Source organism: Sporofaciens sp. JLR.KK001 (genome assembly GCF_036941055.1).
Lineage (GTDB): Bacteria > Bacillota > Clostridia > Lachnospirales > Lachnospiraceae > Sporofaciens.
Genome location: NZ_JAYMNO010000001.1, coordinates 3,050,362 through 3,108,032, shown reverse-complemented (window position 1 = coordinate 3,108,032; position 57,671 = coordinate 3,050,362). Strand labels below are relative to the sequence as shown.

The following is a 57,671-nucleotide window of genomic DNA, read 5'->3' as shown; positions in this document are numbered from 1 at the left end:
AATTCAAGGATACGTGAATGAAGAATATATTTTCCCGGATAGTGATAAAAAATATTTATCCGAGGATGAGGTTAGAAGCATTGCTGCGGAAGATATGGCGATTGGGAGAAATGAAATCTTTGCAAGGCACGGATATATTTTTCAAGACGAGGGGTTAAAAGCATACTTTGAAAGTATGTCATGGTATGAGGGGACGGTACCGTCAGATCAATTTAATTCTGAAGCAGTCTTCAATGACTTTGAGAAAAAGAATGTGGAATTAATCAAGCGTGTGGAAGATGAGATAAATGGTGTTGGACAAGCAAATGTTGGACAAGCAGCAGAGCCCTTTATTGGCATGGAAGGTGTTTATATTTGTACAAGTGTAGTAGACGGAGGTTTTACTGGAAAAATCAGTGTTTCAGGTGTTTCAAATGATTCGGTTAATCTTACACTTGGATGTTTGGATTTATCGTATGATGTTGCGACTGTACAAGGACAAATTGTAGATAGTAAAACAGTACAGGCAGATTTAAGTGGTTTCATTATTACCCTTATTTGGTCAGATTCTGAAAATATGATTGCCTTAGGGCAGGGAGAACTTATGGGTATGGATGCAGGAGTTATCATGGGAATTACAGATAATCAAAGCTATACAAGGCCGTTCGAGTTTAATCAGTGGTAAATAGATTATCATAAATTGAACTGACAAGAAGAATAATCTCCCTGTCTTTCCGTAGTAATATGAGGTTGTCTGAAACAAACTGCTTCATATTTTAAAGTATAGAAAGTTTGTTAGCTGTGTAACTATGTTCCATATATTAGAAGTGAAATATTACAGATGAAAAAGGTGTCCGAATCGGACACCTTTTCTCTGTTAGTGGTAGTTTTCAGAAGTATAGTAAAAGTAGCAAGGTTCAGTTATATATTATTATCATGAAACCATTCATAGAAGTGGCAGGAGGAAATCATCTTCCTGCCATTTGTTATGCCCAGAGAGGAGGAATGGCATATCTGGGAGATTATCATTATACCTGAATCCGTGAACCCAAAAGGTGAAAATATGTTAAAAATCGAATAACTACAGGGGGGTCGGAATTATAGGATTCCAAATATTTTTCACTATTGGGTGAAAGTATTTTAGGAGAATAAATCACCAAAAGCATAGTATTTTCAAACTCTCCGGAAATTTTTCACCCAAATGGTTCACGGATTCAGGATTATAGTAAAGAACATTGGCAGGGCAATCGTTAGGATTATCCTGCGGTGTTGGGGAAAGGAGGCAGAAGGATGAAAGGCATTGAGATTGCATTATTTATTATTGGGTGCGGCGTCAAGCTGGCAGAGATTATAGCGGAAGAAGATTAATTAAGAAGTATCGTCTGATAGTTGCCGGAAACTGGCGGCAGTCAAATTTAATGGGACTGACTACCGCCAGAACCGGCAAGAGGTAGAAAAGAATACAAAAACAAAGGTTGATTGAGAGAGGAGATTTCGATTATGGTGGCAAATGTTGAGAGTATGTTTTATGTAAGGGAAACCCCATGGCATGGGTTAGGGACGAAGGTATTAGAAGCCCCTGCTTCTAAGGACGCATTGCAGTTGGCAGGGTTGGACTGGCGTGTCCTGCAGGAACCGATTTACACAGCCATGGAAGAACTGGTAGACGGCTACAAGGCAAATGTGAGGGATTCTGACCGCAAGGTGCTTGGCGTTGTTACAGACCGTTACAGGGTGATTCAGAACGACGAAGCCTTTGCATTTACGGACGAATTATTAGGGGCGGGCGTGAAATACGAGACAGCCGGGAGCCTGCAGGGCGGCAGGAAGGTATGGCTGCTTGCCCATATGCCCCATGAGTACATCATATCCGGCGAGAGGATCAGCCCGTACCTGCTGTTTTCTAATACCCACGACGGTTCCGGTGCGATTAAGGTTGCGCTGACACCGATCCGGGTGGTGTGTCAGAACACCTTAAACCTGGCGTTGGCAAGTGCGAAACGTTCATGGTCTATGATCCATACCGGGGATATCAGGGAGAAAATGCAGGAGGCAAAGGATACCCTGTTCCTGGCAGAAAACTACATGGACGAGCTTGGCAAAGAGTTTGAAGCACTTCGCATGAAGAAGCTGACAGACAAACAGGTCATGGAATATATTGAGATTTTACTTCCGATTGAGGACGGTTCCACGCCTCAGCAGGAGAAGAATATGAAGCGGTTGCGGGAGGATATGAAAATCCGCTACTTTGACGCACCGGATTTGCAGGGCGTGGGGAAGAATGCCTACCGCTTTGTCAATGCGGTATCTGATTTTGCGACCCATGCAGAGCCTCTCCGCAAGACGGCGAATTACAAGGAGAACCTGTTTTCCCGCACCGTAGACGGGAACCCGGTAATAGACAAGGCATACCAGATAGTCTGTGCTGCGTGATGGGATGAGATGAGGGAATACATGTACAGAAAACGGTTGCAGCAGACATTTTGCTGGAAGATCAATGGGGAACTGAAGCTTTTTCAATATCAGGTCTTACAGAAAGAAAAGGAAGCAATCTACCATGCCGCCTACCAGATCGACTGTATCATCAGCATCTATGAGCTGCTTTTGGAAATGAGCAGGAGGATGTCGAGGGAGACTCTGGAGGCGACGATCGCATTTCCGGATATTTTAGAATTCCTCTATGAAGAATGGATGGGATACCAAGACTCGTATATGGGAGAACTACAGTTCTGCTTGAATCGAGAATTAGGGAAGATCCGGATGGATTACAGGATTATGAAGGAGGAGAATGGGATATGAAGAAACTGGTGTCTACGTTGGGGCTGGATAAGGCTGAGTGGCTGAAATACCGGAAGAGGGGGATCGGAGGTTCGGATGCCGGGGCAGTGTGCGGGCTGAATCCCTATCGTACCGCCATGCAGGTATATCAGGACAAGATTACGGAGGATACAGAGGATCTTGATAATGAGGCAATGCGCCAGGGGCGGGAGTTTGAGGATTATGTGGCGAGGCGGTTTATGGAGGCGACAGGAAAGAAGGTACGCAGGGCCAACGCCATGTTTTATGATGAGAAGCATCCGTTTATGCTGGCAGATGTAGACCGGATGGTGGTCAATGAGAATGCAGGATTGGAGTGTAAGACCGCAAGCCCCTATCTGGCAGATAAATGGGAGGACGGCAGGATTCCATTGCATTACCAACTGCAATGCCATCATTATATGTCCGTGTGCAATACAGATGCCTGGTATATCGCAGTTCTGATCTATGGGAGGGAGTTCAAATATTACCGGTTAGAACGGGATGAAGATATGCTTGCCGATCTGATCCGGATTGAAGAGGATTTCTGGAAGAACCGTGTACAGGCGGGAATCCTGCCGGACCCGGACGGCTCCAAGTTAGCGGACCGTGTGATCGCAGAGTATTTCAGGAGATCTGTGCCGGGGAAGATCTTGCTTGCCGGGTTCAATGAGAAATTAGACCGCCGTCAGGAATTATCTGAGAAGATGGCGGAGCTGGAGACGGAGAAGAGGCTGATCGAACAGGAATTGAAGCTGTATCTTGGGGAGGCAGAGATCGCGGAGAATGAACAGTACCGGGTATCCTGGAAGTCGGTGAGCAGTAACCGGATTGACGAGAAGCGTCTGAAGGAAGAAAAGCCGGAAGTATATAAGCAGTACCAGAAGACGGTGGAGAGCCGGAGGTTTACGGTAAAGGTAGCTTAATGCTTAGTAGCAGAAAGAATGCGAAAAATGTCATGATTTTATAAGGAAATCTTGGCAAAGTCGATATATAATAGCTGAAAAATCGGTTATAATCAAGGAGATGGAAACGATGGACAGAAGCTTATGGTAGAAAACAGAGGTGAAAAGAATGTTGGCAGTAAAAGGTTTATATAATGACGGACAGATTGTCTTCAAAAAGAAACTTCTTTTTGAAGAATTTTCAGGCAGTGTGGATCGGATGATAGATGTAAAAGCAGAAAAAATGGAGGCGCTGGACAGAAGATATGAGAGTATGGAACGATATGTCAGAGATTGAAGCCGTCAGTGAAGAAGCATTTTGTAAAATGCTTGGGTGAAAAACTAGCAAGTATAAGAATAAAAAATGTTAAGGGAGAGGCAGAAAATGTCTCTCTCTTATTTTATGCACGGAGGTAGATTATGTCAGGGGTAAAGGAAGAATTAGCACGGAGGGCGTCTAATATCAAAGAATCGGATAAGAAAGAAACACAGAATTCTAATAGCGGAACTTGTAGGTCTGACAACGAGGAATTATCTGTCCGTCTGCTGAGAGCCGACGAGATCGAGTGCAGGGTGTCAACCATCAATGAGAGGGGGTTAAGCCTGCTGCTTTATAAGGATGCCCGTGTGGACCAGAAGATCTTGGATGAGACATTTACTCCTTTTGGGTGGAAGCGGACTCATCAGATCATAGACGGGAACCTGTACTGTACGGTTGAGATATGGGATGCGGGGAAGTGCCAGTGGATCGCCAAACAGGATGTCGGTACGACCAGCTATTCGGAGAAAGAAAAAGGGCAGGCATCGGATTCTTTCAAACGTGCCTGTTTTAACTGGGGAGTGGGAAGGGAGTTGTATACCGCTCCGTTTATCTGGATCCCGGCGGAGAAAGTGTCGATTCAGAAAAAGGATAACAAATATGTTACATACGACCGGTTCTATGTCCGGTCGATTGCATATAACGAACAGCGGGAGATCGTGGAGCTTACGGTGGTAAATGGGAAGGGATATCTGGTATTTGAATTATCCCAGGGAAGCAGAAGCGGGAGGGATGCAAGGTCCGATCGGCAGACAAAATCAGGACGGGAATCAGGCATGGGACAGCAGACAAAGCCAGAGTCAAAGCCAAAGCAGGAATCAAAGGCGAGACAGCAATCAGAACCGGGGCAGCAAGCAATGACAGCGCAGGAAGAAACCGGGGTTACGGATCAGCAGATGGAAGTGCTGGAAAAAGAACTGGAGCGGACAGGAATCCCGGCGGCAACAGTGCTGGCAAGATATCAGATTGATACGTTTGAGCAGATGACGCCGGAAATATATACGAAAGCGCTGAACGGTCTGAAAAAAACGAAAACAAAAGTAGCAGCTTAGACAGTAAAGAAAAGATCAGTAAAGAAATAGATCAGGAGGTAGGAAAGATGAATTATCCAGAATTTATTTATAAGTTACAGAAAGCCTTGCAGGAGCGTGTGGGGGAAAAAGCAAAAGTTTGCCTGAGTATGGTAGAAAGATTAAATGGAACAAATGAGGATGCGTTGGTCATTGAAAAGGATGGAAAGGAGCTTCATCTGAGAATTTATTTAAGAGACCTGTATGAAGAGAGCGGTATGGAAAGTAATCTGGAAGCCTGTGTGGAAGGCCTGTATCATCTGTGTGAAGAGGAATCCTTCGTTGGCCGGGGAGATATACCGGAGAGCTGGCAGTCGGCAAAACGCAGGATCGAACTGCGCCTTGTGAAGAAGAAATGGAATATGGAAATGTTAAGAGAGGTTCCATATAAGGAGTATCTGGACTTTGCGGTGATATTCGTAGTATTTCTGGCAGAAAATGAGGCGGTTCATGCCACACTAACGGTTAGTCAGGAATTGATGAAAAAGTGGGAGATCGAGTTGGAAGAATTGTGGGAAGCGGCACAGGAGAATCTGAAGAAAGAGAGTTTCCTGGTTAAGAGTATAGAGTCTGTGCTGGGGGATGTGATTGGAGAAGAGGCAATGGAAGAGGATGTAAAAGAGCAATGCGGAGCGCTTTATGTTCTGTCAAATGCGAGACAGTGCTATGGTGCAAGAGTAATTCTGAGAAAAGATATCCTTCGCAGGTTTGCCAAAGAGCGTAACAATAATCTGTACTTATTGCCGTGTTCGATTCATGAGTTTTTAGCATTGGAGGATGACGGGGTATATGAAGGCTCTGGATTAAAGAATCTGGTCTGTGAAGTGAATGAGGAATCGGGGATGATAAAGCAGGAGCAATGGCTGTCGGATTCGGTGTATTATTATGATAGGGAGAAGGATGAGGTGAGAATTGTTGTGTAGGAGGAGCCTCACTTAAATAAAGTGAGGCTTAGTACGAGCCAGGCTTTCTTTTCATTTGTGGATTGTGCAGGATATTTCTCTGTGGTAAAATACAAATGAAATGGGATTTTAGGCAGACATTGTAAGAGAGGGAGATTATGAAGGATTTAAAAAGAGATATTTACGAAAGCCTGCTAGAGTGGAAAAAGAATTATTCTGGAAAAGTATTGGAAGTAGAAGGAGCGCGGCAGGTTGGAAAAACATATATCATCTCAAAGTTTGCAAGGGAAAATTATAAGAACTGTATCTACATTAATATGGCACAGACAACAGGAAGGGATTTTTTGACGTGTCTTGATACGGCAGAACAATGGAAACCGGGAGAGATAAGAGTAGAAAAACCCATTCATAAGGCGTTAGAGCTGTTTGATAAAAGTTTTGCAGATACTGAAGAAACAATTATATTCATAGATGAAATACAAGAATCAGCCAGGGTATTTTCGTTGATTAGACAGTTTGCAAGAGAATTTCAGGCACATTTTATAGTTACAGGCAGTTACTTGGGAAAAGTAATCGAAAAAGGGTATTTTCTGCCAGCGGGTGATTTGGATACAATAACATTGAATACGTTGTCCTTTGAAGAATTTTTAGATGCGGCGGGGAAGGGGGAGGTTTATAACAAGTTAGACTTGTATGGTGAAAGTAAGCCGGAAGAATATGAAGAAGTAAAAAGCTTCTATAAGATATATTGTCAAATTGGAGGATATCCGACGGTTGTAAAAAAGTATCTTGAAACAGGCAGTATACAGGAGGCGCAAAAAGAAATCGGAGGGATTATTCATATTTTTGTGCAGGAATCAGAACGATATTTTGATGATATTCTGCAAATGAATCTTTTGGAACAGCTTTTGCCTGCAATTGCACAGCTCATGTTAAAAGAAAAGAAGGGTTCCTCTGATCTTGTTAAGGAGCTGTCAAAGATTGTGTTTCATGAGGATACAAACCGGGTTACGAAAACGAGTATTAATCATGCGATTGCATGGTTTTACCGCTCACATATTATTGGCTATTGCGGAAAGGTAAACGAAGGCAATATTTTGAATGTCACCCCTAATTGCCGTTTCTATTTCTGTGATGTGGGTGCAGCTTTCTATTTTTTAAATATAGCGGGCGCTGCTCCAAGTGATATAGAGGGAATTGTGAATGAAAATTTTGTGTATCTGTATTTGAAAAAACAAGCGGAGTCTATGATGATAGCGGGAAATACACCAATGTTTGCTTCTTATCAGAAGGGAGAACTTGATTTTTTTGTAAACAGCAGAATGAATTATGTAAATTATGCGGTTGAGGTAAAAGCAGGAAAGAATCAGGGAAAGACAGCTATGCAAATGCTCCGGGATGGGAAGGTGTCTTATATTTACTATTTAAAGGGAGATACTTACGGCGGATGTGCGGGTAAGATTATTACAATTCCCATTTATCTGATGGGAAGGGTTGCATTTGACAGAGAAAGCGAATAGTACAAGACCATTTATATATAGTCGTACAGGCAGGAGAATACTCTTGCCTGTTTTCTTCAATCTGTAAGGGAGAATGTGGGGCATGAGAATTTTTATTTATAGCAGAAAATCGAAATGGACAGGCAGGGGTGAAAGCGTAGAAAATCAGATCTCTATGTGTAAGGATTATATCAGATACAATATCCCTGAATCGGAAAATGCAGAGATTATAGAATACGAGGATGAAGGATATTCCGGGAAAAATACCAACCGTCCGCAGTTTCAGAAGATGATGGGAGAAATCAAAAAAGGAAATTGTGATTATCTGGTATGTTATAAACTGGATAGATTAGGAAGAAATATTGCAGATCTGGCAAATCTGGTAGAGACTTTAAATAAGCTGAATGTTTCGTTTATTAGTATCAAGGAACGGTTTGATACATCTACACCGATCGGCAAAGCAATGCTTTACTTTGCCGGAGTATTGGCACAAATGGAACGGGAACAGATTGCAGAACGTGTACGGGATAATATGATTATGCTTGCCAGAAAAGGCAGATGGCTGGGAGGGAATACACCTCTTGGTTTTACGGCAGAAGCGGAGGAGAAGGTATCTATAAACGGCAGGAATAAAAAGAGTTTCCGGCTTGTAGTTGACGAAGAGGAGATGAAAATTGTCCGTTTTATATTTCGTGAATATTTAGAAAAACAATCGTTAGTCGGAATTGTGAAATATTTTTTGAACCACGATATTCGGACAAAGCGCGGTAAAGAATATTCAACAACTGCTATACGGGATATTTTAACGAATCCGGTGTATTGTACGGCAGATCAGGAGTCTTATACATACTTTTGGAATCTGGGGTGTCAGGTTTGTATGGATGAAGAGGAAGCGGATGGAACAAGAGGGATGATCTCCTATGCGAAGACATCTTCTACAGAATACAAAGGAAAGGATAATTCACCGGAAAAATGGATTATTGCGTTAGGCAGACATAAAGGGATTGTGACTGGGAAAGAATTTGTAAAAATACAAAATATCCTTGAGAGAAATCGTTCCAGAGGAGATATGTGGCATAAACCGCAAAATAAGGTATCTCTTTTGTCAGGGCTTTTATATTGTTCCTGCGGGCATGTGATGCGTCCGAAATATTATTCTTCTGAACAAGTGACGGAAAAGGGTGACAGGAAATTTTCTTATCTTTGCCCGTATAAGGATCTGACACATGGGGAGAAATGTTCTGTATCAAACGTGCAGGGCAATACATTGGATGAGCTGGTCTGCAGGGAGGTCTTGCGATATTCAGAGGAAAATTCCAATATCCATAAGATGTTAGAAAAAGCGGTAGAGCGAATCAGCGAAACGAAAGAAGATAAAATTTCAACTGTTGACATTCTGGATCAGGAAATCAGGAGCCGTAAAAAGGAAGTGCAAAATCTGATCCATGTGCTTGGAAAATCAGGAGGGAATGAAGAATTTATAAGCCAGATAGAAAAGCAGATCGTGAAGCTCAACGAGGAATGTACAGCGTTGGAAAAAGAGAGGTCAGATATAGGAGAGGACGGAAGAAGTGTACAGGGAGATAAAGAGCAGCTGGAATTTCTGAAGGAACAGCTTTCTTCTTTTGCGAATTTGTTTGATACCCTTTCTGTGCCGGAAAAAAGAGAGTATCTGCGTATGATTCTTGATAAGGTTGTCTGGGATGGAGAGCAGGCCCATATTTTTATCTATGGCAGCCATTGATATAGAAAAAGCGGAAGCAAATCGGTGGCTGCCGGGCAAATTGTTTCCGCTGCGGACACATCGCATTGCCGCATCCCGAAGGTCCGACTATGGATACGAATTCCCCTTTGTTCAGTGCAAAAGATATGTCCGTAAGAGCGGGGGTCTCTCCCTCCAGGGTGTGATAGGCGTAGTGGATATTCTTAAGTTCTAATACTTGTTCCATAGGAACCTCCTGTGATGACTATATATCTATTTTATGTAAATATCATAATTTAGTGACGGATTCATCTTGTCAGAAGCGCCTAAAGCGGTTATAATTCAAAAGTATAGTCTTTGGAGGAGAATCATTCAGATGAATTATCAGAGGGAACTGGAGAAATTGATCGAGCGTCTGGGAAAGGAAGAGAAGATACCAAGGCTTCTGCTTCATAGCTGCTGTGCGCCTTGCAGCAGCTATGTGATGGAGTATTTGAGTAATTATTTTGAGATTACCGTATTCTATTATAATCCTAATATTTACCCGGAGAGTGAATATACCAAGCGGATCTTGGAGCAGCAGACATTGATCGGGGAAATGAAAACACAGCATCCGATCTCATTTATCGCAGGCAATTATGATAAGGATCGTTTCTACGAGATGGCGGAAGGGCTGGAGCAACTGAAAGAAGGCGGGGAACGGTGTTTCAGGTGCTATGAATTAAGACTTCGGGAGTCGGCAAGGCTTGCGAGGGAAGTTGGTTTTGATTATTTTGCGACAACATTAAGCATCAGTCCTCTTAAGAATGCGGCGAAGCTGAACGAGATCGGGACGCGGCTGGCAGAAGAATATGGAGTCAGCTATCTGCCGTCTGATTTTAAGAAGAAGAATGGATATAAGCGTTCGATTGAGCTGTCGAAGAAGTATGGATTGTACCGGCAGGATTACTGCGGGTGTGAATATTCCATTGAGGTGCCGCGCAGGGCGTAGCAGGCGGTGCACGCTGAATGTGACAGGACGGCTTGTCTGAGATGTTACAATGTATGAGATATTTTATAAATATAAGGGAGATGAAAACTATGGCACAGTTATGGGGCGGCCGTTTTACGAAGGAGACGGACCAGCTGGTATATAATTTTAACGCATCGATCTCATTTGACAGGAGATTCTATGCACAGGACATCCGGGGAAGCATTGCGCATGTTATGATGCTGGCGAGGCAGGGAATCCTTACGGATATGGAGAAGGAGAAGATTATAGCGGGGCTGGAAGGGATTCTTACGGATGTAGAGAACGGCAGGCTTGAGATCACGGAGCAGTATGAGGACATCCACAGCTTCGTGGAGGCGACGCTGATCGACCGGATCGGAGACCCGGGAAAGAAGCTGCATACGGGAAGGAGCCGGAATGACCAGGTGGCTCTGGATATGAAACTGTATGTGAGAGACGAGGTACATATTCTTGATCATTTGATAGAAGAGCTTCTTTGGGCGGTTCTTTCCATCATAGAGGAGCATATGGATACTTATATGCCGGGCTTCACCCATCTGCAGAAAGCACAGCCTGTGACGCTTGCTCATCATATGGGAGCGTATTTTGAGATGTTCAGGCGCGACCATGAAAGGCTGCGGGATATTTACAAGCGTATGAATACCTGTCCCCTTGGTTCCGGTGCATTGGCGGGCACCACTTATCCGCTGGACCGGGATTATACAGCGAACCTGCTTGGATTCGCGGGACCGACTATGAACAGTATGGACGGGGTATCGGACAGGGATTATCTGATAGAGCTCATGTCGGCATTGTCTATTATGATGATGCATCTGAGCAGATTTGCCGAGGAGGTTATTATCTGGAATTCCAATGAATATCAGTTTGTGGAGATCGACGACGCCTACAGTACCGGGAGCAGCATCATGCCGCAGAAGAAGAATCCGGATATTGCGGAGCTGGTACGCGGCAAGACCGGACGTGTCTACGGCGCGCTGAACGCGCTTTTGGTCGCGATGAAGGGAATACCCCTTGCATATAATAAGGATATGCAGGAGGATAAGGAGTGGGCGTTTGACGCCATTGATACGGCGAAGGGATGTCTTGCGCTTTTTACAGGGATGCTGCGGACCATGAATTTCCGGAAGGATCGGATGGAAGACAGCGCGAAGCATGGATTTACCAATGCGACGGATGCCGCTGACTATCTGGTGAATCATGGAGTGCCGTTTAGGGATGCGCATGGGATCGTGGGTCAGTTGGTGCTTCTGTGTATCGAGAAGGGGATTGCGCTGGATGAACTGCCGCTTCCCGAGTACCAGAAGATCTCAGCGGTATTTGAGGAGGATATCTATGACGCGATCAGTATGGAGACTTGTGTCAATAAGCGGGTGACAACGGGAGCACCGGGAAGAGAAGCGATGGAAGAAGCTGCCGCCGTTTATAGGAAATATATGAACGAATACTTGAAGGATTAAGGAGTGGATGAGAATGGAACAGAGATTAAGAGTAGGGATCTTAGGAGCAACGGGGATGGTGGGACAGCGTTTTATCTCACTGCTTGAGAACCATCCGTGGTTTGAGGTCGTGACGGTGGCCGCAAGCCCAAGGTCGGCAGGGAAGACCTATGAGGAGGCGGTAGGAGATCGCTGGAAGATGACCACGCCGATGCCGGAGGGTGTGAAGAAGCTGACCGTGCTGAATGTGAATGAGGTTGAGAAGGTTGCGGCGACCGTTGATTTCGTGTTCAGCGCCGTGGATATGACGAAGGAGGAGATCAAGGCCATAGAGGAAGAGTATGCGAAGACGGATACTCCGGTGGTTTCAAACAACAGCGCACACCGCTGGACTCCGGATGTTCCGATGGTAGTGCCGGAGATCAATGCAAAGCATTTCGACGTGATCGAGGCTCAGAAGAAACGTCTGGGAACGACCCGCGGATTTATCGCGGTAAAACCGAACTGTTCGATCCAGAGTTATGCGCCCTGCCTTGCAGCCTGGAAGGAATTCGGTCCGACGGAAGTGGTTGCGACTACTTATCAGGCGATCTCAGGAGCGGGCAAGACATTTAAGGACTGGCCGGAGATGATAGAGAACATCATCCCCTATATCGGCGGAGAGGAAGAAAAGAGCGAGCAGGAACCGCTCCGTGTGCTGGGTAAGGTGGAAGAAGGGCAGATCGTGAAGGCTGCCCTGCCGAAGATCACTTGTCAGTGCATCCGTGTTCCGGTTTTAAACGGACATACGGCGGCAGTCTTTGTTAAGTTCGAGAAGAAGCCGACAAAGGAACAGCTGATCGAAAAGTTGGTGAATTATAAGGGATATCCGCAGGAGGCCGGCTTACCAAGCGCCCCGAAGCAGTTTATCCAATATCTTGAGGAAGATAACCGTCCGCAGGTGACCCTGGACGTTGATTATGAGAACGGGATGGGTGTTTCCATCGGACGTCTCAGAGAAGACAGCATCTATGATTACAAGTTTGTGGGATTATCCCACAATACAGTCCGCGGCGCGGCCGGAGGCGCGGTCCTCTGCGCTGAGGCGCTGACCGCCAAGGGTTACATCAAAGTAAAGTAAATCTATCGCCCCGGCAATTTGCCGGGGCAGATACGCATATCTTCTCTTCTTTATAAATCTGATATAATCTTATTCTGTAGAAATAGTTCATATTCTTACTTTTCTTTCTAATACACAGGTGGTAAAATATAAAGAAGATCAAGAACGTGAGGTAACAGATATGGATAAAGAGATTCTAAATTATACTCAGAACCGGGAGTTATCGTGGCTGAGATTCAACAAGAGAGTATTGGAGGAGGCACAGGATACATCGGTGCCTCTTCTGGAGCGTATGAAGTTTGTTGCGATCTTCAGCAGCAATCTGGATGAGTTTTTTATGATCCGTGTGGGCAGCCTGTTCGATATGGCGCATACGGATGCGAACAGACGGGACAGCCGTTCCGGTATGACGCCCAAGGAGCAGCTTGATAAGATATTCGAGGCGGCCGCGCCGCTTTATAAGGAGCGGGATAAGGCTTATGCGGATATTAAGAAGCAGTTGAGTCCTTACGGTATATGCGGAATGAACTTCAAGGAATTGGAGCAGAATGAGAAGAAGTATGTGAAGAAGTATTTTAAGGATCAGATCTTGCCGGTGCTGTCTCCTCAGATCGTGGATGCCAATCATCCGTTTCCGCATCTGCTGAATAAGGAGGTCTATGTTACGGCGAATCTTAAGTTCAAGGAGAAGTCGAACTCTAAGAGTATGATGGGGCTTGTTCCGATCCCGCAGTTTGTATCGGACGTCCTGTATCTTCCGGGCCATGATATCCGTTATATTCGGATGGAGAAGGTGATCATGGAGCATCTGGATCTTGTCTTCTCCAAGTACGAGGTGTCGGACGCCAACTATATCTGTGTGACGAGAAACGCCGATATTGCGCCGGATGATGAGGCATTGGAAGTCAGCGATGATTTCCGTTACCTTATGAAGGAGACTTTACATAAGAGGCGGAGAATGGCGGTGGTCCGGCTTGAGATCGCGGAGAAGCTAAAACCGGATATGGAAGCGTATTTCTGTGAGAAATTCAACATTGAGCCGCATCAGATCTTCCGAACGAAGATACCGATGAAGCTGGCATTTATATTTGCTATCAGTGATAAGCTGCCGGAATCCATGAAGCGTTCGCTCACTTATCATCCTTTTACACCCCAGAATTCAGCTCATGTACAGGACGGCGGCATGATGCGCCAGGTAAAGAAGAAGGACATTCTGCTGTTCTATCCTTATGAGAGTATGAATCCGTTCCTTAAGATGATCAAGGAAGCTTCTGTGGATCCCAATGTTATGACCATCAAGATCACGATCTACCGTCTTGCGAAGAAGGCAAGGCTGGTTGAATACTTGTGTGCGGCTGCGGAGAACGGGAAGGATGTGACCGTGCTGATCGAGCTTCGGGCCAGGTTCGACGAGCAGAATAATATCGACTGGTCCGAACGGATGGAGGAGGCCGGATGCCGTGTGATCTATGGATTTGAGTCTTATAAGGTGCACTCTAAGATCTGTCTGATTACTTACCGCAGCCGGAATGAGATCCAGTATATCACGCAGATCGGAAGCGGTAATTATAATGAGAAGACGGCGGCCATGTACACGGATCTGTCGCTGATGACCGCGAATCCGGCGATTGGGAAGGACGCGGTAGAGTTTTTCAAGAATATGTCCATCGGGAATCTGGACGGCACTTATGAGCATCTGATCGTAGCTCCGACCAGCCTGAAGCAGAAGGTCCTGTATCTGATCGATGAGGAGATCAGGAAAGGAAGCGGCGGCAGGATCATCATGAAGATGAATTCGCTGACGGATGTGGATTATATCAGCAAGATCTGCGAGGCCTCCAGGGCTGGAGTGCGGGTGGACCTGATCGTTCGGGGGATCTGCTGTATCCTTCCGGGTGTTCCAGGCTATACGGAGAATGTCCGGGTGATGAGTATCGTAGGGAGGTATCTGGAGCATGCGAGGATATTCAGCTTCGGCACGGGTGCGTCCCAGAAGATCTATATCGGCTCGGCTGATATGATGACGAGGAATACAGAGAAGCGGGTGGAGGTTGCCTGCCCGATCTTAGACGACAATATCCGGCGGCAGATCAACCATTACTTGAAGGTGATGTTAAGCGACAATGTGAAGGCAAGGGTGCTTCAAAGCGACGGGTCGTATGTGAGGAAGAAGGCCGCGGATTCTCAGGTGGATTCCCAGGCGGCGTTCATGGAGGAAGCGATCCATGCCAAGAGAGAGGAGCCGGACAAGGATAGGACAATCAGCGAGTGGATCAAAGGATTCCTGGAGAATATCAGGAAATGATGACTGTGTGCAGGCAGAGATTTCGCCGGCACAGACAATACAGAACAGGTGGGAGAGATTGACAGTTATATGGGGAAGTCACTTTATATTGCGGAAAAACCCAGTGTGGCGCAGGAATTTGCAAAAGCGCTGAAGATAAGGGCGAGAAGAGGAGACGGGTACCTGGAGTCGGATGAGGCGGTAGTTACCTGGTGCGTCGGGCATCTGGTTACTATGAGTTATCCGGAGGTGTACGATCCGGGGCTTAAGAAGTGGAGCCTTGAGACCCTGCCTTTTATACCGAAGGAATTCAAGTATGAGGTGATTCCGGCGGTTGCCAAACAGTTTCAGATCGTTTCGGGACTTCTGAACAGGAAGGACGTGGATCGGATCTATGTCTGCACCGATTCTGGACGGGAGGGAGAGTATATCTACCGCTTGGTAGAACAGCAGGCCAATGTGAAAGGAAAGGAGCGCCGAAGAGTCTGGATCGATTCCCAGACGGAGGAAGAGATCTTACGCGGCATCCGGGAGGCGAAGGATCTGAAGGAATATGATAATCTGTCGGCGTCCGCTTATCTTCGGGCAAAGGAAGACTATCTGATGGGAATTAATTTCTCGCGGCTTCTGACGCTGAAATACGGTAACAGCATTTCTAATTATCTGAAGACCAGGTATTCTGCCATATCAGTGGGAAGAGTCATGACCTGCGTGCTGGGCATGGTGGTCCGTCGGGAGCGGGAGATCCGCGAATTTGTCGAGACTCCGTTCTACCGGGTGGTGAGCACGAACGGAGAACCGGGGGAGACTTTCGAAGGAGAATGGCGGGCGGTGAAGGGGTCGAGATGGTTCGAGTCGTTTGACCTCTATAAGGAAAATGGATTCAAGGAGAGGAAGAAGGCAGAAGAGTTGATCGCTTATCTGAGCGCAGAGGAGCCACTCACCTGCCAGATCATTTCCATAGAGAAGAAGAAGGAGAAGAAGAATCCGCCGCTCTTGTTCAACCTTGCGGAGCTGCAGAATGAATGTTCGAAGCGGTTCAAGATCAGCCCGGACGAGACGCTTCGCATCGTACAGGAATTATATGAGAAGAAGCTGGTCACATATCCAAGAACCGATGCCAGGGTCTTGTCTGCGGCGGTGGCGAAGGAGATCCACAAGAACCTGAACGGTCTGATGAAATACGAGCCGGCAGTACCATATCTTAAGGAAATCGTAGGCTTTGGAAGTCATAAGGGCTTAGAGAAGACCCGGTATGTCAATGACAAGCAGATCACTGACCACTACGCGGTCATTCCCACGGGACAAGGGATGAATGAACTCCATTCCCTGCCGCGCCTGTCGTCGCAGGTGTATGATGTAATCGTGAGAAGGTTCCTGAGTATCTTCTATCCTCCGGCGGTCTATCAGAAGACCGCGATCGTGACGAAGATGAAGGAGGAGTCCTTCTTCGCCAGCTTCAAGGTGTTGGCAGAGGAAGGGTATCTGAAGGTTGCAGGAATCCCGGGGCAGAAGAAGGACGGCGAGAAGAAAGACGGCGATGAGAACACGGACGCTGCATTTTTCCAGAAGATACAGACCTTGAAGAAGGGCATGACGCTTCCGGTCCAGGCTCTGGAGATCAAGGAGGGCAAGACGACTCCGCCGAAGCGGTATAATTCCGGTTCGATGATCCTTGCCATGGAGAATGCGGGGCAGCTTATCGAGGATGAGGACTTGAGGGCGCAGATCAAGGGAAGCGGAATTGGGACCAGCGCCACTAGAGGCGAGATATTGAAGAAATTATTTAACATCGAATACCTTGCCCTGAATCAGAAGACCCAGGTTGTGACGCCGACACTGTTGGGGGAAATGATCTTCGACGTGGTGGAGCATTCCATCAAGTCGCTGCTGAATCCGGAGCTTACGGCGAGCTGGGAGAAGGGGCTTACCTATGTGGCTGACGGAGAGATTACGCCAGATGAATATATGAAGAAGCTGGATCATTTTATCGTGAGCAGGACGGAGGGCGTGAAGGCGCTGTACAATCAGGATCAGCTTCGGTCCTGCTATGACAGGGCGGCACAGGCGTACAGGAAGCCTGTGAAGGAGGGCAAGTCGGCAAAGTAAGCAGCTGTGGCCGGCATGATACGCATGGCAGGTTTCATCAGCTGTGAGTATAATACTCAGAAAGAGAGGAGAATAAGACATCATGAAGGAATTGACAGTTAAGGAATTGTACACATTGGAGGAGACGATCGCGAAGGAGATCTTCGACGGAGTGACCTACCCGTGGGAGGTGCTTCCGAAGATCGGGGAATTCATACTGCGTCTCGGCGCAGCTTTGCCTGAAGAAGAGTATGATAAGGTGGGCGAAGATGTGTGGATCGCCAAGTCGGCGGAGGTCTTCGAATCTGCGTATATCCACGGACCTGCGATCATTGGGAAGAATGCGCAGGTGAGGCAGTGTGCGTTCATCCGCGGCAACGCGATCGTGGGCGAGGGCGCTGTGGTCGGCAATTCTACGGAGCTTAAGAATGTGATATTATTTAATAAAGTACAGGTGCCTCATTATAATTATGTGGGAGATTCTATTCTCGGTTTTAAGGCCCATATGGGAGCAGGCTCTATCACATCCAATGTGAAGTCGGATAAGAAACTGGTCGTAGTAAAGACGCCCAAAGGGAATATCGAGACGGGGATCAAGAAGTTCGGTGCCATGCTTGGCGATGAGGTGGAGGTTGGCTGTGGCACGGTGCTGAATCCAGGCAGCGTGGTGGGAAGCAATACGAATATCTACCCGCTCTCCTGTGTCAGGGGATATGTGCCGGCGGGCAGTATCTATAAGAGACAGGGAGAAGTTGTGGAGAAGGAGGAAAGAGATGCATAAGATAGGTTTTATAGGTGTGGGCATCATGGGCAAGTCCATGGTCCGCAATCTGATGAAAGCCGGGTTCGAGCTTCATATCTATGCAAGGACGAGATCGAAGGTGGAGGATGTGATCGGCGAAGGAGCGATATTCCATGAGTGCATCAAGGACTGCGTGGAGTCCTGCGAAGCGGTGATCACCATCGTCGGATTCCCGCAGGATGTGGAGGAAGTGTATTTTGATGAACAGAATATCCTGGACAGCGCGGCGCCGGGAACATATCTGATCGATATGACGACTACAAGCCCGATGCTTGCTAAGAAGATCTATGAGTCGGGAAGCGGGAAGGGCTTCCATGTGTTGGACGCACCGGTGACAGGCGGAGATGCCGGAGCGAAGGCGGGAACCCTGTCCATCCTCGTTGGTGGTAAGAAAGAGGACTACGATGCTTGTATGCCGCTTTTTGAGGCGATGGGAACGAACATCAACTATCAGGGAGAGGCCGGATGCGGACAGCATGCCAAGCTTGCAAACCAGATCATGATCGCAGGAACCCTGTCCGGTGTCTGTGAGGCGTTGACTTATGCGAAGTCGAAAGGGCTTGACCTGCAGGTGCTTCTTGACTCGGTGTCCACAGGGGCGGCGGGAAGTAAGCAGTTAGATACCTTTTGTCCGAAGATCCTGGCGGATGATTATGCGCCTGGTTTCTTCATGAAGCATTTTATCAAGGATATGAAACTTGCGCTTATGGAGGCGAACAGAAGCGGTCTGTGCCTGGAGGTGTTAAGCCAGGTGTTGGCGAATTATGAGATATTGGCGGCGGAAGGACATGGAGATCTTGGAACGCAGGCGCTTATGAAGTATTATGAGGAGACGGCCTGCGGGGATGAAGAATAGAGGATTAAGTAACGAGAGGAGAAATGTAAGATGGCAAATGAGAATTATGTAACATTTGAGATTGGCAAGACGAAGCATATCGCGTTGGTAGCGCATGACGGCAAGAAGAAAGAGCTGGTGGAGTGGTGCGATAAGAATAAGGAGATCTTGAAGGGACATTTCCTGTGCGGGACGGGAACGACGTCCAGGCTGATCGCGGAGAAGACCGGCCTGCCGGTGAAGGGCTATAACAGCGGTCCGTTAGGCGGAGACCAGCAGATCGGCGCGAAGATCGTGGAGGGGCAGATTGATTTCATGATCTTCCTGTGGGATCCGTTGGAGGCGCAGCCGCATGATCCGGATGTGAAGGCGCTCCTTCGTATCGCGGTGGTATATGATATCCCGATCGCGAATAATCTGGCGACGGCAGATTTCCTGCTGAATTCTAGATATATGGAAGGGACTTATGACAGGAAGGTGCAGAACTTCAATCGGACCGTGCAGGAGCGGGTGGAGCAGATGAAGTAGGGTACTGTAGATTTAGTATAATTTGATTGCTAATAAGTATTGCGTGATATAGTGTTATATTTTCCGTGGAAGAGAATGTCGTAAGTGTTGTTGGGATATTTCATCAGTTAGAAAATTATCGGAGTAAAATCTAATGTTACAAAAGACTAGTACATCATTACATTAATCTTGAAGTAATAGTGCTTATTACTTGAGAATTAATGCAATGATGTACTAGTACACCGAATAATAAGTAACCAGCCATATAACTTGCCTGATTTTCCATCTGCATCGTTGTCGTCAATCGGTGTAGCGCCCACTACGCCTCATTTCTCCGCCTTGCATATGAAAAATCATTCTGCGTTATATGGCTAGAAACTTTTTTTCGGTGTACTAGTGCATGGACAAAATCAAAGAGTAAAGAAAAATGTAATGAATTATAGTACTTCATTACATTTTTTTTGCAAAAAATCATATTAATAATTCGTTTATTTACGTTATACTACCATGTAAAAATGGTTTTGTCAACATTTTGAAGGGGTGTGAACAGGATTTCTGATGGTATTTCTGTAAATTTCATTTAAAAAATCATAAATTTTCATTTCTTTCCGGCGATAAAATCAAGAAAATAAGGAGATTTTCAATCTATCGCCGTCAAAATTCTAGTCAAATTCTATAAGATCTGTTATTTCCACAAAAATAAGGGGGAAGAAGCTATAAATCCGCGGTTTTTGCATACCGATTCTTAAATGACCGCCGTCAAAATTCTAGTCAAACGAATTGAGAATGGCGTGAAATAGAGGTGAAACGGCTCTTTGTAATGAAGTACTATACTTCATTACATTTTTGACGAGATATGCGCAGGAAAGGAGCCGTGGATATGTCAATTGAATTATACGAACACAATCAGACAGCCTATCAGGCGGCTCTGGATATGCTGAAAACGGCAGGGAAGGCGGCGATCATCCATCCGACGGGAACGGGGAAATCTTTTATAGGGTTCAGGTTATGCCAGGATTTCCCGGAGAAGATTGTCTGCTGGCTATCACCGTCGGAATATATCTTCCGGACGCAAGTGGAGAATCTGGCGGCGAATACAGGGAAAGATGTAAGGTGCCTTGAGAATGTCAGGTTCTATACTTATGCGAAGCTGATGTCAATGACGGATGAAAAGTTGGAAGAGATCTGCCCAGATTATATTATATTAGATGAATTCCACCGCTGCGGCGCGGCCGTCTGGGGGCAGGGGGTAGAGAACCTGTTGTCTATGTATCCGAATGCAGAAGTGCTGGGGCTTTCGGCAACGGCGATCCGTTATCTGGACAACCAGCGAGATATGTCGGATGAGTTGTTTGACGGGAATGTAGCTTCAGAGATGACTCTTGGCGAGGCGATCGTGCGCGGGATCCTGAATCCTCCAAAGTATGTCTTGTCCGTGTTCTCTTATCAGAAGGAGCTGGCGAAATATGAGAGACGAGTACAAACGGCGAAGAGCAAACTGATCCGGGATGAAGGGGAGAAGCAGTTAGAAGCCTTGCGGCATGCTTTGGCTCAGGCGGACGGGCTTGAAGAGATCTTTCGTAAGCATATGAAGAATATCGCCGGGAAGTATATAATTTTCTGTGCGAATTATGAGCATATGTCGGAAATGATCGGGAAGGCGCAGGAGTGGTTCGGGAAAGTGGATCGGAATCCGCACATTTATACGGCTTATTCCGACGATCCGGCGACGAGCCAGGCATTTGCAGATTTCAAGGCAGACGAGAGTGAGCATTTGAAACTGTTATATTGTATCGATATGCTCAATGAAGGTATTCATGTGGAGGATATTGACGGGGTGGTTCTGCTTCGGCCTACTGTGTCGCCGATCATATATAAACAGCAGATTGGGCGCGCGTTATCGGCAAACAAGAAGAAGGATGCAGTCATCTTCGATATTGTGCTGAATATAGAGAATCTCTATAGTATTGGAATAATCGAGGAGGAAATGCAGGTTGCCGCTTCTTATTATCATTTCTTGGATCGGGAGGATGAGATTGTCAATGAGCATTTCAGAGTGATAGATGAAATACAGGACTGTATTGCACTATTTGAAAAGTTAGAGGAGACGTTGACGGCTTCCTGGGATTTGATGTATGAGCATGCGAAGCAGTATTACCGGGAGCACGGGAATCTGGAGGTTCCGATGCGGTACCGGACGGAGGAAGGCTACGGACTTGGACGGTGGCTTCTGACACAGCGAAGGGTTCGCGACGGAGAGAAATACGGCGTACTGGGTACAGACCGGATACGAAAGCTTGATCAGATCGGGATGGTCTGGGGGAGTTACCGGGATCTTTCTTGGGAGAAGTATTTCAAGGAAGCGAGGAAATACTATGAGGATCACGGGAACCTAAATACGAATGTAAACGATGTGACGGACTCAGGGATTCGGCTTGGCGCATGGATCTGCCAGCTTCGGACTTACCGGAAGAGCGGAATCCAGAAAAGCTATCTGACAGAGGAGCGTATACAGGCGCTTAACGAGGTCGGGATGATCTGGGATGTGCCGGATTATTTGTGGGAAGAGAATTTCACGGAATGTCTGCAGTATTATAGGACGTATGGGAATCTGGATATTCCCAATGCGTACATATCGCCCAAGGGGCTTAAGATCGGCGGGTGGCTCAGACGGCAGCGGTTGATCCGCAAGGGGAAGACCAGCGGCGCGAAACTGACGCAGGAGCAGATCGGCAGACTTGACGGGATTGGGATGGTCTGGAAGACGAAGCCGGAGCGGCAGTGGGAGAAAGGTTATGTTGAGGCGAAGGCTTATTATGAGGAGTATGGGAATCTGAATGTGCCAGTATCTTATGTGAGTCCGGGCGGGTATAAGCTTGGGGGCTGGATTGCGGATCAGAGAGAGAAAGGGAAAGAAAAGCATTCCGATGAGCAGCAGAGGCAGTTGGATGAGCTTGGGATGGTCTGGGTGAAACCGGATTCCTGGGAAGTGAGGTTCGGGCTTGCGAAGGCTTATTATGAAGAGTATGGGAATCTGAATATTCCTTCGAAGTACCGGGCGGACGGGGTGTGGCTTGCGAAGTGGGTCAATGAGCAGAAACAGGTGTATGCCGGGAAGCGTGTTGGAAAAGAACTGAGGGAAGATCAGGTGCAAAGGCTTGAAGAGATTGGGATGGAGTGGGGACGGCGAAAAGTGGAAAGCCGGAACCGAAAATCAGTTCAGAAGAGTATTGCTTAGTGTGTTGGATGTTTGACACTACACAAAGGGTTACAAAGAAGGAGCAGTGGTGAAGTCCGACGGGAGTTGTGGAAGATAGTGGGATTCTCGCTAAGCGGAAGGAGTTTTATTGATGGATGAGTTTCAGGAAGTCGATGAAATCAATTTGGTTGATTTGATATTTTATTGGATTAAGAGATGGCGTTGTATTGTTGTATGCATGACTTTTTTTGCAATTATTATGGGAGTATATAGATATCAGACGACAATTACAGATAATCGTTTAAAGAAAGAACAGCAGTTGCAACAGCATTTGGCAGAACAAGTAGAAGAGGAAGTTGTGAATGTTCCAGTTGTATTTGAAGATCCATTATCTAGTGCAATTTCTTTTGCTATCATTGGAATGCTTGGAGGAATATGTCTAGCCTGCCTTGTTTTCAGTATAAACTATGTTATGAGTGGAAAATTACAGAGTGAGGATAAGTTCCAAGAAAAATTCGATATGTTATTGTTAGGAGTTATTCGCAAAAAAGAATCAAAGAAAAAATGGTGTGGATTCCTAGACCGTTGGATTTGCTGTTTGGAAGAAGGACCGTATGCTAAAATTCCAAGGAAAGAACAAATAAAGATTTCAGCTATAAATGTTCAGGTGGCAATTCATAAAAATTCAAATAAGAAGATAAAGAGAGTTATGTTGGCAGGGACTATTACAGGAGATGATATAATAGAAATTTGCGAACAGTTAGCAGGAGAGATTGACGATGTTATATTTTCTCCTTATAGACAGATTATATATCATGCAGAAGCACTAAAGAAATTGGAATATTATGAAGGGATTCTTTTTATAGAAAGGAAAGGAGAATCTTATGAGAAACTCATTCGGAAGGAGAGAGAATTGGCAGTAAGAAGAGGGGTAGAAGTGTTAGGAACAATTGTTTGTTAGAATTCATTAGTCGAATTTGAAAAATATAATAGATTTGCTACTTATTTGTAGTTTTGACACAATTACAAGATTTATATGATGATTAGGAGTCACTAATATGACAAATATTAAAGCAGGAAAAAATAATGTATTAAGAAATATTCCATTTAGTCCGCCTGATATTTCGGAGTTAGAGATAAATGAAGTTGTTGAGACATTGAAATCTGGTTGGATTACAACTGGTCCAAGAACTAAAGAATTAGAAAGAAGATTGGCAGAGTTTTGTCATACATCGAGAGTGGTTTGTCTGAATTCGGCAACTGCTGCAGAAGAATTAAATTTTAGAGTTTGTGGAATTGGATCAGGAGACGAGGTGATAGTGCCTTCGTATACTTATACAGCTTCGGCTTCAGTAGCAATTCATTGTGGTGCTAAAGTGATTTTTATAGATAGTCAAAAAGGTTCAACAGAAATGGATTACGATAAAGTGGCTAATGCGATTACTGAAAAAACAAAAGCAATCGTAGCAGTAGATCTAGGTGGAGTTATAGCTGACTATGATAGACTTTATGAAATTGTAGAAGCAAAAAGACGAGATTTTATACCGAGAGGTAATACAGAGTTGGGGCAAAGAATTCAAAAGGCAAAAGGACGTATTCTAATTTTTGCTGATAGCGCACATGCGTTGGGGGCTAATAAAAAAGGCAAAATGTCTGGACAATTTGCTGATTTTACTGATTTTTCATTTCACGCAGTTAAAAATATTACGACAGCTGAAGGTGGAGCTTCGACGTGGAAAGATATTCCGGATATAGATAATGAAGAAATTTATCGTCAATTTCAACTTTATAGTTTGCATGGACAAAGTAAGGATGCTCTTACTAAAAATGAGCTTGGAGCATGGGAATATGATATTCAAGGCACATGGTATAAATGTAATATGACAGATATTATGGCAGCGATTGGATTAAAACAATTAGAACGTTATCCAGATCTTTTAAATAGAAGAAAAGAAGTTATTGCAAAATATGATGAAATGTGTAATGCACTAGGTGTAAAGTACTTGAAACATTTCTCATCAAATAGTAACTCATCAGGACATCTCTATTTAACAAGGATCCCTGGAATAACAGATGAAATCAGGAGGGAGATTATTATAAAACTCGCAGAAAGAGGAGTGAATACCAATGTTCATTATAAACCATTACCAATGATGACGGCGTATAAAAAGTTAGGTTGGAATATTAAAGATTTTCCAAATGCGTATGATTATTATGAAAATCTTATAACATTACCTCTTCATACGAAACTCACAAATGAGGATGTAGATTATATTATTAAAAATTATAAGGAAGTAGTCAGTAACTATATTTAGAAGAGGAAGTTAGATATGGTTTTAAGAAAATGGGATGCTCTTCCAGATTTTATGAAATGTGAAGAAGTGAAAGAATATTATAACATATTAGAAAAAAGAAAAGCAGAATTGTTTTTAAAAAGAATCTTTGATATAAGTTTTTCCAGTATAATGTTGATGCTATTTGTAATTCCAATGATAATCATTTCCATTCTCATAAAGGTGGATTCTCTAGGACCCGTGTTTTATCGTCAAGAGAGGATTACTACATATGGAAAAAAATTTAAAATTCACAAGTTTAGAACTATGGTAAAAGATGCTGACAGAATCGGAACTACAATTACTGTAGATAGTGATTCGAGAATCACAAATATAGGAAAAATATTACGCAGATTTAGAATAGATGAGTTTCCACAGCTTTTAGATGTTTTATCAGGAAATATGAGTTTTGTAGGTACAAGACCCGAGATAACAAAGTATGTTAAACAATATAATAGAGAAATGTATGCGACTCTGTTATTACCAGCAGGAATAACATCTGAAGCTAGTATTTATTATAAAGATGAAGGGAAATTACTTAATAATTCAGAAGATGTTGAAAAAACATATGTAGAATGTGTGTTACCTGGGAAAATGAAATATAATTTAAATAGTATAAGAAAATTTGGTCTTATTAGGGAATTTGGAATAATGTTTAGAACAATATTTGCTGTTTTAGAAAGAGAATATAGATAGAGAAGGTTGTATATGTGTGTAAAAAGTTGACGATAGGAATAGTTGCCTATAATGAAGAGGATTTTCTCCCAAACCTTTTATTGGATATGAAGGCTCAAAAATATCCGCATGAATTAATAGAACTTGTTCTTATAGATAGTAATTCCACTGATAGGACCAAGGGAATAATGGAGGAATTTAAAAAAATAAATACAGAATTCTATTCTATTCAGATATTAGATAATCCTAAAAAAAGGCAGGCTTCTGGTTGGAATATTGCAATTCAAAATTTTACTGGAGATGTACTTGCTAGAATTGATGCACATACAAAAGTCACTCCTGAATATTCTGAAAAAGTAATGCAGAATATTCAGGCTGGTGAAAAGGTAGTTGGAGGAATTAGACCATGTTTGATAAAAAATAATACACCATGGAGTAATGTATTATTACAGGTTGAAAATTCTTTATTTGGAAGTAATATTAATTTGAGCCGTAGGAGTAAAGAAAAAAAATATGTAAAATCTATGTTTCACGCTGCATATAGAAAAGAAGTTTTTAATAAAGTAGGGTTATTTAATGAACAATTATTGAGGACGGAAGATAATGAGTTTCATTATAGAGTAAGAAAAGCAGGTTATAACTTCTGTTATGATCCTTCGATTATTACTTATCAATATGCACGAAGTGATTTCAAAAGAATGATAAAACAAAAATATGGAAATGGCTTTTGGATTGGTCTTACTTTAAAAATTTGCCCAAGATGTATTAGTGTTTATCATTTGATTCCTTTTGTATTTGTGTTGTCAATTGTTGTAACAGGAATATTAGCATTTCGAGGTACCTGGCAGTTTGCAGTTGTTATGTGGGGATTATATGCTATATTTGCAGTAGGTAATACTTTGATATCGTGTATGAATAGTGGTATTTATTTGCAAAGTATTTTTATGCCGTTTATATTTTTAATTTTACATATTGGATATGGACTGGGAATATGTAAAGGGATTTTAAGTCGAAGAATAACTAATTAAGAGGAATACATATGGATTTAATATCTGTAATTGTTCCTGTATTTAAGGTGGAGCAGTATTTAAAGAGGTGTGTAAGCAGTATTTTAAATCAATCTTATAAAAATATTGAGATAATACTTGTGGATGATGGATCACCAGATAATTGCCCTGAAATATGTGATGATTTGTCTTCTAAGTATTCTAATATTACAGTTATACATAAAAAGAATGGTGGACTCTCTTCTGCAAGAAACGCTGGATTAGAAAAATGCAATGGACGATATATATCATTTGTAGATTCAGATGATTTTATTGATAAGAATTTTATTAATAGGCTATATGAATGTATTATAAAGTATGATGCTGATGTTGCAATGGTTATGTATGAAGAGACTTTTTTTGAGAAAAAAGTATCCAAAATAGTTTCTAAAAAAGAACGTATTTTTATTAATGAAGAAGTAGAAAAAGCTTTTCTTAGGTTGAAGATTGATAGTGTATGTGTAGGATTATATTCAAGTGAAATTGTCAAAAAATACAGGTTTATTGAAGGGAAGACAAGTGAGGATATTCCATTTAATTTTGAAATATTTAGAGAGATTAAATCTTTTGTTTTTATTCCTGAAAAACGATACTACTATTTTTATAATCCAAAATCAATAAGTAATGGAATTCTAGATAAGAATATGCTAAATTATCTGGATTTCCGAAAACAAATTTTTGATTATTATTCAGAAAAGAATAATGAATGTAAAAAAATAGCAGAGGCATTATATGTTCGTGCGGCAATGGGATTACAAACACATATGGCTATTTATGGTATTAGCAAAGACCTTAATGAGAAAGAATGTAAACGTATTTTTTCGTCTATTTATAGAAACCATAGAAAGACTTTTTTTGTAGAAAAAACTATTCCAATGTCAAGAAAACTTCTTGCAATATTGATATTTGATTTTTACGGGATAATAAAAATTATGAGGATGTACATAAAGTAATGTTGAAATAGGAGAGGATCAGGAGAATGAAGATTTTAGTTGATGGTCTCCCAGACGAGGTGGGAGGAGTGGGGACACTGATAATGGATCTCATATTATCTATAGAAAAGAGATATAATGTAATGTTTTTTTTTTTGATACATGAGAAATCAATCTATGTTGAAAAATTGAAATTAGGAAATAAAAGATATTTTTTCATTCCAAAACTGAATTATGTTAAAAGCTATATAAGCTGCATAAAGAGGATTATGGCAGAAAATGATTTCGATTATATTTGGATTAACAACACTAGTAAAGTTAATATACTATTATTAGAATGTGCAAACAAGAATAATATAAGTATTATCATGCATTCTCATGGTACAAATAATGAAGAAAAAGGAATAAAAAAATTTATTTTTTTAATAATAGAGAATATTAATTCAAAAAGATTTTATTCGTTAATTGATATTCCATTTTCTTGTTCAAAGGATTCGGCCAATTATTTTTATGGAAAGTGTCAGGAGTTACATGATAAGGTTGTTATTATTAATAATGGAATAAAGATTTCCGAATATAAATTTGAAGAAACAGTGAGACAAAAAGTAAGATATGAGGTAGGTTTAAAAGAAGAGGATATTGCTTTAACTATGATTGGAAGACTGACTGCAGTAAAGAATCAGATTTTTTCACTGAAGTTATTAAAGAAACTTGATGATAAGTTTAAATTGGTACTATTTGGAGATGGGGAAGACCTAGAAATACTTGAAAAATTCGTTATGAATAATCAATTGTCATCTCGAGTATTTTTTATGGGAATGAGAAAGAATATATCTGCATATTTAAATGGAATGGATGTGTTTTTGTTGCCTTCATTCCATGAAGGGATACCATTTTCTATCATAGAGGCACAAGCAAATGGCATATCCTGCATTGTTTCAGATAGATTATCAAAGGAACTAGCAGTATCCGATTTAGTTTCTTTTTGTGATATTGAGAATTATGAGTATTGGTTAGAAAAAATATGTAGTTTAAATTTAAATTATAAACGAGAGCAATATTATAAAATTGTCAAAGCAAATGGATTTTCTATAGAACAATCAGCAGATAAATTTATGAAGGAAGTAGAACGGTTTAGGAGAAAATCGAAATGATAATAACAAGTACGATTATATTTTTATGTACATTGTCTTTTTTTGTACCTCGTAATAGACTTCATTTTTTCTTTGTTATTAGTGCAGTTTTATTTTCGGCATTATATTTTTGGTTTAGCCCGCCGATTGATTATGATTTATATAGACATTATCTTTCTTTTGAAAGTATGAAAAATGTATCTTTTCAAGATTTATTTGATAATCAATATATATTTGATAATAATTTGCTAAATGAATATTCTAAAGTATCTAAGGTTTATATTATTATATTATTTATTTTGTCCAGAATAGGTATAAAACAAATTTTGCCATGGATTGCGGGAGTGATTATATATACAGTAGCATCAGAAATGATTTGGCAGACAGGATCTGATTTAAATAGCAATAAAACAGCTATTCTTTTTGCCTTTTTCTTTTTATATTGTTGTATGGATTTTAGAAGTGTTAGTGGAATAAGAAATATGTTAGCATTTATTGTATTTTCTTTTGTATTGTATCAAGAACTTATCCAAAAGAAAAACAAGATATTATGTTGGATTTCGTATTTGTCATTATGTGGAATTCATATGTCATGTGTTATATTTGTTGGTTTGCGAATGGTTTTGTTAATAGGAAAAAGATGGATAAAGATTCCAGTAATATTTGTATGCTTTTTTTTATATGGTTTTTCGGATATAATAGCAGATTTTTTAACTAAATTTAATGAAATGCCATATTTAAATGCATTGAGATTACAGATAGAGGGATATTTGATTGGAAGATCTGAGTATAATCCAAAAGGTATATTTATTTATTTGATTATAGAAGTAGGTGTGCTTTTTTTGTATTTAGAAGTATATAAAAATAAAAAATTTAAAAAATATATGGGGCAATATGGTGAATATTGTTTATATGTAGTTATGTTTGCGTTAGGAAGCATTAGAAACTACGATTTGTTTGTGAGATCAAATATAATAATAATTTCTTTATTCTTACCAATAATTGTTTTTTATTTTACATATATAATTGAGTTTAAAGGAGGGGGTATAAGGGGAATCAGTAAAAGAAATGATTTTAAATTTAATGCTGTAATAGTATTTTCCTTTTTGCTGGTAATATTCTTCGAGTTTTATTGTAGAATAAGATTAAATTATATAGTAATGGATCTATACTTTGGATAGGAGAAAAATGATTAGTATAATTATACCTATTTATAATGCAGAGCAATATTTAGATAGCTGTATAAGAAGTTTAGTTCATCAAATATCATATGATGATCAAATTATTCTGGTCAATGATGGATCGAAAGATGGAAGCTATGATATATGTTGCAGATATTCAAATGAATATCAAAATGTAATTTTAGTAAATCAGAAAAATCAAGGTGTAATTATTGCACGAAAAAGTGGATTAAGTAAAGTGAATAATCCGTATGTATGGTTTGTAGATGCTGATGATTTTGTTGAACGAGATGCAATAAATGAGATAAAAAATAAAATTAAATTATATGAACCGGATATACTTTGGTTTGATTATTTAAGATATGATAAAGAAAACAAATATAAGAAGGAATTATCGCATTTTTTATTTGATAAGATACTTAATAAAAGTGAAATAAGAAAGAGTATTATACCCAAAATGTTATACTTTGATGGCTTTTATGATTTTGGAATTGAACCAAGTTTGTGGAATAAAGTTATAAAAAAGAAATTTCTGGTGAAAGCATATAGAAGTGTACCTCATGGAATATTCTTGGGAGAAGACGGCTTGATTTTATATCAATGTGTTATGGAAGCGGATACAATATATAGATTTGATAAAGCATTATATATATATCGTGAAACAACAGGTTCAGTAACACAAAATAGAGAAAGACAACTCTTTGAACAAAATAAATTACTTTTTTCTTATTGGGAAAAATTAATGGGAGATTTTTTTAAAGATATAGCAAATCGTAGACAATTTGAGTGTTATAAAATGTATTTAAATTGGTTTGCTGTAGAAGATAATTTTATTAAAATTTTTATGTCTAAAATACATTTTATAGATAAAATTAAACAATTAAATAAGTTGAAGATAAAATATAAAACTTCGATGAATGATAGTAAGTTGAAGATAAGTTATTGGAGCAATTTGACTATACCTCAATTTGTTAAAGTGTTTCTGTTAAATAGGGGGAATATAATTTCTTTATATATTATCTGGAGAATAGGAAATTATAGATCACTTAAAAGAAAATAGAGGAGAAATTATGATAGTTTTTTACGCTTTTACACCATATCAGATTTTTAATTGTGTGAACATAAAATTAAGTTGGTACAAAAAAAATAAAGCTATACTCATTTTAATAAATCCGAATGAGAATAATCTTTTCGAATTTTGTTCAAAAAAATATTTAATAAAAATTTTTGCAGAAATTATTTCATTAGAGAGTGGAATAGTAGATTATAATCATGGATTTATAAAAAAGATTATTACATACTGTTATTCATTATATAGATTAAGAGTAACAAAATTAAAAATTCTAAAAATCAATATATCAGATGAAGTTACTGATATATTTACATATGGTAGCTCTCCAGAATTATATATTATTGATAATTATGTCACTCGGAAAAATGGATATGCCGCTCGTTTGATTACTTATGAAGAAGGAACAGGATCATATTTGTGGGTTGCAAATAATGCATTGAATAGTATATATACTTTTTTTTTGAAAGTGTTTATCAATGTTAAAGTAAAAAAAACATTTGATGAATTGCTGCTATACAGTCCTTCTTGCATATCCTATTCCAAAGTTTGTAATGTTAAAGCAATGCCGAGAATTGATATAAAACAAAATATTGACATATTTAATGGAATTTTTAATGTTAAAAATATAAATAGTGAAAATTGCATATTACTTTTGGGTCCAGATCAAAATATCGATCTAAAGATTGCTGAGATATTTAAAGATTTGCAATATCAATCTTTGAGAGTGAGATTACACCCAAGATCAAAAAAAATAGAGAGGTACAATAGTTTAATGAAATCTGAAAATCAAAGAATAATGTGGGAAATGGTATGTATGAATTCCGATTTATCAGATAGTGTATTGATTTCATATTTTTCCACATCAACATTTACGCCTAAGTTAATTTTTGGAATGGAACCGTATTTGATTTTTTTGTTTAATATGGATGAATTAAAGCATGAGAAATATACCAATGACGAGGGGGTTTTAAAACCTATAATGATTGATTTGTTTGAGAATTTTAGGGATACATATGAAGATAAGGACAGGATTTTTTGCCCCACTAATTTGGAGGAATTAAAAGAGATATGTTATCATCTCAAAGTAAAATGAGAAATGCTAAGAAATCATGGAATAAAATTGCTATAATTAATCTGGTTAGTACAATTGTGTTACAGGGAATAGCTTTTTTTTCTGCACCTATATTTTCTAGATTATTGGGTACCTCAAATTATGGAATAATTTCGGTGTATAGAACATGGGTATCTTTGGCAGCTACGATTCTTTCTCTTCAATTAGCTAGTACAATAGCTAATGCCAGAGCAAGTTTTAATTCAGAAGATCAGGAAAAATATCAATCAAGCGTAATGTCACTATCCATTCTTGTATATGGGATGTTATCAATACTAGTCTTGATTGTATGTGTTATCCTATCAAATTATATGTCCATAAATATTTTAATGGTAGTATGTGTGTTGTTTCAAGGATTAGGAACATATTTGGTAAATACTTTGAATTCAAAATTGACCTATGAATTTAAAGCAAATAAAAATGCTTTGATTGCTATTGTTTTAAGTGTGGGAAATATTGTATTTTCATTGATATTTGTGTTATTACTTGATAAAGATAATAATTATTGGGGTAAGATATTTGGCGAACTTTTAATTAATATATTAGTAGGATTGATAGGTTATGTCTTGATCTTTCATAAAGGAAAAACTTTTTATAATAAAGAATATTGGAAATTTACAATACCGATTGCTTTACCAACGATATTTCACTTATTGGCAAATATAATATTATCACAATCTGATAAGTTGATGTTACAAAAATTTCTTGGTAATTCATCGGTTGGTGTGTATGCAATGGCATTTACATTTGCAAGTATTATGTCGACTATATATGGCGCATTAAATAATACATGGGTTCCTTTCTATTTTGAATATACAAAGTATCGCCAATTAGATGAAGTGAAAAAGCATGCGAGGAATTATGTGGAATTATATACAATTATATCATGTGGTTTTATACTTTTATCGAGAGAAGTATTTCATATAATAGCTGATAAATCTTATTGGAATGGAACAAGTTATATTGTTGTTTTTGCTGTAGGGCTATATATGGTATTTTTGTATAGTTTTCCTGTGAATTTTGAGTTTTATTATAAAAAAACGATATTAATTGCTATAGGTACTACATTAGCTGCTATCTGTAATATATATTTGAATTATATATTTATAAGAGTATATGGGGCTATAGGTGCTGTATTAGCAACTACTATATCATATATCTTACAATTTATTTTTCATTATATTTGTGCACAGAGAATTATAAAAGAAGAGTTTCCATATTCAATGAAGATATTTCTTCCAGGAATAGGAATAGTGTATACTGTTGCAATATTTTCTTTATTATCTCAGTCTTATATTATTATTAGATGGTTATTGGCTGGAGGTATTGGAATTTATTTATTAAAGAAAATATATAGTAGAAAATCTTTGTTTTGAAGAATGTATTATTAGAGAAATATATTAGTGAGGTGAATAAAATGTTTTAAAATGATCAAATGCTAGGTAAATATGTAGCAGAAATGATATGTTTTGCAATATTTGAAGATGAGGAAAATAAGAAAATTTTTGATTTATTTGAGCACTCTTGGAAACTCAATAGAGAATAAGCAGGAAAGGGTTGATTTTCAGAAATGAGAGGGATAAGGGATGGATGATTATGGGGCTTGAGCAGTCCAGAGAGCATAAAGAATAAAAATGTGCATGACTTTAAAACCTGTCGGAAAACAGGCCTGAAAGAATCCAGAAGCAGGAAACTTGGTTTATGCCGCTGCCTGCACCTGCTGTTTATAGCGGGCATCCAGATGGATGCAGATTCCAATCATGGTCGTCATGAAAGAATAATGCTCCTTTGTGTGTATGAACATACGGTGCAGTCCGTAATCATTGAGGATGCGGTTGTTGATACGTTCCGTGGCGGTGCGTTGATTATAAATCTTCTTATAAGCATCTGTGCCGCGGGGGACGTCGGTGTAAAGCCGGATATGCTGCAGCCGCCCTTCAAAGTTAAAAGGGATATCCTTCCCGCTCATGAGCCGTTTTTCGATAGATTCTGTGATTTTGGGCTTTGCCTCCTGTGCTTTCTGTTTTTTGCCTTTGGGCTTATCCGGCTTTTTGGTGTTCCAGGAAGCCGGAAGCAGTTTGTCCCGCGCATATAAGTCCGTTGGCGGTGCAGTCCAGAGCCTGTCCATGAAGTCAAAATAAGAACCGAGGGGCGGCAGGGAATCCGTAGTGCAGCCGATGAGAGCGGCAAGGAGGCGGTCATGTTTGAGCCTGTCGACCCAAAGGGTAAGGGATAGCTTGGCCAAACCTTCTGAAAATAGAAGAAAGAAAAGGATAAAAGACCTTAAGATTTGTGGCTGGTTCTTAGCGGGCCTGCCAGTGTTGGAGTAAAAGGGCAGAAGGAACTCCATGGCCTTATCGGTATCGAAAAGGCGGAGTTTCTGCCAAGGTTTCCAAAGCTCCGTATGGAGCCGGACTCTTTCAGAGGAATCGAAATGGACTTTGGATTCGTTGAGAAAGTACTTGTAATCTTGCATGGACTGCCAGTACTTGATCATAAAGTGCACCTCCTAGTAGTTTAGTTTAATGCTGTGCGTGTGGCACAGACGCTTCTTAACTACAAGGGGCGCGTTTGGTGACTGGCGTATATGGTCACCAAACGCGCCGCACATTTTGACTTATATGTCAATACTTTTTTGAAAATTTAACAAAAATGTTTTCCGGGATATGGAGGAAAGCAAAAAAGAAGAACATGAAAAAAGAGCGGAAATTCGGGCTTAAAGAGTTTCCGAGACTGCTCTATTTACGGAATGGAGGAAAATTGAAATTGGAAAAAACAGTGCAATACATAGTGGGTGTTATATAAGCGGTTGTAATTTAAAATTGGGAGATGCCAGTTATATTAATAGAAATTGTTTGATTGATGCGAATCATGCACAAGTTATAATTGGTAATAATGTAGGAATAGGGTACGCCAGTATATTATTAACAATATGTCATGATTATAGTAATGCGGACAAAAGGACAGGAGATGTTTATGGAAAATCTATTACCGTAAAAGACGGCGTTTGGGTCGGGGTGGTGTATTAATTTGTCCAGGTGTTACGATAGAAGAGGGATGTGTAATTGCTGCCGGAAGCGTTGTCACCAAAAATTGTGAAAAGAATGGTGTGTATGGAGGGAATCTGGCTAAATTGATTAAGAAGTTAGATACATTACAGTAATGAGAGGATAATGACATATGTTGAGTACATCATATGGAAACAAATTTCGTAAACATAAGTTCCGTACAATGGTAAATGGAGCAGGTAGAATAGGAACAGAAGTAACGATGATTAATGACAGGAGTTTTGTAGGTACCAGACCAGAGACTGTTAAATATGTGGATAGCTATACGAAAGAAATGAGGGCAACTCTGTTACTTCCGGCGGGAATTACAAGTGAAGCCTGTATTCGTTATAAAAATGAAGCTAGATTGTTGGAAAATACGGAGGATGTGGATAGACGATATATTGAATATGTTCTTCCAAGAAAAATGAAATATAATTTAGAAAGTATCAGGGAATTTAGTTTTTTTAGAGAGATTGAAACTATGTTTCGGACAGTTTTGGAAACAGATTTGAGTTATATGGGTATGCTTATCTTAGGTATGTTTGATGGGGTGTTTTTATTGGGGTATACCATGTCTTAAAATGGATAAAAGTATCGTTTGTTGATAATATTCATGTTTGGATAAATATTTATTGTCTGTATAATGGGGTTAAAACCCTCGCCTTAAGGCGAAACCTTTAGGTCAACCCTATATCTTCAAGTTTAGAAAAGGGAAAAAATAGAGATACTAAACTTGAGGTGAAGAATATGCAGCATTATAGAAAATCGTCACATTGTACGTATGACATTAAGTATCATTTGGTGTGGATTACAAAGTACAGGAAACCTGTGATTACAGGGAAGATAGCAATACGGACAAGAGAACTGATCCGAATCATCTGTCAAAGTAATGATGTGGAAATTTTGGCAGGGCATGTAGGAGCAGACCATATCCATATGCTGGTATCTGCTCCACCGCACTTGTCTGCAAGCAAATTGGTACAATATATCAAAGGGAATACATCCAGAAAGTTGCAAATGGAATATAAGGATTTGAATAAGCAATTCTGGGGACAGCATTTGTGGGCAAGAGGATATTTTGTGGCAAGTAGTGGAAATGTGACGGATGAAATCATCAGAGAGTATATCAAAAACCAGGATTTGCAGGAGAAAAACAAATCAGATAACTTCGAGATTGGATAAAATTAAAGTACAAAAGCATAAAGAAGAGCACGGACAACTTCAGGCTGCTTTAGCAGCAAATCGAACCTACCGGCTTTAGCCGGTAGTGGTTCAGTTAATATTGCTGCGTCCTTTTGGACAATTATAATGTGTTGTTTGATCATGGGTAGGAAGGGAAAAGTAATCTGGATTATACCGATTGCGATACAATGGATGATCTGCCTTCTGTCACCGATAAACGGAAGCGGAAGATATGGAATGGTTATATATGAAATTGTTCCAATCATTTTAGGAGTAACATTTAGTCAAAAAGAAACAATTCTCTTGGAGGAGGAATCCAATAATGTTTGATTTAAATCAATTTATATCAAAAGAAATAACAAAACGATCTCAGAGTATGTTCCTTACAGATATAGAGGCAAATGCTAGTGAGTTAAAACAAAAGATCGAAGGAAAGATATTACTCGTTATAGGAGGTGCAGGAAGTATAGGAAGTTCCTTTATTCAGGCAATCCTGCCGTTTAAGCCCTCTATGCTTGTAGTTGCGGATACCAATGAAAACGCCCTTGCAGAACTGACACGCGACCTGCGCAGCACCAGTAACATGTTCATCCCGAAAGATTATATTACATATCCTATGGATTTTGCTTCGGGTACATTTGAGAAGATGTTCCGCTCCCATAAAGGTTTTGACATAGTAGCAAACTTCTCGGCGCATAAACATGTCCGCTCAGAAAAGGATATCTATTCGATCGAAGCATTGATCAAGAACAATGTACTGCATGCGAAAAAGCTGTTGGATTTGTTAGCAGAGTTTCCGCCGGAGGAATATTTTTGTGTATCTACGGATAAGGCGGCTAATCCTGTCAATATAATGGGTGCAAGCAAACGCATTATGGAGGATGTGATATTCAGCTATTCGGATCGGTTTCCGGTTAAAACGGCACGGTTTGCGAATGTTGCGTTTTCCAATGGTTCACTGCCGGCAGGATTTTTAGCACGTATTTCCAAATTGCAGCCACTCAGTGCTCCGTCTGATGTAAAGCGTTACTTCGTATCGCCAGAAGAGAGCGGGCAGATCTGTATGTTGGCATGTATGCTGGGGAATAACAGGGAGATATTTTTCCCGAAGCTTTCGGATGCCCAGATGATGTCCTTTGATACGATCGCGGTCAGGCTTCTGCAGCAGCATGGATTTCGTGTGTTGGAATGCGGATCGGATGAAGAAGCAGTTGAGAAAGCCTTGGAATTGAAGAACGGAAGCGATATGTATCCGGTTCACTTTTCATGTTCCGATACATCGGGGGAGAAGCCGTCGGAGGAGTTTTTTACCGATGATGAAATGGTGGATATGGACCGCTTTGAGGCACTGGGAGTTATTGCGGTAAAAGAAATCGCGGAAAAGGAAAGAATTGAAAGACTGTTTGCAGAATTAGGAGATGAATTTGACAAGGAAGAAACAACGAAACAAAGAATTGTTGGGATTATGAAGTCATATCTTCCGAATTTTGAACATATTGAAACCGGAAAATCATTAGACAGTAAGATGTAGATAACAGGACAATGTCTCTGAACTGTTACAGATATAGTTCTTTGATTGAATATTTGACAGGAAGGCAGAGTACCATGAATAAGTTTATACCTTTATCTATTCCGAATTTTGAAGGAAACGAAAAAAAATATGTTGATGACGCATTAGAGCAGGGCTGGGTGTCGACCGGAGGTGCATATATTTCACGGTTGGAACATATGCTGGCTGATTTTTTACACACAGATAATATAGCGGCATGCCAGAGCGGTACGTCTGCCTTGCATCTTTCTCTGATAGAGGCAGGGGTAAGTCCGGGAGACACCGTCCTGGTTCCGCCTCTTACGTTTATCGCAGCGGTAAATCCTGTCAGATACCAGTTTGCCAGACCTGTATTTATTGACTGTGACGACAGCTTTTGTATGGATCCGGCGAAATTAAGAAGCTTCTGCGAAGAAGAATGTGAGTTTTCAGACGGAGTCCTGCTGTATGAAGGAAGCCCTGTCAAGGCAGTGGTTATTGTTCATGTATTTGGAAATATGGCTGATATGGAGAGCATCATGGATATTTCCGGCAGCTATAATCTTAAGGTGATCGAAGATGCCACAGAGGCGCTTGGTACATATTATACGGAAGGCAGATATGCGGGAAAATATGCGGGGACGATCGGTCATTTTGGGGCGTTCAGTTTTAATGGGAATAAGATTATTACGACAGGCGGCGGAGGTGCTGTGACAGCGGAGGCCAGGGTAGTAGACCATATCAGATATCTGTCCACCCAGGCAAAGGATGATCCGCATTATTATGTTCATCACGAAGTGGGATATAATTATCGGATGACGAACCTTCAGGCAGCGCTCGGCGCAGCGCAGATGGAGGAACTGCCGGAATTCATTAGACGTAAGCAGAAGAATTTTGAATTATATGCAGAAGAATTTGCGGGATTTGACCTGGCGGAGCTTATGCCGTTTCGGGAGGGGACATGCTCTAATAAATGGTTCTATTCCTTATTGCTTAATCGGGATAAGGTTACAGCGCCGATGCGTGAGATCATTACGGCGTTGGAACAGGAAGGGGTTCAGACCAGGGCGATCTGGGGACTTATTAACGAGCAGAAGCCTTATATAGGCGAGATCACATATAGATTGGAAAAGGCACCTTATTATGCTTCGAGGATACTTAACATACCTTCGAGCACACAGATTACAGCGGAAGAGATCCGGTATGTATCTGATAAGGTGAAGCAGGTGCTTGGTGGTTTGGCAGATGATTGATAAAGAACTTCAAAAATATGTAGGAACAGAAGAGATCACCGTTGTTGAAGCAATGCAGAAAATAGATATCAATACAGAAGGGATACTGTTTATTGCAGATGGAGAGGAACGGCTGGTGGGCAGCCTGACCGACGGTGATATCCGCAGATGGCTGATTCGGACCGGGAAATTAGACGTCAGAGCATCGCAGATGATGTGTAAGGATCCCAAATTTCTTTTAGAGGATGAGGCATACAGAAGCTTTGATTTTATGCGGGAGAATCAGATTACTTCCGTTCCGGTTCTGAGTTCGGATAAGAGAATTATGAATATCGTATTTGATTCTTATAAAAAGAAAAGTAAGACAGCGCATGGGAGATCGCTGCAGAATACGGCGGTCATAGTGATGGCAGGCGGTAAGGGGACGAGATTATATCCGTATACGAAGATTCTGCCGAAACCGCTTATCCCGATCGGTGACGTACCGATACTGGAGCGGATCCTTGACCGATTCAACAGGTTTGGCGCTGAAGATTTTTATCTTACCGTGAATTACAGGAAGGAAATGATCAAGTCATATTTTAAAGAGCTTGATCCCAGGTACACGATACATTATGTGGAAGAGGAGCAGCCTTTAGGGACGGCCGGAAGCATTCGTCTGATAGAGGAAGCGTTTGAGGCGCCGGTGATCATTACAAACTGCGATACGCTGATCGATGCGGATTATGGGGAGATCTTGAAGTTCCATAAAGAGGCCGGCAATGCGTTGACCATTGTATCTGCGCTGAAGAACATAACGATCCCCTACGGCGTCCTGCATGCACAGAAGCATGGGGAAGTCATTTCCATAGAAGAGAAACCGAGGCTTTCGTATTTTGTCAACACAGGGATGTATGTTATCGATCCTGAATGCATAACAACGATACCGGATCATACGTTTTATCATATGACCCATCTGACGGATCAGTTGATGGCAGACGGGTTAAAGGTAGGCATGTATCCTGTCAGTGAAAATGCGTTTCTTGATATGGGAGAATTTGAAGAGATGAAGAAGATGGAGGAACGGATCAACAGTGGTTCAATTAGGTGAAGAAGAATGGAACGTATTTTAATTATTGCTGAGGCAGGTGTGAATCACAATGGGAATCTGGAGACAGCAAAGCAGCTTGCCATGGCGGCGAAGGAATGCGGGGCGGATATAGTGAAGTTCCAGACTGCCCGGCTTGATTCCCTTGTTTCCAAATATGCCGGAACGGCTGAGTATCAGAAAAGGAACACAGGAAAAGAGGAGTCCCAGAAAGAAATGCTTAAGAAGTTATTGCTTTCTTTTGAGGATTTTATTGAGCTTGCAGATTATTGCAGGGAGATTGGGATACAATTCCTTTCGACTCCGTTTGATATAGAGAGCATACGGTTTCTGGATAATATGCAGGACATATGGAAGGTGCCGTCTGGAGAGATCACAAATTACCCTTATCTTGTAGAAATAGGAAAGACAAAAAAGAAGGTCATCCTGTCTACGGGTATGAGTACCATGAAGGAGGTTCATGAAGCTGTTGATACGCTAAAGAGTACGGGAACCCCTGAGCTGACCCTTCTGCACTGTACGACAGAATATCCGGCGCCGGTAAAAGAAGTGAATCTGAATGTTATGGATACCCTGAGAAGTGAATTTGGATGTCCGGTGGGATATTCCGACCATACACAGGGGATAGAGATCAGTCTGGCGGCCGCGGCTATGGGAGCGTCTGTAATAGAAAAGCATTTTACCCTGGACAGGAATATGCCGGGACCAGACCATAAAGCGAGTCTTGAGCCGGACGCCTTGAAGCGGCTGGCGGAGGGAATACGCAAAATCGAACTTGCAAAAGGTACGCATGTAAAAGAACCTGTATTGTCTGAAATCAAGAACAGAGACGCAGCGAGAAAAAGCATTGTTGCGCTGAGAAATATAACGAAAGGTGAACGGTTCTCAGTACATAATCTTACAACAAAACGGCCGGGTAACGGAATATCGCCGATGATGTGGAATGAAGTGATCGGGCAGGAAGCAAACAGAGATTTTGAAGAGGATGAGCTGATAGAGATATGAAGAGAATAGCGATCGTAACTGCAACCAGAGCTGAATATGGGTTGTTAACGCCGTTGATCCGTGCAGTAGATTCTGACAGGGAGTTGGAGCTTGATCTGATCGTTACGGGGACACACTTGTCAGAAAAGCACGGGAATACGATATCATTTATCCAGGATGACGGATTCCTGATAGCACATAAGATCCCGATTCTGGAGGAAGGAAATACGCCTTATGACATTTCATTGACCATGGCGAATGCGGTGAAGGGATTCGCCGAATGTTTTAGGAAGGACAGACCGGATGCGCTGGTCATACTCGGCGACCGGACGGAGATGCTCGGTGTTGGATGTGCCGCGATGAATGAACAGATTCCGATCCTACACATCCATGGAGGCGAAGTGACGGAGGGTGCGGTGGACGACTGTGTCCGCCATGCTTTGACAAAAATGAGCTGCCTTCATTTTACAGCGGCGGAAAGATACCGCAGCAGAGTGATTCAGTTGGGGGAAGATCCGTGCAGGGTATTTAATGTAGGTTCACTTGGAACGGAAAATATACTCCATGCTCCGCTGATGAAGGAGGATGAGGTTCGGAAATCAGCGGGGATCCCGGCAGGTATGCCGTATGCAGTGGTCACGTTTCATCCGGTGACTTTGGAGAGGGAGGCGGCCAGGGAGCAGACGAAGGAACTGTGTCAGGCCATGTGTGACAGACAGGATCTATTTTTCCTGATGACGATGGCAAATGCGGATGCGGGAGGAGATACGGTCAATAGGATACTTGCGGAATTTGCCGAGAAACATGGCAATGCAAGATTGACGGCAAATCTTGGGATGGTGCGTTATCTGAGCGCTGTGAAATATGCACGGTTTGTGTTAGGCAATTCTTCCAGCGGGATATTAGAAGCGCCGGTACTCGGAACTCCGGCAGTAAATATAGGAGAGCGTCAGAGAGGCAGGATGTTGGCGGAGAGTGTGATCTGCTGTGAACCGGGAGCAGAAGAGATAAAGGCAGCTATATTAACGGCGGAAAAGACGAAGCATTGTCCGGCGTATCTGTACGGGGACGGGACGGCGTCGGAGCGGATCGTTGATATCATAAAAGGCGCTTTTGATAAGGGAATAGAAGTGAAAAAATCTTTTTATGATCTGTAGAATATGGAGCAGCAGATGAAAACATTATTTTTAATTCCTGCGAGAGGCGGGAGTAAAGGCATACCGAGGAAAAATATAAAAGAACTTAACGGGAAACCACTGATTCAGTATAGTATTGATGTAGCGAGACGATTGACAGGAGATGAGAATATCTGTGTATCTACAGATGATCGCGAAATTATAGAGGTTGTTGAAAAAAGTGGATTGGAGGTCCCATTTATACGGCCGGAGAGTTTAGCGGCGGATATTGCAACAACTAATGATGTTATCTGTCATGCGTTAAATTTTTATAAAGATAAAGGAATTGCATATGACAATATTGTTCTTCTGCAGCCAACCTCTCCGCTGAGAACAGCAGATCAGGTAAAAGGTGCAATGAATCTCTATTCTGATGATATAGATATGGTGGTATCTGTTAAGGAAAACAAGGGTTCTGTTATCTTATTCAAAGAGAATGCCAAAGGATATTTGGAGCATGTGTTTGATACTGCGAATGGAATCCGCCGGCAGGACGCACTAAGATTGTATGAATATAATGGGGCTATTTATGTTATGAATAGCAGATCAATACTTGAAAAAAGCATGTCAGGTTTTACCAAAATAAAGAAGTATATTATGCCTGAAAAAGATTCTATTGATATTGATAATATGTTGGATTGGAAAATATGTGAAATTATCATGGGATCTGATATTTTATGAGGAAAGAAATGAGTAATAATGTGGCGAATAACCAGAATCTTATATTGGTCGGTGGCGGGGGACATTGCAAATCTATTCTCGATACTTTGATACGAATAAATCTATATGATAATATATGTATCTTGGATCCGGAGGTGCATCCTGGAACAAAGCTTTTAGATTATGCGACAGTAATTGGCGGTGATGAACTTCTTGTTTCATTATATGAAGAAGGCGAGAGACAAGCTTTTATTGCGGTAGGTTCAATTAAATCATCTTTGGTAAGAAGTAAACTGTATGATTCCATAGTAGATATTGGTTTTAGTTCTCCTAATATTATTGATCCAAGTGCCGTTATAAGTTCTTCTGCGTCATTAGGTTTGGAACAGGATGAGGAGCATAAAGGTGCAGGAATTTTTGTAGGAAAGGGAGTGATTGTCAATGCAGATGCGAGTATTGAGAGGTGTGCAATTATTAATACATCTGCGGTTATAGAACATGAATGTCAGGTTGGTGCATTTACGCATATAAGTGTTAATGTGACTTTGTGCGGGCAGGTTACTGTGGGTGATCATTCATTTATAGGAGCTGGAAGTACAGTTATTCAAGGAATAGAAATAGGGAGTAACGTAACAATAGGAGCTGGAAGCCTTATTCTTAGAGATGTGAAAGATGGAGAAAAGGTGACAGGAATTGTAAAAGAGAGGAGACATAGTTGTGCTTTCTAATAATCAAAGAATTATTAATCATTCAAATCATGAATCAAAACAAAAAATCATCGATTATATGTCATATTACGGCATTGCAATTGTAGCAGCGCCAACAGGTTATGGAGGTGATTTCTATCAGATAAAGCATATAAATGATAAATTCAGTATACTTAAAATTCAGGAATTGACAGGTTACAGTATTCAATGTGCCTATGGATATATCAATTTGAAGGGGCGGCAAGTAATGTATTATAGAACATTGGATGATGCGTTTTCAACATTAAAGGCAATATATAATCTAATGAATAATAAGTCTTTGGATGCGGATTTTTAATATAATAAAAGATGTAAGAAAGAAGATGATCATATGATTAATGCAGATAACGTAATAATACAGTCATATTTTGAAAACAATGAAGGAAATATCACAAATAATATAAACGCAACAAATATTAATAGTAACAATGAAGGAAATACGTTAAATATGATGTATCTTTCTGAACTTGAAAATGTGCTGGATCGCCTGCAAGAAACATGCGATGTAGAAGAGGGAAATAAATATATACGAGATATTCGATATGAATTTAATTTCCAAGCGCAAGGTTAAATCCACCGCCTTTTAGGCGGTCAAGCTTTAGCGGCATTTCCTTTCAGTAGCAATTGTGATAAAATACAGCAATAGGAGGTGCTGTAGAAATGGCAGAATATAGGAGCAGTAGTCATACCGTATATGATATTAAGTATCATTTTGTGTGGATAACGAAGTATAGATATAAGATACTAAGAAAAAATGTAGCCTTTAGGCTACGGGAACTGCTGCAGCAAGGATGTGATGCACGGAACATAAAGATACTGAAAGGCAGTATAGGAGTGGATCATGTGCATATGCTGCTTTCGTGTCCAACCAATCTGGCGCCAAGTCAGATCATGCAATATCTGAAAGGAAGGTCGTCAAAGTTGTTACAGGATGAGTTCCCGGAGTTGAGAAAGAGATATTGGGGACAGCATATGTGGGGAAGAGGATATTTCTGCGGGACAGTAGGAGAAGTAGATGAAGAGACGATAAGAAACTATATCGAAAATCAGGGAAAAGAAGAAGATAATTTCAAAATCGAGGAACAATAGCTACTTAGAGTAGAGCTTTTAGGCGACTTTAGTCGCAAATGAAACAGGCTTTAGCCTGCAAGCGACTTTCAGGCGCAAAAAGTGGTCTTTAGACCACAACAACCCACCGTCTTCAGACGGTGGTAGTTGAGTTCGGGGAAGCCTAACGTGGGAAGAATCCAGGCTGCATTTAATCTGTTAAAAAGAGTGTGTTCAAATAAAAAATTTCTTGACGCAGTAACAGTATTTGGAAATTTATTGATTAGAGCAGCTAAGTAACAAGTATGGTAAGTGTATAAAAGCTTTACGTTCAAATACCCTTTTGCTATAATGTATAAGTCTTTGAAAGCGATATTAACTTCTTTAGGCGTGAATCTGACCGATATTGACGTGATAAAAGAGTAATTGCTTATTCGGAACTTGAGTTTTAGATTTTCACAAGTAATTAGTGCCTGCTGATTAAACTTAAAATGCTTGATTTTACTGACTTTTCTGGCTGTTTGGTATATAATACTTGCAAGATAATAGAAATTAATCGTTCATTTTTCGTGCAGATAACCTTAAAAATATACAAGCAGGGAGTCCAATATATGTATAAATATCTTGATAAGTTACAACATTCATTCCTCGATTTTAACCAGCCATTAGGAATGCATATGAATCCTGAAAACAGATGGGTGCGTTTGGCAGAACAAATTCCATGGGATGTTTTTGAATCAAAATATGCTGATCTGTTTCCAAATGATACAGGAAACGTTGCAAAGCCTTTGCGTACGGCTCTTGGTTCATTAATTATCCAAAAGAAACTCTGTTTCTCAGACCGCGAACTTGTGGAACAGATTACAGAGAATCCATATCTGCAATACTTCATAGGGCTTCCAGGTTATCAGGAAGAACCACCGTTTGATGCAAGTACCCTTGTCCTTTTCCGGAAACGTTTGTCTTCTGAGATCATCATGGAAGCAAATGACTATATTTTGAATCATGATGATAAGAAGGATCCTCCGTCAAAAGACTCTTCTGAAAAGAGGGATTGTGAAAAGGGTCAGGAAGATGCAGTGAATCAAGGGACATTGATTATAGATGCCACCTGTGCACCGGCTAACATCCGATATCCCCAGGACGTATCCCTTTTAAATGAAGCAAGAGAAAAACTGGAGACGATCATTTATCGGTTTTGTAAATCCTATGGACTGCCGTTACCGAGACGTTACCGTAAAAAAGCCCGGAAAGAATATCTGTCTTTTGCGAAAGGGAAGAAACATTCCAAAAAGCAGGTGCGAAAGGCGGTAAAGAAACAGCTGTCCTATGTCCGGAGGGATCTTGGATATCTGGAGAAATACATGGAAGAGGGCTATGCGCCAGTAAAAAAGGAGATTCCGTTTTTGGTGACGATTATGAAACTGTATGAGCAACAGTTGTACATGTATGAGAACAAAACGCATACGGTCGAACACCGCATTGTAAGTATTAGTCAGCCGTGGCTGCGTCCGATCGTAAGGGGGAAAGCGAAAGCACCGGTAGAGTTTGGGGCGAAACTGGACTTAAGCATAGATGAAAAAGGTTATAGTCGGATTGAACAGATCTCATTTGAAGCATACAATGAAAGTGTTTACCTTCAGGAAGCGGTCATGAGATACTATAACCGGACAGGGCATTATCCAGAACGGATACTGGTAGATCAGATCTACCGGACCAGAGAAAACCGAAAGTTTTGTAAAAGCAAAGGGATTCGGATGTCTGGTCCTAAACTGGGACGGCCAGGGAAGAAAAAACAGACAAAGATAGAGAAGAAACAGGAATATCAAGATAATACGGACCGAATTGAAGTGGAACGGGAATTCAGTGTTGAAAAACATAGTTATGGATTAGGATTAATCGTAACCAAACTGGAGGAAACACAACTCACATCAATAGCGTTATCGGTACTTACAGCGAATCTCTTCAAAATGCAAAGAAGGATTCTCTGCGCCCTGTTGAGTCGCTTAAGAGGCTTCTCCGAAGAGATTTCGGGGAAGTTAATAATAGTGGCTTAATCAGCAGGCACTAATTAAAAATGGTGTAAAGCCGCTGGAAATGTAGCTCTGACGCTTAAAAAAAAATTAATAAAAAAACCTCCCATTTTATGGGAAGATGCGCGATAATAGAAGTAACCAGACAACTATTTTTTCGCACCACCATAAAAGAGAGGAGGTTTTACTATGAAGCAAGAATAAAAATCAGAAGAAAAGAGGTTAGGGAACACCTGGAACAGTTGAACCTTGCATGTGAATTAGCCAAGCTAATCCGGCATTTTTTCCCAGATCTTTTACCCCTGTTAAAACAGATTCCAGATCCCAGAAACCAGAGCTATATTACCTATCCTGCTGTGTTACTTCTTATGACCCGTATCCTTTCTTCTCTATTTTACATCAGCAGTATGAGGAAAACAAGTGAAGAATTCAATTCCAGTGAAATGATCAAAAACATCTGGCATCTATCCGGGGAGGAACAGACCGTGGAGGAGCTTCCCTACTGGGAAACCATCAACCGGTATCTGGAAAAAGTAGATCCGGAAAAATTGCAGGACATCTTAAACCGCCTTTGCAGCAGGCTTCTTTGCAGCCGGGCTTTTGAAAATATGCGAATCAGGGGCAAGTACTGGCAGGTGATCATAGATGGAACGCAGCTTTGCAGCAGCCGGAGGGAACTGGATGGGAAAAGCCTGCACCGGACCCATAACAAGGGGACGGAAAAAGAGTATCAGGAGAACTATTATTATGTGCTGGAAGCAAAGCTGGTACTGCATCCGAAAATCCTGATCAGTATTCAGACGGAATTTGTGGATAATGAAGAGGGAAAAGAAATGGAGAAACAGGACTGTGAAAGGAAGGCCTGCTGGCGTTTAATGGAAAAGCTGAAAAAAGCGTTTCCAAGGTTGCCGATCTGCCTGTGCGGGGACAGTCTGTATGCCTGTGAAGGTTTCTTTGAGAGATGCAAAGGAAAAAACTGGCGGTATATCCTGCGGTATAAGGAGGGGAGCATCCCGAGCATTGGGGAAGAATACAGAGAACTGAAAGAAATGGAGAAGAATTACCAGGAGCGCGAAACACAGACTGGGAAGGAATGGTATGATTATGTGACAGATATAGATTATAACCCTAAAGTAGGATAATACGTACTAAAAACCTTTTTCAATTGGTCATAACACCCTTTGAACCTTAAAAAAGTGCCGATTTTACGCCATTTTTGCTTGATTTTATTTGAGTGTGTATTATAATGATGATAGATATAAATATACACTCAAATAAAGGAGATTGTTATGCCAGCAAAACCATCAGGTACGATCAAAACATCACGTGTAAATGTTAAGCAGAAGAACGGTGATATCTACGTTATGGAGCGTCAGACCTTGTATGACCCGGTTAAAAAATATAACAAAGTTGTGAGCAGTAAGCTCATCGCTAAAATTCCGAAAGGCGAAAAAATTCAGGTGCCTACACGCCCAAAAAGACCTAATGGAAGCAAACTCCCAATAAAACCACAGAAAGTATCTGCTTCCAGAAAACGTGTTGGAATGATGGATATCATAGGACATATAGGATTTATTTCCGGTATTGATGCAGCTATATATGCATCCACAGATATCGGGACCGCCCAGAAGATCATTTCCCTCGCAAGATATCTTCTGGCAACAAATGGACAAACACTCCCGGGAATACAGACCTGGCAGTATACCCATCCGCTTCCCTATGTGAACGGCATATCAGAGGATGTATACCATGCCCTGTTCCATGACATCGGGTTGGATGAATCGCTGCAGCAAAATTTCTTTCACGAGCGCTGTGCATTGCTTGGGGACCATGGAGCGATTGCTTATGATTCCACCACCATATCGACTTACTCCGGACAGCAGCCGGAAGCACGGTACGGATACAACAAAGCAAAAGACGGACTGAAGACGGTCAAACTGCTTACGCTGTATTCTATTGAAAGCAGACAGCCGGTCGCATTTACCAAACAGCCGGGCAACCTGCCTGATGTGTCGTCAATCGAAAACGCATTAAAACAACTTTCTGTCCTTGGCGTGGATCATGCCGAGATCGTAACAGATAACGGTTACTACTCAGAGTCTAACCTTTCTGAGATGCTCCAAAAAGGATTCGGGTTTGTCACGCTGGCAAAAACAAACATCAAATGGATCCGGCCGGAAATAGAAGCACGTATAGAGGAACTTTCTTCTATATACAGTGTATGTCCGTTTGACCCCACAACCCATGGTGTTACAGTTATGTTAATGCATGATTTTGACAAGGTGCGCAAGTATGCCAGCCACAAAAGCGGCGCTGAAAAGGGCGCTGTTGAAAGATTCAAAAGACGGGTGTATCTTCACATTTATTTTAATGCTTCACGGCAGGCGGAAGACCGGATTGAATTTGAAACAGACCTTATGGAATTAAAGTCAATGATAGAAGACGGCATACCTGTAGATGAGCTTTCCAGGAGTGCGCAGGAGAAGGTAAAAAAGTATATGTCGATAAGCACCTGGGGAAAGAAGACAACCGTTCGTTTTAAGGACAAGGAATGTCAGGAGGCATACAAATATCATGGCTATTTCACCCTGGTCTCCAACCGGGAGAAAGACTGTTTTGAATGCTTAAGGATCTACCGGAAAAGGGAGACCATCGAAGCTTGTTTTGAAGCGGAAAAGCAACATGCGGATGGAAGCCGTATCCGTGTTTGGAGTCCAGATACTTTGCGGGGCAGAATGTTTGTACAATTCGTATCGCTGTGTTATTACGAGTATTTCAGTGATCAGCTACGTAAGATTAAGCCTACTCTGGGCAAACAGAATAAGGATGGTATCAGAACAAAAGAGACGGTTGACCTTGAAGAGAAACTGTTAAGATGGATGGAGAATACGCCGGTTTATCTTCAGCTGCAATGGTTTGACACTGTGGAAGAGGTAAAGGTATCGTCCGAACTGCGTAACAAACGATGGAACACGGAGATTACCGCGCGGGATGCTCTATATCTTGAGAAATTGGGGATGTCTACGCACTAAATTTTTTTAGTGTGTATTATACGACTTTTGGGATTATAAAGGACATCAGGTAAATCTGGCAGAGTATGGAGAAAGCGGGGAGCATATCTGCAAAAAGGGCAGGAAAAAGGGAAAAGCAGAAACGATCCGGAAAGAATTCTGGTTTCTCACAGATCTGCCAATCACCAGAAAAAATGTGGCAGGACTGGTGGAGCGCGGAAGGATGAGATGGAGAATCGAGAATGATGGGTTTAACGCGCAGAAAAGGCAGGGATACCATCTGGAACACCAGTACAGCAGGAATTATCAGGCACTGAAAAACCATTATTATCTGATCCAGATTGGGCACATGATCAGCCAGATCATGGAGGCTTGGGAAAAAATATGGAAAAAGGTAAAGCAGAGTAGGGAGCAAAAGCACAGGAGGATACTGGAATCCATGAAAGAGACTCCATTGAGAGAATACAAGGAAGAGATCGCTAAAAAGATACAAATACGGTTGATATAGAGGACCATGTGGAAAGGTGGTGAAGGAGCAGATAACAACAAAAGTTAAAAAAGCAGAATACAGGGATTTTATGGCTTAAATAAGATTGCGTTGATAAAGCAAAATGAGAAAATAAAATCCAATGTACTCTAAGAGTGTAACTATAAATTTAAGCGTCAGAGCTGGGTAAGCGACAGCTCTGACGCTTAAAAAAAAATTAATAAAAAAACCTCCCATTTTATGGGAAGATGCGCGATAATAGAAGTAACCAGACAACTATTTTTTCGCACCACCATAAAAGAGAGGAGGTTTTACTATGAAGCAAGAATAAAAATCAGAAGAAAAGAGGTTAGGGAACACCTGGAACAGTTGAACCTTGCATGTGAATTAGCCAAGCTAATCCGGCATTTTTTCCCAGATCTTTTACCCCTGTTAAAACAGATTCCAGATCCCAGAAACCAGAGCTATATTACCTATCCTGCTGTGTTACTTCTTATGACCCGTATCCTTTCTTCTCTATTTTACATCAGCAGTATGAGGAAAACAAGTGAAGAATTCAATTCCAGTGAAATGATCAAAAACATCGTTACTTTTCACACCCACGCCATCTGCAAAATAAAGAAAAGGTTGCTGCTTTGGCGTTAAGCTTTAGCAACAACCTTTTCCTGTTTTATTTTGGGCGGGCGTTTCCGTTCATATATTTCTGATATCTTCTGATATACATCTACATTTTGTGAGCGTAACAAATAGACTATGCTTAAGCCATTACAAATATCGTTTAAACTTTCTTGGCTCCGCAGAGTAATTGCCTGCTTCTGTTTTCGTTTGTAGACTCTTGCCAATCTTTCACATAGGGAATTATTGGCTGGAACCCGTTTGTCATGCAGGAACAATAATTCACTTTCTTTATATTCCCTTAACCGGAGAAATAGATTATACCCTTCCCTATAATACTCAGTTGGCGGCTCATCCTGATATTCTTTCTCCGCCTTGTTCAGGATTTCATCATACCTTTTCTCGAATCCCTCAACAATTATCGGATCAAGTTCTTTCTCCCCCAACCCATTTCGGTAATGCAGCATCTCCTGGAACAATCCGTGCATCTCCTTGTTCCATTCCAGCTGCGGCTCATTCTGCTCGCTGCCGATCAGATAGCGGCAGTCATGCTGGGTACACTCCTGATGTTTTGTTCCATAACGGTAAAATGTCTTGTCATGGTCATGCAAGACAATCCCAACATAATTCTCAAGCGGCGTTCCTTCTATTCCTTTATGCCCTTTTTTCTCCCTGCCTATATAAAGTGCCACATCTGCGATCGGGGATGCAAGTATAAGGACCTGCGCACTGTGCCCATTTACAGATGCGTTTGTAAAATCTGCATTCATGACCGGAGACTGCATTAGTTTCTTTATAATCTCTTTTTTCTCTTCCGCTGTTTTCTCTGAAAATTCCCTGGTAAGACCATTGATCATGCCGTCGGACAGTTCGATCTCGCCTTTTGTCAATTCTGAGATTAGCTTTCTTATTTTTCCATGGGATACGTTGCATTCATTGCTCAGGAGAAAGGCAAGTGCTTTCACCGTCCCGTCATAGTTCACTTCATTAATATATCCTTCTGGAAATGGAGCATGTACACGGGCTCCGGTTCTTTTGTCACGGTATTCCTTTGTCGTATATTCCATGACCGCTACAGACATCTGGATGACCACTTTCTGTTTCCGAATGATTTTTCCTGTCTCATAATAATTCTCTTTATCCAGGTATTTTGCAGGCGCAGGGATTTCATGTGTCTCTGTTACGGCATGGAGCTTCCTGCGGTGTCCGGCATGGCCTGGCTGTCCGCCTGGTTTCCGGTCAGTTTTTACCCGGCTGTTCGGGATTTTTTTCCTGCCGGGTTTCTGCTGGGAAGAGGGGATGGATGAATTCTCAAAATCCATATTGACCTGCGCAGTCAGTTTTTGGTTCAGGCCTTTTTCTTCCTCCAGTTCAGCCCCTACCCTGTAGAATTCCTGTCTTATATCACGGCATTTATCTAATGCTTCATCTCTCTGACGAACAACTTCCAGATTCTCTTTTTTGAGCTTTGCAATGAGACGGTCCTTCCTGTCAAGTTCTTTCTGACATTCGTGGTAAAGATCATCATTTGCTTCTATCCATTGATTCCGGACAGACCGGATCTCTTTACGTGCCTGTGCTAATTCTTGTTTTAATTCCCGGATATTTTTTTCAAGTTTCCGAATAATACTCTTATATTTTTCTTCTAATTTCCGGTATCTCTCGCCGGATTTAAATTCAGCGACCTGCTGTGCCAGTGATTTCACTTTGTACTGTAATGCACTTGTATATTCAAATGGATTCATCTGTAATCTCCTTTGATGAATTAGGGGCGGGAATCTAATACCTGTGCCATCGTTCTGCTTAATTCTATTGTCTCTTCCAGTTGTAATGTCAGCATGGAAATATATTCTTCTTTCTGTTCAAGAAGCTCTTCCGAAGTCCGAATACATTTTTCCTGGATTCGGATTACATTTTCTGCTTCTTTAAGAGCATTCTCCAATTTAGAAATCTGTAATTCATATTTTTTTATAACCTAAAATCCCGTTCAAATTATACACATGTTTAAGGTGTCAGCCCATATAACTCATATATGTCTTTTTGAAATGGCGTAAGTTCCGTTGTGTATTTTTTTCGTGTTCCATTTATACTGACACTACGGACAGTTTTCATTTCACTTATTACTTTTTGAAGATCATGATTTTTATACCATCCGGCTTCATTCATCACCTGCTTTAGACGAGTTGTGATCAGAAGTGCAATAAACTGTATGAAGATTCTGCCTTCCATAGCTGCCGCTGAATGGATACGCAAACGTTTCATATCAAGATCATTTTTGAGATCATCGAAACATTTCTCAACAGCATCCTTGCTCCGGTACACCTCAAGAGCTTTTGTCGTATCCTTAATGTGATTACTTACAAGCACGAACCAGCCGATATGGTTCCTTTTATGCTTGCTAATGGCTTCCTCATTGTAATCCACCCTGATGCCTCTTATAGGAGTTTTATGGATCAAGAAGAACTTATCATAATAAGAGGCATGCTCCTTTACATGCCTGCCGGCCATAAGTTCTTCATAACAGCAGTGCAGGGTATGGTCAAAATTCCGTTCGTCTGACGCCGCCTTGAAAATATCGTGGTAGCCTGCAAATAAAAAGTCAATAGAAAATTGAATATTTTTTGAAAAAATTTTATGTAGGAAAAATGCGTACAACAACCAGACCACCGTAGAACGCTGGTTTTGTGAATTGCTAGAGTTATGTAATTTCTGCTATTGTGGAAGGGAAGCCAAATATTCTTTGACTCTTCCGTAATAAATCCGGAGAAATTTATTTGCCCCGGCTGTCATGTAGACATAGTAAGCTTTGCCTTGCGCACGTTTCTTATCCATGAACAAATACACGGGGTCATCTTGTGGCTTGGTCTTAATTAGAACGTCCATGACCTGAAATAGGGTCTTACGGAGCGCGGGAGAACCATGTTTTGATGCATGGACACTTTTTTGAGAGTAATCCCCGGATTCATTTACACCTGGGTCAACACCGGCAAATGCGGTAATAGCGTTCCGATGGGTAAAGCGTGACACATCTCCGATTTCCGCTATTAGCTGTGGACCCAAGGAGGGGCCTACGCCTTTCATCGCCATAACGACAGAGTATTCTGGAAGTTGGGCTGCGGTTTCGTTCATTAGGGAACGGAGCTGTTCAACAGTTCGGGATGCAGTATTTAACTGCTCAACCGCCTGTTTGATGATACGTTTGGTAAAGACATCTTTTGGAAGTACAGAAACCAGTTCCTGGGCTGTTTCATAGATTTCTTCAGCTTTTGTTTTGCTGAAGTTGTACTTCTTGCGGTGACACCACTTCTGATAGTGGTCAACAAAAGCGTCCACAGATATCTTACGGACACAGTCTGCATGCCAGTAGCAGTCCGCAAAGTCAACCCATTTCTGGCTTCCGTCTTCGCGGGCGGGGCTGTTAAAATAGGTGTTTACACCGGGATAAGTTTGGTCAAGAAGGCCGATCAGATTGTTTTTCATGGCAGTCTTGTGCTTCATGTAGAAGCCAAACTGGCGGTTCATGGTCTTTAATTGATTGCGTAATTCATCCATAAGACCATATTGTTTCAATTTTGACCATCTGTCAAGTGTATAGCGTGCGATTTTAAGGGAATCTGCTTTGTCGGACTTTACTTTCCGCAGGGAGTTGTCTTCGTCCTGATAATGACGTATAAGCTGTGGATTTACAGCGCTAACAAACAGACCGGCAGAGACAAGCTCATGGGCAATGGTCTCATAGTAATGTCCGGTACACTCCATGACGATACGTGATTCTCCATCAAGGGATCTGATCCGATGAATCAATGATCGGAGATCCTTGGATAAATGAGATACTTCAAAAGGTTTGGCCACGACTTCACCGCCTGGGCGGAGGATGGCAACCATGCTTTTACGTTTGGAAACATCAATACCGATAGCGTTCATATTCATATGTTATGTCACTCCTTCTTTTGTAAGCAATGGTAAGGACCAGTTTTACTCATTGCCTATTCAATCTACTGTGGTGTGACGCGGACGCACCTTTGTGGGTGGTTCAACCTGCATAAAACGAATGCTGCGAATGAGGAGCTGGTTATCAGACTGTTTTACGGACGCGAAGTCCAAGAAAGGATCCGATATACCGATTGCTCTCTACATTCTAACAGCTTAAGCAACAAGATGGGTAATTCCTTACTGGCTGTAAGGGAGATTAACCATAAATATATTGTAGTAGAAAAGAGAAAATGTTATCCACAAGAAATACCTGAGGACAAAATATTATTAACATTTTGTCCTCAAACGTATCATTTACTGTGGATAAAAATTTTTTCAATTTCAGCACATTTACCAACACTTTCTAAAAAGCCTATTACTGGCGTGGGTGTGAAAAGTAACAAAACATCTGGCATCTATCCGGGGAGGAACAGACCGTGGAGGAGCTTCCCTACTGGGAAACCATCAACCGGTATCTGGAAAAAGTAGATCCGGAAAAATTGCAGGACATCTTAAACCGCCTTTGCAGCAGGCTTCTTTGCAGCCGGGCTTTTGAAAATATGCGAATCAGGGGCAAGTACTGGCAGGTGATCATAGATGGAACGCAGCTTTGCAGCAGCCGGAGGGAACTGGATGGGAAAAGCCTGCACCGGACCCATAACAAGGGGACGGAAAAAGAGTATCAGGAGAACTATTATTATGTGCTGGAAGCAAAGCTGGTACTGCATCCGAAAATCCTGATCAGTATTCAGACGGAATTTGTGGATAATGAAGAGGGAAAAGAAATGGAGAAACAGGACTGTGAAAGGAAGGCCTGCTGGCGTTTAATGGAAAAGCTGAAAAAAGCGTTTCCAAGGTTGCCGATCTGCCTGTGCGGGGACAGTCTGTATGCCTGTGAAGGTTTCTTTGAGAGATGCAAAGGAAAAAACTGGCGGTATATCCTGCGGTATAAGGAGGGGAGCATCCCGAGCATTGGGGAAGAATACAGAGAACTGAAAGAAATGGAGAAGAATTACCAGGAGCGCGAAACACAGACTGGGAAGGAATGGTATGATTACGTGACAGATATAGATTATAAAGGACATCAGGTAAATCTGGCAGAGTATGGAGAAAGCGGGGAGCATATCTGCAAAAAGGGCAGGAAAAAGGGAAAAGCAGAAACGATCCGGAAAGAATTCTGGTTTCTCACAGATCTGCCAATCACCAGAAAAAATGTGGCAGGACTGGTGGAGCGCGGAAGGATGAGATGGAGAATCGAGAATGATGGGTTTAACGCGCAGAAAAGGCAGGGATACCATCTGGAACACCAGTACAGCAGGAATTATCAGGCACTGAAAAACCATTATTATCTGATCCAGATCGGGCACATGATCAGCCAGATCATGGAGGCTTGGGAAAAAATATGGAAAAGGGTAAAGCAGAGTAGGGAGCAAAAGCACAGGAGGATACTGGAATCCATGAAAGAGACTCCATTGAGAGAATACAAGGAAGAGATCGCTAAAAAGATACAAATACGGTTGATATAGAGGACCATGTGGAAAGGTGGTGAAGGAGCAGATAACGACAAAAGTAAAAAAAGCAGAATACAGGGATTTTATGGCTTAAATAAGATTGCGTTGATAAAGCAAAATGAGAAAATAAAATCCAATGTACTCTGAGAGTGTAAGTATAAATTTAAGCGTCAGAGCTGGGTAAGCGACAGCTCTGACGCTTAAAAAAAAATTAATAAAAAAACCTCCCATTTTATGGGAAGATGCGCGATAATAGAAGTAACCAAACAACTATTTTTTCGCACCACCATAAAAGAGAGGAGGTTTTACTATGAAGCAAGAATAAAAATCAGAAGAAAAGAGGTTAGGGAACACCTGGAACAGTTGAACCTTGCATGTGAATTAGCCAAGCTAATCCGGCATTTTTTCCCAGATCTTTTACCCCTGTTAAAACAGATTCCAGATCCCAGAAACCAGAGCTATATTACCTATCCTGCTGTGTTACTTCTTATGACCCGTATCCTTTCTTCTCTATTTTACATCAGCAGTATGAGGAAAACAAGTGAAGAATTCAATTCCAGTGAAATGATCAAAAACATCTGGCATCTATCCGGGGAGGAACAGACCGTGGAGGAGCTTCCCTACTGGGAAACCATCAACCGGTATCTGGAAAAAGTAGATCCGGAAAAATTGCAGGACATCTTAAACCGCCTTTGCAGCAGGCTTCTTTGCAGCCGGGCTTTTGAAAATATGCGAATCAGGGGCAAGTACTGGCAGGTGATCATAGATGGAACGCAGCTTTGCAGCAGCCGGAGGGAACTGGATGGGAAAAGCCTGCACCGGACCCATAACAAGGGGACGGAAAAAGAGTATCAGGAGAACTATTATTATGTGCTGGAAGCAAAGCTGGTACTGCATCCGAAAATCCTGATCAGTATTCAGACGGAATTTGTGGATAATGAAGAGGGAAAAGAAATGGAGAAACAGGACTGTGAAAGGAAGGCCTGCTGGCGTTTAATGGAAAAGCTGAAAAAAGCGTTTCCAAGGTTGCCGATCTGCCTGTGCGGGGACAGTCTGTATGCCTGTGAAGGTTTCTTTGAGAGATGCAAAGGAAAAAACTGGCGGTATATCCTGCGGTATAAGGAGGGGAGCATCCCGAGCATTGGGGAAGAATACAGAGAACTGAAAGAAATGGAGAAGAATTACCAGGAGCGCGAAACACAGACTGGGAAGGAATGGTATGATTACGTGACAGATATAGATTATAAAGGACATCAGGTAAATCTGGCAGAGTATGGAGAAAGCGGGGAGCATATCTGCAAAAAGGGCAGGAAAAAGGGAAAAGCAGAAACGATCCGGAAAGAATTCTGGTTTCTCACAGATCTGCCAATCACCAGAAAAAATGTGGCAGGACTG

At 41.3% G+C, this 57,671-nt stretch carries 51 protein-coding genes and 1 pseudogene (2 of these 52 only partly in view); 46 read left to right on the top strand and 6 right to left on the bottom strand.

The window, feature by feature from the left end; all coding sequences use genetic code 11:
• From VSQ62_RS15975 to VSQ62_RS15935, 9 genes are all read left to right on the top strand, one after another.
• Positions 1–664 carry the 3' portion of a DUF4234 domain-containing protein gene (locus VSQ62_RS15975; protein ID WP_334635806.1) on the top strand. The gene continues 1,151 nt to the left of window position 1, outside the view, so the window shows 664 of its 1,815 coding nt (coding positions 1,152–1,815); its start codon lies off the left edge, out of view; its stop codon occupies positions 662–664.
• An 815-nt stretch (positions 665–1,479) separates the two neighbouring features.
• Positions 1,480–2,412, top strand: coding sequence for a DUF932 domain-containing protein (locus VSQ62_RS15970; protein ID WP_334635805.1), 933 nt, complete (start codon positions 1,480–1,482; stop codon positions 2,410–2,412).
• A gap of 21 nt (positions 2,413–2,433) precedes the next feature.
• Entirely contained in the window at positions 2,434–2,778 is a 345-nt protein-coding gene (locus tag VSQ62_RS15965) for a DUF3848 domain-containing protein (protein ID WP_334635804.1), read from the top strand.
• Positions 2,775–3,701 (top strand): YqaJ viral recombinase family nuclease, encoded by a 927-nt coding sequence (locus VSQ62_RS15960; RefSeq protein WP_334635803.1) that lies wholly within the window; start codon positions 2,775–2,777, stop codon positions 3,699–3,701. The genes VSQ62_RS15965 and VSQ62_RS15960 overlap by 4 nt, the downstream gene beginning before the upstream one ends.
• A gap of 148 nt (positions 3,702–3,849) precedes the next feature.
• A complete protein-coding gene (locus tag VSQ62_RS15955; protein WP_334635802.1) occupies positions 3,850–4,017 on the top strand; it encodes a hypothetical protein in 168 nt (55 codons plus the stop codon).
• Positions 4,018–4,139: 122 nt separating this feature from the next.
• Complete coding sequence (locus VSQ62_RS15950; RefSeq protein WP_334635801.1) at positions 4,140–5,090, top strand: hypothetical protein; 951 nt, start codon at positions 4,140–4,142, stop codon at positions 5,088–5,090.
• Between the two features lie 47 nt (positions 5,091–5,137).
• Positions 5,138–6,031 (top strand): DUF5688 family protein, encoded by an 894-nt coding sequence (locus VSQ62_RS15945; RefSeq protein WP_334635800.1) that lies wholly within the window; start codon positions 5,138–5,140, stop codon positions 6,029–6,031.
• 137 nt (positions 6,032–6,168) lie between these two features.
• Positions 6,169–7,530 carry an ATP-binding protein gene (locus VSQ62_RS15940; RefSeq protein ID WP_334635799.1) on the top strand — a complete coding sequence of 454 codons (1,362 nt, stop codon included), beginning with the start codon at positions 6,169–6,171 and terminating at the stop codon, positions 7,528–7,530.
• 82 nt (positions 7,531–7,612) lie between these two features.
• Positions 7,613–9,253, top strand: coding sequence for a recombinase family protein (locus tag VSQ62_RS15935; RefSeq protein WP_334635798.1), 1,641 nt, complete (start codon positions 7,613–7,615; stop codon positions 9,251–9,253).
• A gap of 61 nt (positions 9,254–9,314) precedes the next feature.
• Here VSQ62_RS15935 and VSQ62_RS15930 read toward each other — a convergent pair.
• A pseudogene (locus tag VSQ62_RS15930) lies at positions 9,315–9,458 on the bottom strand (spermidine/putrescine ABC transporter ATP-binding protein); the annotation flags it as partial.
• Between the two features lie 129 nt (positions 9,459–9,587).
• Between VSQ62_RS15930 and VSQ62_RS15925 the strand changes: the two are divergent.
• The 19 genes from VSQ62_RS15925 to VSQ62_RS15835 all read left to right on the top strand — a co-directional run bounded on the left by VSQ62_RS15925 (position 9,588) and on the right by VSQ62_RS15835 (position 33,332).
• Positions 9,588–10,202 carry an epoxyqueuosine reductase QueH gene (locus VSQ62_RS15925; RefSeq protein ID WP_334635797.1) on the top strand — a complete coding sequence of 205 codons (615 nt, stop codon included), beginning with the start codon at positions 9,588–9,590 and terminating at the stop codon, positions 10,200–10,202.
• 89 nt (positions 10,203–10,291) lie between these two features.
• Positions 10,292–11,680, top strand: coding sequence for an argininosuccinate lyase (gene argH, locus VSQ62_RS15920; RefSeq protein ID WP_334635796.1), 1,389 nt, complete (start codon positions 10,292–10,294; stop codon positions 11,678–11,680).
• A 13-nt stretch (positions 11,681–11,693) separates the two neighbouring features.
• On the top strand, positions 11,694–12,779 hold the full coding sequence (gene asd / locus VSQ62_RS15915) for an aspartate-semialdehyde dehydrogenase (RefSeq protein WP_334635795.1): 1,086 nt from the start codon (positions 11,694–11,696) through the stop codon (positions 12,777–12,779).
• A 118-nt stretch (positions 12,780–12,897) separates the two neighbouring features.
• Positions 12,898–15,063 carry a polyphosphate kinase 1 gene (gene ppk1, locus VSQ62_RS15910; protein ID WP_334635794.1) on the top strand — a complete coding sequence of 722 codons (2,166 nt, stop codon included), beginning with the start codon at positions 12,898–12,900 and terminating at the stop codon, positions 15,061–15,063.
• Positions 15,064–15,132: 69 nt separating this feature from the next.
• Complete coding sequence (locus VSQ62_RS15905; RefSeq protein WP_334635793.1) at positions 15,133–17,151, top strand: DNA topoisomerase; 2,019 nt, start codon at positions 15,133–15,135, stop codon at positions 17,149–17,151.
• An 82-nt stretch (positions 17,152–17,233) separates the two neighbouring features.
• Entirely contained in the window at positions 17,234–17,911 is a 678-nt protein-coding gene (locus VSQ62_RS15900) for an LbetaH domain-containing protein (protein ID WP_334635792.1), read from the top strand.
• On the top strand, positions 17,904–18,788 hold the full coding sequence (locus VSQ62_RS15895) for an NAD(P)-dependent oxidoreductase (RefSeq protein ID WP_334635791.1): 885 nt from the start codon (positions 17,904–17,906) through the stop codon (positions 18,786–18,788). The genes VSQ62_RS15900 and VSQ62_RS15895 overlap by 8 nt, the downstream gene beginning before the upstream one ends.
• Before the next feature lie 30 nt (positions 18,789–18,818).
• Entirely contained in the window at positions 18,819–19,295 is a 477-nt protein-coding gene (locus VSQ62_RS15890; RefSeq protein ID WP_334635790.1) for a methylglyoxal synthase, read from the top strand.
• An 859-nt stretch (positions 19,296–20,154) separates the two neighbouring features.
• The gene (locus VSQ62_RS15885; RefSeq protein ID WP_334635789.1) at positions 20,155–22,512 is read left to right on the top strand and encodes a Helicase associated domain protein; all 2,358 of its coding nucleotides are present in this window, start codon (positions 20,155–20,157) and stop codon (positions 22,510–22,512) included.
• 112 nt (positions 22,513–22,624) lie between these two features.
• Positions 22,625–23,434: a hypothetical protein gene (locus tag VSQ62_RS15880; protein ID WP_334635788.1), complete on the top strand. Its 810-nt coding sequence runs from the start codon at positions 22,625–22,627 to the stop codon at positions 23,432–23,434.
• A gap of 97 nt (positions 23,435–23,531) precedes the next feature.
• Positions 23,532–24,788 (top strand): DegT/DnrJ/EryC1/StrS family aminotransferase, encoded by a 1,257-nt coding sequence (locus VSQ62_RS15875; protein ID WP_334635787.1) that lies wholly within the window; start codon positions 23,532–23,534, stop codon positions 24,786–24,788.
• A gap of 15 nt (positions 24,789–24,803) precedes the next feature.
• Positions 24,804–25,502 carry a sugar transferase gene (locus VSQ62_RS15870; RefSeq protein WP_334635786.1) on the top strand — a complete coding sequence of 233 codons (699 nt, stop codon included), beginning with the start codon at positions 24,804–24,806 and terminating at the stop codon, positions 25,500–25,502.
• A 14-nt stretch (positions 25,503–25,516) separates the two neighbouring features.
• Positions 25,517–26,509, top strand: coding sequence for a glycosyltransferase family 2 protein (locus tag VSQ62_RS15865; protein WP_334635785.1), 993 nt, complete (start codon positions 25,517–25,519; stop codon positions 26,507–26,509).
• A gap of 11 nt (positions 26,510–26,520) precedes the next feature.
• On the top strand, positions 26,521–27,480 hold the full coding sequence (locus VSQ62_RS15860) for a glycosyltransferase family 2 protein (RefSeq protein WP_334635784.1): 960 nt from the start codon (positions 26,521–26,523) through the stop codon (positions 27,478–27,480).
• A gap of 26 nt (positions 27,481–27,506) precedes the next feature.
• On the top strand, positions 27,507–28,613 hold the full coding sequence (locus VSQ62_RS15855; RefSeq protein ID WP_334635783.1) for a glycosyltransferase: 1,107 nt from the start codon (positions 27,507–27,509) through the stop codon (positions 28,611–28,613).
• Positions 28,610–29,773, top strand: a complete 1,164-nt coding sequence (locus VSQ62_RS15850) for a hypothetical protein (protein WP_334635782.1) — start codon at positions 28,610–28,612, stop codon at positions 29,771–29,773. Before VSQ62_RS15855 ends, VSQ62_RS15850 begins: the two co-directional genes overlap by 4 nt.
• Before the next feature lie 7 nt (positions 29,774–29,780).
• Positions 29,781–30,833 (top strand): glycosyltransferase family 2 protein, encoded by a 1,053-nt coding sequence (locus VSQ62_RS15845; RefSeq protein ID WP_334635781.1) that lies wholly within the window; start codon positions 29,781–29,783, stop codon positions 30,831–30,833.
• 10 nt (positions 30,834–30,843) lie between these two features.
• Positions 30,844–31,938, top strand: coding sequence for a polysialyltransferase family glycosyltransferase (locus tag VSQ62_RS15840; RefSeq protein ID WP_334635780.1), 1,095 nt, complete (start codon positions 30,844–30,846; stop codon positions 31,936–31,938).
• Entirely contained in the window at positions 31,914–33,332 is a 1,419-nt protein-coding gene (locus VSQ62_RS15835; protein WP_334635779.1) for a lipopolysaccharide biosynthesis protein, read from the top strand. Before VSQ62_RS15840 ends, VSQ62_RS15835 begins: the two co-directional genes overlap by 25 nt.
• 323 nt (positions 33,333–33,655) lie before the next feature.
• Here VSQ62_RS15835 and VSQ62_RS15830 read toward each other — a convergent pair whose 3' ends face one another.
• A complete protein-coding gene (locus VSQ62_RS15830; protein ID WP_334635778.1) occupies positions 33,656–34,453 on the bottom strand; it encodes a hypothetical protein in 798 nt (265 codons plus the stop codon).
• A gap of 683 nt (positions 34,454–35,136) precedes the next feature.
• On the opposite strand from VSQ62_RS15830, the gene VSQ62_RS15825 reads away from it, so the two are divergent.
• From VSQ62_RS15825 to VSQ62_RS15750, 16 genes are all read left to right on the top strand, one after another.
• Positions 35,137–35,586 carry a sugar transferase gene (locus tag VSQ62_RS15825; protein WP_334635777.1) on the top strand — a complete coding sequence of 150 codons (450 nt, stop codon included), beginning with the start codon at positions 35,137–35,139 and terminating at the stop codon, positions 35,584–35,586.
• Positions 35,587–35,753: 167 nt separating this feature from the next.
• On the top strand, positions 35,754–36,188 hold the full coding sequence (gene tnpA, locus VSQ62_RS15820; RefSeq protein WP_334632532.1) for an IS200/IS605 family transposase: 435 nt from the start codon (positions 35,754–35,756) through the stop codon (positions 36,186–36,188).
• A gap of 322 nt (positions 36,189–36,510) precedes the next feature.
• A complete protein-coding gene (locus VSQ62_RS15815; protein WP_334635776.1) occupies positions 36,511–37,719 on the top strand; it encodes a polysaccharide biosynthesis protein in 1,209 nt (402 codons plus the stop codon).
• Positions 37,720–37,793: 74 nt separating this feature from the next.
• Positions 37,794–38,969: a LegC family aminotransferase gene (locus VSQ62_RS15810; RefSeq protein ID WP_334635775.1), complete on the top strand. Its 1,176-nt coding sequence runs from the start codon at positions 37,794–37,796 to the stop codon at positions 38,967–38,969.
• On the top strand, positions 38,962–40,038 hold the full coding sequence (locus VSQ62_RS15805; protein ID WP_334635774.1) for a sugar phosphate nucleotidyltransferase: 1,077 nt from the start codon (positions 38,962–38,964) through the stop codon (positions 40,036–40,038). The genes VSQ62_RS15810 and VSQ62_RS15805 overlap by 8 nt, the downstream gene beginning before the upstream one ends.
• Before the next feature lie 6 nt (positions 40,039–40,044).
• A complete protein-coding gene (gene neuB / locus VSQ62_RS15800; protein ID WP_334635773.1) occupies positions 40,045–41,040 on the top strand; it encodes an N-acetylneuraminate synthase in 996 nt (331 codons plus the stop codon).
• Entirely contained in the window at positions 41,037–42,176 is a 1,140-nt protein-coding gene (neuC, locus tag VSQ62_RS15795; protein WP_334635772.1) for a UDP-N-acetylglucosamine 2-epimerase, read from the top strand. Before neuB ends, neuC begins: the two co-directional genes overlap by 4 nt.
• Before the next feature lie 15 nt (positions 42,177–42,191).
• Positions 42,192–42,875, top strand: coding sequence for an acylneuraminate cytidylyltransferase family protein (locus tag VSQ62_RS15790; protein WP_334635771.1), 684 nt, complete (start codon positions 42,192–42,194; stop codon positions 42,873–42,875).
• Positions 42,876–42,883: 8 nt separating this feature from the next.
• Complete coding sequence (locus VSQ62_RS15785) at positions 42,884–43,582, top strand: acetyltransferase (protein WP_334635770.1); 699 nt, start codon at positions 42,884–42,886, stop codon at positions 43,580–43,582.
• Positions 43,572–43,898 (top strand): hypothetical protein, encoded by a 327-nt coding sequence (locus VSQ62_RS15780; RefSeq protein ID WP_334635769.1) that lies wholly within the window; start codon positions 43,572–43,574, stop codon positions 43,896–43,898. The genes VSQ62_RS15785 and VSQ62_RS15780 overlap by 11 nt, the downstream gene beginning before the upstream one ends.
• Positions 43,899–43,931: 33 nt before the next feature.
• The gene (locus VSQ62_RS15775; protein WP_334635768.1) at positions 43,932–44,171 is read left to right on the top strand and encodes a hypothetical protein; all 240 of its coding nucleotides are present in this window, start codon (positions 43,932–43,934) and stop codon (positions 44,169–44,171) included.
• Positions 44,172–44,260: 89 nt separating this feature from the next.
• The gene (tnpA, locus tag VSQ62_RS15770) at positions 44,261–44,689 is read left to right on the top strand and encodes an IS200/IS605 family transposase (protein ID WP_334633451.1); all 429 of its coding nucleotides are present in this window, start codon (positions 44,261–44,263) and stop codon (positions 44,687–44,689) included.
• Between the two features lie 569 nt (positions 44,690–45,258).
• Entirely contained in the window at positions 45,259–46,704 is a 1,446-nt protein-coding gene (locus VSQ62_RS15765) for an IS5 family transposase (RefSeq protein WP_334635220.1), read from the top strand.
• Positions 46,705–46,793: 89 nt separating this feature from the next.
• On the top strand, positions 46,794–47,822 hold the full coding sequence (locus VSQ62_RS15760) for a transposase family protein (protein WP_334635767.1): 1,029 nt from the start codon (positions 46,794–46,796) through the stop codon (positions 47,820–47,822).
• Between the two features lie 147 nt (positions 47,823–47,969).
• Positions 47,970–49,712, top strand: a complete 1,743-nt coding sequence (locus tag VSQ62_RS15755) for an IS1634 family transposase (protein ID WP_334635766.1) — start codon at positions 47,970–47,972, stop codon at positions 49,710–49,712.
• Positions 49,713–49,914: 202 nt separating this feature from the next.
• Positions 49,915–50,199: a hypothetical protein gene (locus VSQ62_RS15750; RefSeq protein ID WP_334635765.1), complete on the top strand. Its 285-nt coding sequence runs from the start codon at positions 49,915–49,917 to the stop codon at positions 50,197–50,199.
• A 620-nt stretch (positions 50,200–50,819) separates the two neighbouring features.
• Here the strand turns inward: VSQ62_RS15750 and VSQ62_RS15745 are convergent.
• The 4 genes from VSQ62_RS15745 to VSQ62_RS15730 form a co-directional block, all read right to left on the bottom strand.
• A complete protein-coding gene (locus tag VSQ62_RS15745; RefSeq protein ID WP_334635764.1) occupies positions 50,820–52,538 on the bottom strand; it encodes an IS66 family transposase in 1,719 nt (572 codons plus the stop codon).
• Positions 52,539–52,558: 20 nt separating this feature from the next.
• Complete coding sequence (locus tag VSQ62_RS15740) at positions 52,559–52,735, bottom strand: hypothetical protein (protein WP_334635763.1); 177 nt, start codon at positions 52,733–52,735, stop codon at positions 52,559–52,561.
• A 62-nt stretch (positions 52,736–52,797) separates the two neighbouring features.
• The gene (locus tag VSQ62_RS15735) at positions 52,798–53,448 is read right to left on the bottom strand and encodes an IS1634 family transposase (protein ID WP_334635762.1); all 651 of its coding nucleotides are present in this window, start codon (positions 53,446–53,448) and stop codon (positions 52,798–52,800) included.
• A gap of 57 nt (positions 53,449–53,505) precedes the next feature.
• Complete coding sequence (locus tag VSQ62_RS15730; protein ID WP_290087065.1) at positions 53,506–54,717, bottom strand: IS110 family RNA-guided transposase; 1,212 nt, start codon at positions 54,715–54,717, stop codon at positions 53,506–53,508.
• Between the two features lie 485 nt (positions 54,718–55,202).
• Here VSQ62_RS15730 and VSQ62_RS15725 point away from each other — a divergent pair, with 485 nt between their 5' ends.
• Both VSQ62_RS15725 and VSQ62_RS15720 read left to right on the top strand, forming a co-directional pair.
• Positions 55,203–56,291: a transposase gene (locus VSQ62_RS15725; protein ID WP_334635761.1), complete on the top strand. Its 1,089-nt coding sequence runs from the start codon at positions 55,203–55,205 to the stop codon at positions 56,289–56,291.
• Between the two features lie 219 nt (positions 56,292–56,510).
• A protein-coding gene (locus VSQ62_RS15720; protein WP_334633611.1) for a transposase crosses the window boundary here: on the top strand, positions 56,511–57,671 show its 5' portion. Its footprint extends 300 nt past the window's final position; the window shows 1,161 of its 1,461 coding nt (coding positions 1–1,161); its start codon is at positions 56,511–56,513; its stop codon lies off the right edge, out of view.

What these genes read in the sequence shown, in the direction of transcription:
- VSQ62_RS15860 (WP_334635784.1), top strand. Translation starts at nt 26,521, where the DNA reads ATGGATTTAATATCTGTAATTGTTCCTGTATTTAAGGTGGAGCAGTAT.
- VSQ62_RS15900 (WP_334635792.1), top strand. Translation starts at nt 17,234, where the DNA reads ATGAAGGAATTGACAGTTAAGGAATTGTACACATTGGAGGAGACGATC.
- VSQ62_RS15895 (WP_334635791.1), top strand. Translation starts at nt 17,904, where the DNA reads ATGCATAAGATAGGTTTTATAGGTGTGGGCATCATGGGCAAGTCCATG.
- VSQ62_RS15960 (WP_334635803.1), top strand. Translation starts at nt 2,775, where the DNA reads ATGAAGAAACTGGTGTCTACGTTGGGGCTGGATAAGGCTGAGTGGCTG.
- VSQ62_RS15935 (WP_334635798.1), top strand. Translation starts at nt 7,613, where the DNA reads ATGAGAATTTTTATTTATAGCAGAAAATCGAAATGGACAGGCAGGGGT.
- neuC (WP_334635772.1), top strand. Translation starts at nt 41,037, where the DNA reads ATGAAGAGAATAGCGATCGTAACTGCAACCAGAGCTGAATATGGGTTG.
- VSQ62_RS15805 (WP_334635774.1), top strand. Translation starts at nt 38,962, where the DNA reads ATGATTGATAAAGAACTTCAAAAATATGTAGGAACAGAAGAGATCACC.
- VSQ62_RS15970 (WP_334635805.1), top strand. Translation starts at nt 1,480, where the DNA reads ATGGTGGCAAATGTTGAGAGTATGTTTTATGTAAGGGAAACCCCATGG.
- VSQ62_RS15855 (WP_334635783.1), top strand. Translation starts at nt 27,507, where the DNA reads ATGAAGATTTTAGTTGATGGTCTCCCAGACGAGGTGGGAGGAGTGGGG.
- VSQ62_RS15880 (WP_334635788.1), top strand. Translation starts at nt 22,625, where the DNA reads ATGGATGAGTTTCAGGAAGTCGATGAAATCAATTTGGTTGATTTGATA.
- VSQ62_RS15945 (WP_334635800.1), top strand. Translation starts at nt 5,138, where the DNA reads ATGAATTATCCAGAATTTATTTATAAGTTACAGAAAGCCTTGCAGGAG.
- VSQ62_RS15765 (WP_334635220.1), top strand. Translation starts at nt 45,259, where the DNA reads ATGTATAAATATCTTGATAAGTTACAACATTCATTCCTCGATTTTAAC.
- VSQ62_RS15875 (WP_334635787.1), top strand. Translation starts at nt 23,532, where the DNA reads ATGACAAATATTAAAGCAGGAAAAAATAATGTATTAAGAAATATTCCA.
- VSQ62_RS15825 (WP_334635777.1), top strand. Translation starts at nt 35,137, where the DNA reads ATGTTGAGTACATCATATGGAAACAAATTTCGTAAACATAAGTTCCGT.
- VSQ62_RS15905 (WP_334635793.1), top strand. Translation starts at nt 15,133, where the DNA reads ATGGGGAAGTCACTTTATATTGCGGAAAAACCCAGTGTGGCGCAGGAA.
- tnpA (WP_334633451.1), top strand. Translation starts at nt 44,261, where the DNA reads ATGGCAGAATATAGGAGCAGTAGTCATACCGTATATGATATTAAGTAT.
- VSQ62_RS15925 (WP_334635797.1), top strand. Translation starts at nt 9,588, where the DNA reads ATGAATTATCAGAGGGAACTGGAGAAATTGATCGAGCGTCTGGGAAAG.
- VSQ62_RS15750 (WP_334635765.1), top strand. Translation starts at nt 49,915, where the DNA reads ATGAGATGGAGAATCGAGAATGATGGGTTTAACGCGCAGAAAAGGCAG.
- VSQ62_RS15955 (WP_334635802.1), top strand. Translation starts at nt 3,850, where the DNA reads ATGTTGGCAGTAAAAGGTTTATATAATGACGGACAGATTGTCTTCAAA.
- VSQ62_RS15845 (WP_334635781.1), top strand. Translation starts at nt 29,781, where the DNA reads ATGATTAGTATAATTATACCTATTTATAATGCAGAGCAATATTTAGAT.
- argH (WP_334635796.1), top strand. Translation starts at nt 10,292, where the DNA reads ATGGCACAGTTATGGGGCGGCCGTTTTACGAAGGAGACGGACCAGCTG.
- VSQ62_RS15785 (WP_334635770.1), top strand. Translation starts at nt 42,884, where the DNA reads ATGAGTAATAATGTGGCGAATAACCAGAATCTTATATTGGTCGGTGGC.
- VSQ62_RS15885 (WP_334635789.1), top strand. Translation starts at nt 20,155, where the DNA reads ATGTCAATTGAATTATACGAACACAATCAGACAGCCTATCAGGCGGCT.
- VSQ62_RS15730 (WP_290087065.1), bottom strand. Translation starts at nt 54,717, where the DNA reads ATGAACGCTATCGGTATTGATGTTTCCAAACGTAAAAGCATGGTTGCC.
- VSQ62_RS15890 (WP_334635790.1), top strand. Translation starts at nt 18,819, where the DNA reads ATGGCAAATGAGAATTATGTAACATTTGAGATTGGCAAGACGAAGCAT.
- VSQ62_RS15815 (WP_334635776.1), top strand. Translation starts at nt 36,511, where the DNA reads ATGTTTGATTTAAATCAATTTATATCAAAAGAAATAACAAAACGATCT.
- VSQ62_RS15745 (WP_334635764.1), bottom strand. Translation starts at nt 52,538, where the DNA reads ATGAATCCATTTGAATATACAAGTGCATTACAGTACAAAGTGAAATCA.
- tnpA (WP_334632532.1), top strand. Translation starts at nt 35,754, where the DNA reads ATGCAGCATTATAGAAAATCGTCACATTGTACGTATGACATTAAGTAT.
- VSQ62_RS15940 (WP_334635799.1), top strand. Translation starts at nt 6,169, where the DNA reads ATGAAGGATTTAAAAAGAGATATTTACGAAAGCCTGCTAGAGTGGAAA.
- VSQ62_RS15775 (WP_334635768.1), top strand. Translation starts at nt 43,932, where the DNA reads ATGATTAATGCAGATAACGTAATAATACAGTCATATTTTGAAAACAAT.
- VSQ62_RS15810 (WP_334635775.1), top strand. Translation starts at nt 37,794, where the DNA reads ATGAATAAGTTTATACCTTTATCTATTCCGAATTTTGAAGGAAACGAA.
- VSQ62_RS15965 (WP_334635804.1), top strand. Translation starts at nt 2,434, where the DNA reads ATGTACAGAAAACGGTTGCAGCAGACATTTTGCTGGAAGATCAATGGG.
- VSQ62_RS15830 (WP_334635778.1), bottom strand. Translation starts at nt 34,453, where the DNA reads ATGATCAAGTACTGGCAGTCCATGCAAGATTACAAGTACTTTCTCAAC.
- VSQ62_RS15790 (WP_334635771.1), top strand. Translation starts at nt 42,192, where the DNA reads ATGAAAACATTATTTTTAATTCCTGCGAGAGGCGGGAGTAAAGGCATA.
- asd (WP_334635795.1), top strand. Translation starts at nt 11,694, where the DNA reads ATGGAACAGAGATTAAGAGTAGGGATCTTAGGAGCAACGGGGATGGTG.
- VSQ62_RS15835 (WP_334635779.1), top strand. Translation starts at nt 31,914, where the DNA reads ATGTTATCATCTCAAAGTAAAATGAGAAATGCTAAGAAATCATGGAAT.
- VSQ62_RS15870 (WP_334635786.1), top strand. Translation starts at nt 24,804, where the DNA reads ATGGTTTTAAGAAAATGGGATGCTCTTCCAGATTTTATGAAATGTGAA.
- VSQ62_RS15760 (WP_334635767.1), top strand. Translation starts at nt 46,794, where the DNA reads ATGGGAAGATGCGCGATAATAGAAGTAACCAGACAACTATTTTTTCGC.
- VSQ62_RS15840 (WP_334635780.1), top strand. Translation starts at nt 30,844, where the DNA reads ATGATAGTTTTTTACGCTTTTACACCATATCAGATTTTTAATTGTGTG.
- VSQ62_RS15850 (WP_334635782.1), top strand. Translation starts at nt 28,610, where the DNA reads ATGATAATAACAAGTACGATTATATTTTTATGTACATTGTCTTTTTTT.
- VSQ62_RS15755 (WP_334635766.1), top strand. Translation starts at nt 47,970, where the DNA reads ATGCCAGCAAAACCATCAGGTACGATCAAAACATCACGTGTAAATGTT.
- VSQ62_RS15950 (WP_334635801.1), top strand. Translation starts at nt 4,140, where the DNA reads ATGTCAGGGGTAAAGGAAGAATTAGCACGGAGGGCGTCTAATATCAAA.
- neuB (WP_334635773.1), top strand. Translation starts at nt 40,045, where the DNA reads ATGGAACGTATTTTAATTATTGCTGAGGCAGGTGTGAATCACAATGGG.